At 29.6% G+C, this 44,405-nt stretch carries 44 protein-coding genes, 4 tRNA genes, 1 rRNA gene, 1 pseudogene and 1 other annotated feature (1 of these 51 only partly in view); of the genes and pseudogenes, 15 read left to right on the top strand and 35 right to left on the bottom strand.

The window, feature by feature from the left end; all coding sequences use genetic code 11:
• The 9 genes from V2W16_RS06415 to V2W16_RS06375 all read right to left on the bottom strand — a co-directional run.
• Positions 1–200: ribosomal RNA gene (locus V2W16_RS06415) — 16S ribosomal RNA — on the bottom strand; the annotation flags it as partial.
• A 95-nt stretch (positions 201–295) separates the two neighbouring features.
• Positions 296–418 (bottom strand): hypothetical protein, encoded by a 123-nt coding sequence (locus V2W16_RS06410; protein WP_329383249.1) that lies wholly within the window; start codon positions 416–418, stop codon positions 296–298.
• Positions 419–547: 129 nt separating this feature from the next.
• Positions 548–841, bottom strand: a complete 294-nt coding sequence (locus tag V2W16_RS06405) for a Dabb family protein (RefSeq protein ID WP_329383246.1) — start codon at positions 839–841, stop codon at positions 548–550.
• A gap of 12 nt (positions 842–853) precedes the next feature.
• Positions 854–1,681, bottom strand: a complete 828-nt coding sequence (locus V2W16_RS06400; protein ID WP_329383243.1) for an Mrp/NBP35 family ATP-binding protein — start codon at positions 1,679–1,681, stop codon at positions 854–856.
• Positions 1,682–1,803: 122 nt separating this feature from the next.
• On the bottom strand, positions 1,804–2,910 hold the full coding sequence (gene vanT, locus V2W16_RS06395) for a serine racemase VanT catalytic subunit (RefSeq protein ID WP_329383240.1): 1,107 nt from the start codon (positions 2,908–2,910) through the stop codon (positions 1,804–1,806).
• A complete protein-coding gene (locus V2W16_RS06390) occupies positions 2,897–3,922 on the bottom strand; it encodes an acyltransferase (RefSeq protein WP_329383237.1) in 1,026 nt (341 codons plus the stop codon). Before V2W16_RS06390 ends, vanT begins: the two co-directional genes overlap by 14 nt.
• A gap of 1 nt (position 3,923) precedes the next feature.
• Complete coding sequence (locus V2W16_RS06385) at positions 3,924–4,670, bottom strand: D-alanyl-D-alanine carboxypeptidase family protein (protein ID WP_329383234.1); 747 nt, start codon at positions 4,668–4,670, stop codon at positions 3,924–3,926.
• Positions 4,654–5,712 carry a D-alanine--D-serine ligase VanG gene (gene vanG / locus V2W16_RS06380; RefSeq protein WP_329383231.1) on the bottom strand — a complete coding sequence of 353 codons (1,059 nt, stop codon included), beginning with the start codon at positions 5,710–5,712 and terminating at the stop codon, positions 4,654–4,656. Before vanG ends, V2W16_RS06385 begins: the two co-directional genes overlap by 17 nt.
• A gap of 171 nt (positions 5,713–5,883) precedes the next feature.
• Entirely contained in the window at positions 5,884–6,732 is an 849-nt protein-coding gene (locus V2W16_RS06375) for a patatin-like phospholipase family protein (RefSeq protein WP_329383228.1), read from the bottom strand.
• 137 nt (positions 6,733–6,869) lie between these two features.
• On the opposite strand from V2W16_RS06375, the gene V2W16_RS06370 reads away from it, so the two are divergent.
• Positions 6,870–7,406: a HEPN family nuclease gene (locus V2W16_RS06370; RefSeq protein WP_329383225.1), complete on the top strand. Its 537-nt coding sequence runs from the start codon at positions 6,870–6,872 to the stop codon at positions 7,404–7,406.
• 19 nt (positions 7,407–7,425) lie between these two features.
• Here the strand turns inward: V2W16_RS06370 and V2W16_RS06365 are convergent, their stop codons facing one another.
• Positions 7,426–8,235, bottom strand: coding sequence for a Cof-type HAD-IIB family hydrolase (locus V2W16_RS06365; RefSeq protein WP_329383222.1), 810 nt, complete (start codon positions 8,233–8,235; stop codon positions 7,426–7,428).
• A gap of 14 nt (positions 8,236–8,249) precedes the next feature.
• Positions 8,250–9,641 (bottom strand): asparagine--tRNA ligase, encoded by a 1,392-nt coding sequence (gene asnS, locus V2W16_RS06360; protein ID WP_329383219.1) that lies wholly within the window; start codon positions 9,639–9,641, stop codon positions 8,250–8,252.
• 240 nt (positions 9,642–9,881) lie between these two features.
• Between asnS and V2W16_RS06355 the strand changes: the two genes are divergently transcribed.
• From V2W16_RS06355 to V2W16_RS06340, 4 genes are all read left to right on the top strand, one after another.
• Positions 9,882–9,955, top strand: a tRNA-Gly gene (locus tag V2W16_RS06355).
• Between the two features lie 14 nt (positions 9,956–9,969).
• Positions 9,970–10,046 (top strand) — tRNA-Arg (locus tag V2W16_RS06350).
• A 31-nt stretch (positions 10,047–10,077) separates the two neighbouring features.
• Positions 10,078–10,154 (top strand) — tRNA-His (locus V2W16_RS06345).
• Positions 10,155–10,160: 6 nt separating this feature from the next.
• A tRNA-Gln gene (locus tag V2W16_RS06340) sits at positions 10,161–10,235 on the top strand.
• Positions 10,236–10,469: 234 nt separating this feature from the next.
• Here V2W16_RS06340 and rpoN read toward each other — a convergent pair.
• The 9 genes from rpoN to V2W16_RS06295 all read right to left on the bottom strand — a co-directional run bounded on the left by rpoN (position 10,470) and on the right by V2W16_RS06295 (position 20,777).
• The gene (gene rpoN / locus V2W16_RS06335; protein ID WP_329383216.1) at positions 10,470–11,834 is read right to left on the bottom strand and encodes an RNA polymerase factor sigma-54; all 1,365 of its coding nucleotides are present in this window, start codon (positions 11,832–11,834) and stop codon (positions 10,470–10,472) included.
• Between the two features lie 182 nt (positions 11,835–12,016).
• Positions 12,017–13,069, bottom strand: a complete 1,053-nt coding sequence (locus V2W16_RS06330; RefSeq protein ID WP_329383214.1) for a zinc-dependent alcohol dehydrogenase — start codon at positions 13,067–13,069, stop codon at positions 12,017–12,019.
• 28 nt (positions 13,070–13,097) lie between these two features.
• Positions 13,098–14,261 carry an iron-containing alcohol dehydrogenase gene (locus tag V2W16_RS06325; protein WP_329383211.1) on the bottom strand — a complete coding sequence of 388 codons (1,164 nt, stop codon included), beginning with the start codon at positions 14,259–14,261 and terminating at the stop codon, positions 13,098–13,100.
• A gap of 42 nt (positions 14,262–14,303) precedes the next feature.
• Positions 14,304–15,182 (bottom strand): class II fructose-bisphosphate aldolase, encoded by an 879-nt coding sequence (locus V2W16_RS06320; RefSeq protein WP_329383209.1) that lies wholly within the window; start codon positions 15,180–15,182, stop codon positions 14,304–14,306.
• A gap of 60 nt (positions 15,183–15,242) precedes the next feature.
• Positions 15,243–16,124 carry a PTS system mannose/fructose/sorbose family transporter subunit IID gene (locus V2W16_RS06315; protein WP_329383207.1) on the bottom strand — a complete coding sequence of 294 codons (882 nt, stop codon included), beginning with the start codon at positions 16,122–16,124 and terminating at the stop codon, positions 15,243–15,245.
• Positions 16,125–16,136: 12 nt separating this feature from the next.
• Positions 16,137–16,886 (bottom strand): PTS mannose/fructose/sorbose/N-acetylgalactosamine transporter subunit IIC, encoded by a 750-nt coding sequence (locus tag V2W16_RS06310; protein ID WP_138268282.1) that lies wholly within the window; start codon positions 16,884–16,886, stop codon positions 16,137–16,139.
• A 22-nt stretch (positions 16,887–16,908) separates the two neighbouring features.
• Entirely contained in the window at positions 16,909–17,406 is a 498-nt protein-coding gene (locus V2W16_RS06305) for a PTS sugar transporter subunit IIB (protein ID WP_329383203.1), read from the bottom strand.
• A gap of 47 nt (positions 17,407–17,453) precedes the next feature.
• Positions 17,454–17,855 carry a PTS sugar transporter subunit IIA gene (locus V2W16_RS06300; protein ID WP_329383200.1) on the bottom strand — a complete coding sequence of 134 codons (402 nt, stop codon included), beginning with the start codon at positions 17,853–17,855 and terminating at the stop codon, positions 17,454–17,456.
• A 189-nt stretch (positions 17,856–18,044) separates the two neighbouring features.
• Positions 18,045–20,777 carry a sigma-54-dependent transcriptional regulator gene (locus V2W16_RS06295; RefSeq protein ID WP_329383196.1) on the bottom strand — a complete coding sequence of 911 codons (2,733 nt, stop codon included), beginning with the start codon at positions 20,775–20,777 and terminating at the stop codon, positions 18,045–18,047.
• A gap of 202 nt (positions 20,778–20,979) precedes the next feature.
• On the opposite strand from V2W16_RS06295, the gene V2W16_RS06290 reads away from it, so the two are divergent.
• From V2W16_RS06290 to V2W16_RS06265, 7 genes are all read left to right on the top strand, one after another.
• Positions 20,980–21,513, top strand: coding sequence for a DJ-1/PfpI family protein (locus tag V2W16_RS06290; RefSeq protein WP_329383192.1), 534 nt, complete (start codon positions 20,980–20,982; stop codon positions 21,511–21,513).
• Positions 21,514–21,558: 45 nt separating this feature from the next.
• Positions 21,559–22,428, top strand: a complete 870-nt coding sequence (locus V2W16_RS06285) for a radical SAM protein (protein WP_329383189.1) — start codon at positions 21,559–21,561, stop codon at positions 22,426–22,428.
• Between the two features lie 70 nt (positions 22,429–22,498).
• On the top strand, positions 22,499–24,706 hold the full coding sequence (locus V2W16_RS06280; RefSeq protein ID WP_329383186.1) for a GH25 family lysozyme: 2,208 nt from the start codon (positions 22,499–22,501) through the stop codon (positions 24,704–24,706).
• Positions 24,679–24,837, top strand: coding sequence for an SH3 domain-containing protein (locus V2W16_RS11190; protein ID WP_425353953.1), 159 nt, complete (start codon positions 24,679–24,681; stop codon positions 24,835–24,837). Before V2W16_RS06280 ends, V2W16_RS11190 begins: the two co-directional genes overlap by 28 nt.
• Positions 24,838–24,920: 83 nt before the next feature.
• Positions 24,921–26,492 (top strand): amidohydrolase, encoded by a 1,572-nt coding sequence (locus V2W16_RS06275; protein WP_329383183.1) that lies wholly within the window; start codon positions 24,921–24,923, stop codon positions 26,490–26,492.
• A gap of 52 nt (positions 26,493–26,544) precedes the next feature.
• On the top strand, positions 26,545–27,840 hold the full coding sequence (locus V2W16_RS06270) for a DUF308 domain-containing protein (protein WP_329383180.1): 1,296 nt from the start codon (positions 26,545–26,547) through the stop codon (positions 27,838–27,840).
• Between the two features lie 61 nt (positions 27,841–27,901).
• On the top strand, positions 27,902–28,366 hold the full coding sequence (locus tag V2W16_RS06265; RefSeq protein WP_329383177.1) for a hypothetical protein: 465 nt from the start codon (positions 27,902–27,904) through the stop codon (positions 28,364–28,366).
• Between the two features lie 34 nt (positions 28,367–28,400).
• Here the strand turns inward: V2W16_RS06265 and V2W16_RS06260 are convergent, their stop codons facing one another.
• The 3 genes and pseudogenes from V2W16_RS06260 to V2W16_RS06250 form a co-directional block, all read right to left on the bottom strand.
• Positions 28,401–29,771: a TrpB-like pyridoxal phosphate-dependent enzyme gene (locus V2W16_RS06260; RefSeq protein WP_329383174.1), complete on the bottom strand. Its 1,371-nt coding sequence runs from the start codon at positions 29,769–29,771 to the stop codon at positions 28,401–28,403.
• A 46-nt stretch (positions 29,772–29,817) separates the two neighbouring features.
• Positions 29,818–30,070, bottom strand: a binding site (T-box leader).
• A 124-nt stretch (positions 30,071–30,194) separates the two neighbouring features.
• Positions 30,195–31,199: pseudogene (locus tag V2W16_RS06255) on the bottom strand (aldo/keto reductase).
• Between the two features lie 12 nt (positions 31,200–31,211).
• Positions 31,212–31,604 (bottom strand): MerR family transcriptional regulator, encoded by a 393-nt coding sequence (locus tag V2W16_RS06250; protein ID WP_329383170.1) that lies wholly within the window; start codon positions 31,602–31,604, stop codon positions 31,212–31,214.
• Positions 31,605–31,757: 153 nt separating this feature from the next.
• On the opposite strand from V2W16_RS06250, the gene V2W16_RS06245 reads away from it, so the two are divergent.
• From V2W16_RS06245 to V2W16_RS06235, 3 genes are read left to right on the top strand one after another with little or no spacing between them, the layout of a single operon-like run.
• Positions 31,758–32,117, top strand: coding sequence for an ArsR/SmtB family transcription factor (locus V2W16_RS06245; protein ID WP_329383168.1), 360 nt, complete (start codon positions 31,758–31,760; stop codon positions 32,115–32,117).
• 18 nt (positions 32,118–32,135) lie between these two features.
• Positions 32,136–32,351 (top strand): heavy metal-associated domain-containing protein, encoded by a 216-nt coding sequence (locus tag V2W16_RS06240; protein WP_329383166.1) that lies wholly within the window; start codon positions 32,136–32,138, stop codon positions 32,349–32,351.
• Between the two features lie 21 nt (positions 32,352–32,372).
• On the top strand, positions 32,373–34,211 hold the full coding sequence (locus V2W16_RS06235; RefSeq protein ID WP_329383162.1) for a heavy metal translocating P-type ATPase: 1,839 nt from the start codon (positions 32,373–32,375) through the stop codon (positions 34,209–34,211).
• A 23-nt stretch (positions 34,212–34,234) separates the two neighbouring features.
• Here V2W16_RS06235 and secF read toward each other — a convergent pair whose 3' ends face one another.
• From secF to fabG, 12 genes are all read right to left on the bottom strand, one after another.
• Positions 34,235–35,344 (bottom strand): protein translocase subunit SecF, encoded by a 1,110-nt coding sequence (gene secF / locus V2W16_RS06230; RefSeq protein WP_329383159.1) that lies wholly within the window; start codon positions 35,342–35,344, stop codon positions 34,235–34,237.
• Positions 35,334–36,626: a protein translocase subunit SecD gene (gene secD, locus V2W16_RS06225; RefSeq protein WP_329383156.1), complete on the bottom strand. Its 1,293-nt coding sequence runs from the start codon at positions 36,624–36,626 to the stop codon at positions 35,334–35,336. The genes secF and secD overlap by 11 nt, the downstream gene beginning before the upstream one ends.
• A gap of 54 nt (positions 36,627–36,680) precedes the next feature.
• A complete protein-coding gene (gene scfB / locus V2W16_RS06220; protein ID WP_138268138.1) occupies positions 36,681–38,045 on the bottom strand; it encodes a thioether cross-link-forming SCIFF peptide maturase in 1,365 nt (454 codons plus the stop codon).
• 61 nt (positions 38,046–38,106) lie between these two features.
• Positions 38,107–38,241 carry a six-cysteine ranthipeptide SCIFF gene (gene scfA / locus V2W16_RS06215; protein WP_138268137.1) on the bottom strand — a complete coding sequence of 45 codons (135 nt, stop codon included), beginning with the start codon at positions 38,239–38,241 and terminating at the stop codon, positions 38,107–38,109.
• Between the two features lie 69 nt (positions 38,242–38,310).
• Positions 38,311–38,688 carry an iron-sulfur cluster assembly scaffold protein gene (locus V2W16_RS06210; RefSeq protein WP_138268136.1) on the bottom strand — a complete coding sequence of 126 codons (378 nt, stop codon included), beginning with the start codon at positions 38,686–38,688 and terminating at the stop codon, positions 38,311–38,313.
• Positions 38,689–38,700: 12 nt separating this feature from the next.
• Complete coding sequence (locus tag V2W16_RS06205) at positions 38,701–39,855, bottom strand: cysteine desulfurase family protein (RefSeq protein ID WP_138268135.1); 1,155 nt, start codon at positions 39,853–39,855, stop codon at positions 38,701–38,703.
• Between the two features lie 164 nt (positions 39,856–40,019).
• Positions 40,020–40,259 (bottom strand): glutaredoxin domain-containing protein, encoded by a 240-nt coding sequence (locus V2W16_RS06200; protein ID WP_138268134.1) that lies wholly within the window; start codon positions 40,257–40,259, stop codon positions 40,020–40,022.
• A gap of 14 nt (positions 40,260–40,273) precedes the next feature.
• Entirely contained in the window at positions 40,274–41,455 is a 1,182-nt protein-coding gene (locus tag V2W16_RS06195) for an iron-containing alcohol dehydrogenase (protein WP_329383146.1), read from the bottom strand.
• A 213-nt stretch (positions 41,456–41,668) separates the two neighbouring features.
• The gene (gene srtB, locus V2W16_RS06190; RefSeq protein ID WP_138268132.1) at positions 41,669–42,430 is read right to left on the bottom strand and encodes a class B sortase; all 762 of its coding nucleotides are present in this window, start codon (positions 42,428–42,430) and stop codon (positions 41,669–41,671) included.
• 73 nt (positions 42,431–42,503) lie between these two features.
• On the bottom strand, positions 42,504–42,932 hold the full coding sequence (gene fabZ, locus V2W16_RS06185; RefSeq protein ID WP_256476280.1) for a 3-hydroxyacyl-ACP dehydratase FabZ: 429 nt from the start codon (positions 42,930–42,932) through the stop codon (positions 42,504–42,506).
• Positions 42,932–44,173 (bottom strand): beta-ketoacyl-ACP synthase II, encoded by a 1,242-nt coding sequence (fabF, locus tag V2W16_RS06180; protein ID WP_329383140.1) that lies wholly within the window; start codon positions 44,171–44,173, stop codon positions 42,932–42,934. Before fabF ends, fabZ begins: the two co-directional genes overlap by 1 nt.
• 11 nt (positions 44,174–44,184) lie before the next feature.
• Positions 44,185–44,405, bottom strand: the final stretch of a protein-coding gene (gene fabG / locus V2W16_RS06175) for a 3-oxoacyl-[acyl-carrier-protein] reductase (RefSeq protein WP_329383266.1). It continues 520 nt past the right edge of the window; the window shows 221 of its 741 coding nt (coding positions 521–741); the start codon falls outside the window, past its right edge; its stop codon occupies positions 44,185–44,187.

The raw sequence follows: 44,405 nt of genomic DNA, 5'->3' as shown, positions 1-44,405 counted from the left end.
CGTGGTCTTATGCGGGTTTAATCCAAGTTTCCCTGGGCTATCCCCCTGTATGAGGTTGGTTACCTACGCGTTACTCACCCGTTCGCCACTTTCCACTTATAAAATCTTCCGAAGAATCATTCATAAGCTTCTCGTTCGACTTGCATGTGTTAAGCACGCCGCCAGCGTTCGTCCTGAGCCAGGATCAAACTCTCAATATAATTTATCGCATCAACCTCTCGGTCGATTGTTTACATCTTAAATCTTAATCCGACTCTTTACTCAAATCTCACTGACTAAATTTGCATATAGCAATTCATATCATCTTTTCTCTTTTATTCTTTTGTCTTATTATCTCGCCGCCTCTTTCAGAGTCAGCTGAATTATAATACCACATACTCAATCTCTTGTCAACTACTTTTTTAACTTTTTTTGTCATTTTTTTTCATTGACAACCTTCTCGTATGCTTTTTCAGCTTACCGCTCGAAACAGCTTTGTTATATTATCACTTTATTTCCTTATTGTCAACTGTTTTTTGCAAATTTTTCTTTTTTTCTTTATATAATCTTATTCAATGACATAATCTACTGCCACACTAGTCTCTCTCACCTTGTGCATATAACTTTTTACAACATCACAATGATATGGATCTTTTTGATATTCATCTAAAGCTTCTTTTGATTCTAATAAAACCTCTAGTATCAAATCATAAGATCTTTCAGAATGAAGAAAGTCTATTCCTACATTTATATCTTTTATTAATGATACATGATCTTTCATAGACATAAGAGTTTCTTTAGCCATTCTGCATGCCTTTTCACTATTATCTTTTAATTTAAAGCAAACTATATGTTTTATCATTTTATACACCCTTTACAGATTTTTTAATTTTTCAACTGCTTTATCAACATATTGTTTATCAAGCTGTTCAATTTTACCTTCATCGCATTTTTTAGCAATTTCAGGATCAATTGGAATATTTGCAAGAACTTCTAATCCATATTTTTTAGCTACTTCATCAACATGACTTTCGCCAAATACACTTATTTTTTCATGGCAATTTGGACATTCAATGTAACTCATATTTTCAACAAGTCCAAGAACATTGATATTCATCATTTCGGCCATATTAACAGCTTTTTCAACAATCATAGAAACAAGCTCTTGAGGAGATGTAACAATCACAATTCCATCAACAGGAATTGTTTGAAAAACAGTTAAAGGAACATCACCTGTTCCGGGAGGCATATCAACAAACATATAGTCAACATCTTCCCAAATTATATCAGTCCAAAATTGACCAACAGCCCCTGCAATAACAGGTCCTCTCCAAACAACAGGTTTTGTATCATCTTCCAAAAGAAGATTTATTGACATAATATCAACTCCGCCTTCGCTCTTCTTAGGATATGCACCCTCTTTTGTTGCATAAACACTACCGCTTACACCAAATATTTTAGGAATTGAAGGTCCTGTAATATCAGCATCAAGTATCCCTACATTGTATCCAGCCTTTTTCATGTTTGATGCAAGTAAAGATGTAACTAAAGACTTACCAACACCGCCTTTACCGCTTACAACTCCTATTACTTTTTTTATATTACTTTTTTTATGAGGTTTTACAAGAAAATCCTCTCTGCTTTGTTTTCTTGATGAACAATTTGCACTGCAATTTGAACAATCATGTGAACATTCACTCATTACAATATTACCTCTTTAATTTATTTTTCATTTTTCATAACATTATAGCACTAATACTTTATTTTTTATACATATAAAACGAAATTTAGAAATAAATTAAAAAATAAAACATATAAAATACATTATATAATCACTCTTGATACTCTTTTCGACAAACGACTTACAATTTCATTTGAAATTGTACCTCCCACATCTGCCATATCCATTGCACTTAGATTTTCACCTATTAAAACAACCTCATCTCCAATCTTAACCTCATTTATATTACTTACATCAACAAAAAGCTGATCCATACAAATTCGCCCAACTATTTTTGCTTTTCTGCCACATATCAAAACATACCCTTTATTTGAAAGGTTTCTTGGAATACCATCTGCATACCCTATACAAATAACTGCTATTTTCATTTTTTTATTTGCTTTAAAATCAAGTCCATACCCAAGCCTTTCACTAACACCAATATCTCTAACAAGCTCTACTCTGGACTTCAACGTCATAACATATTTAAGATTAATATCACACAAAACTTTATCTTCACTTTTACTGTAAATACCATAAAGAGCAATACCTATTCTTGCATAATCATATTTTAAATTTGGGTAATTCAAAACTCCATAACTTCCTTGAATATGATATTTTAAATCCTTATATCCTCTTTTTATTAAAATTTTTCTAACTTTTTCAAATCTCTTTATCTGAAGTTTTGTAAACATAATATCATTCTTACTTAAACTATCACTTACACATAAATGACTAAACACACCTTCAACAATTAAATGTTTTAAACGTAGTATATCTAAAATACTATTAACAGAATAAAAACTTTCCCCAAGTCTATGCATCCCTGTATCCACTGCAATATGAACCCTAATATCTATTTTACTGTTATTAAGCATTAAAGCGTATTCATAATTAATAACAGTCTGAGTTAAATCATATAATTTAATAAGATATGCAAAACTTACATCTGTATACCCAAGAATCAATATATTCCCGGCTATACCACTTTTACGGAGTCTTATACCTTCATCCAAACTCGCTACACAAAAATCATATACACCCTCTTCATTTAAAATACTTGCAACTTCAACATCTCCATGACCATACGCATTGGCTTTTATTGCAGGCATCAATTTACAACTACTTCCCAGTATTTTTCTAAATTGGTTTACATTATAAATTAAATTATTTCGATTTATTTCCATCCAAGCTCTTTTATAATTTTCCATTTATTATCCCTCTATAAGAAAATAATTTCCTAATACTCTCAGAAAATAAATAAGAAAAAATGCAAACCAATATATATAATAACATCGAGTTATTTATTACAATATTTAATGATACAATATTTTTTAATATGAACCTGCATAAAACAATTATAAAAGGATGAATTATATAAACATACATAGACAAACTTCTTAATGTTTTTTTATTCTCTATATTAAAACTCAAAATAAAAGAGAATAAAAACACAACTAAAGGAACAAGAAAAATATACATACTGGAATGCCTTTGTAAATTTAAATTTCTAAGCATCATCCCTTCAATTAAAAGAAATATAATAGACAAAGTCAGTCCATAAATATTTACACTTCTTTTTAAAACCTTCTTTCTACTTCTAAGTAAAACACCTATCATTAAAAATATCGGTGCATAAAAAATACCGTTTCTTGTATAGTCGAAAAATTTAAAAAGAAAATCATAAAAACACTTTATGTATTTTACATTATATATAACTCCATAGTAACCATCTCCCAAAAGTCCCATAACATATAAAATCAACGTTATTACAAAAACCTGCTTTAAATTCAATTTTTTACTTAAAATAAATATCAATATACTTCCTATAATGACAGATGGCATATACCATAAATGATAAAATGTCCCGTCAAATAAAAACATTTTTAAAATACTGCCTATACTTTTAATATCTTCAAAACTATCGGCATACAAATTTATTGGAATATATAATAATGTTGCAAGCAAATATAAAACAACAATTTTCTTTATAAAAGCCATTAATATATTTACACCATTAGAATATGTTAACACTTTATAAAGAACAAAATACCCTGATACCATTAAAAAAAACGGTACTGCAACACGAAACAATACATATGTAATATAAAAATCAAGACTTTCATTAAAAGAAGATAATGGAGAGATATGTATCGCAACAACCATAAACGCAGCAATTAACTTAAAAATATCAATTCCGCCATACCCTATTCTTTTTTCCATTTTAACTTCTCCAAAGAGTAACAATAAAACCATCAATATTGTTACCTGATATCGTATAAGAAATATTATCGGGTATATCTATATATCCGTCCTTTTCAAATGGAACATAAAATATTTCTATCAAATTATTAATGTCACTATAAAACAAACTTTTTTCTTTATGTTTAAAAGATTTAACATATTCGATATACTCTTCCAAACACAAATTTTCTTTTTCCATAATTAAAGAATGCGGATATCCAACATATCTAAAATGCCACGGTTCATAAGATATTCCAGTTGTTTTTTCTTTATTCTTTTTATACCTTTCTATAAAACCATATTTAACGGCTCTTTGTTTAAAAATTTTAAAAATCCCACTATTTGGAAAATCAGGTCTTATAAAATCAACATCTTCACATCTTTTACCTATATCAATAGCAAGCCCTGTTTGATGTTCACTACACATAGGATAAGCTACATATTTATTTGTAAAATTAACACCATTTTCTTTTATAGAACTTTCATAAATATTTTCTTGTTCTGTCAAAGTTCTAAAACCGCTTACGTATACAAATTCATCTTTAACACCAATATCAAAAAGAAGTTCTTTAAGCATAAATGCCATTTTACTTTTTATATAAATACCATTTTCAAAATCTATATTTTTCATACCAGACTTTAAAGGTTCACTTTTTAAAGGGTAGTTTCTATTTACTAAAACTAGCTCACCGTCATAAACCATATCATTATTAATAAATAGTTTCATCACCGCCACCCATTTCAATAAGTGTATTTACAATTGCATCAAAATTTATACCTACACCTTTTAACATATTTGGATATCTGCTATGAAGGGTAAACCCGGGAATGGTATTTATTTCATTAAAATATATGTTGTTATTTTTATCTATAAACATATCAACTCTTGCAAAATCTTTGCAGTCTAAAATTTTATATATTTTTTCTGCTAAAGCTAAAACTTCTTTTTCAAGTTCATTATTTATTCTTGCAGGCAAGTGAATTAGTGATTTTTCCAGAGTGTATTTTTCGTTATAATCAAAGAACTTTCCTCCGGTTTCTATTTCATCTATCAAACCTGTAACAATTTTTTTATTACCAAGAATAGCTACCCCTACTTCAAATCCATCAATATTTTCTTCAATTACAACTTTATCATCATAACGAAAAGCTTCCTTTAATGCTTTATATAATCTTTCTTCACTTATTACTTTAGTAATGCCAAAAGACGAGCCTGATTTTAAAGGTTTTACAAACACAGGAAAGCCTACATCATCAATAAAATTTAAAATTTTATCTCTATCCTTAATATCATCTATCAATATACTACTTGGAACTTTACACCCAAAATCTTCAACTAGCTTATGAGCTCTATATTTATCCATACATAATGAAGAAGACAACACACCGCACCCAACAAAAGGAATACCTGTAAATTCTAAAAGACCTTGTATTGTTCCATCTTCTCCGTTCTTTCCGTGAAGAACGGGAAAAACAACGTCTATATGTTTAAAATAAACCTTATCTTCTTTTATATAATTAATCCCATTTGCATCCTTAGCCATAGGAAGAAAAACTTTATAACAAGTTTCATCATCAAACCATCTATCATCTTTTATTAGATTCACATCACCTTCATACAAATAACAATTTCCATTTTTCTTTATTCCAAGTAAATGAATATTATATTTAGCTTTATTGATTGACTTAATAACATAGTAAGCACTTTCCAAAGAAACTTTATACTCAAATGAAGCTCCTCCAAAAACAACTAAAACATCTTTTTTCATAGATTCCACCTTCTAAAAATAATATAAAACTTTGCAAAGCATGTAGTTATTCTGTAATATCATTATAAATTTTTAAAATAATAAAATATTGAAGCCCAGTTTAAGATGTTATTAAATTTTTTTAATAGTTATTAAGAAAAATTAATAAAAAAAGAACCTTAAGGTTCTTTTTTAATTAGATATAAAGTTTAATAATTTATTATAAGCTTTTTTTGCATCATTATAACCAAGATTATACAATGCCTCAAGTTTATATTTATTTTTTTCAAGTCTTGTTATATCCAAACTTTCGCTTGGTCTTATAACAAAAACATTTCCCTTTTCCTCTTCTTCCTTAATTTTATCTAATGAATTATTATAATTAATATGTCTGTTTGCCATTGAATTTATAAAATTGGGATATTTTTTATATTTTATTTTCATTACAGGCAAGAGCTTATTTTTCTCTTTTCTATATCCATTAGGCTGAGTAAGCACAACAACATTTTTTTCATTTCCATCTTTTATAGCTTTTTCAATAGGAATAGAATCTGCTATCCCTCCATCAAGATATTCTTTCCCATCAACCTTAACAATCCTTGAAAGTAAAGGAAGAGAACTGGAAGCTCTTACATAAATAATATCTTTATCCATATCTTTAAGTTTTATATATTCAGCCTCCCCGGTCTTCATATTTGTAACAACAGAATATAAATTTCCTTCATATTCTTCAAAAGTCTTTTTATCAAAAGGATATAATTTGTTTGGAATATCTTCATATACCATTTTTACCCCAAAATAATCCCCTGTTGTAACAAGACTATAAAAACTCGCATACCTTTTATCATCAAGATAATCAACATTTACTCTGTAAGCTCTGTCTCTTTGTTTTGCAAGATAGGAACAAGCATGACAAATCCCTGCAGAAACTCCATAAGTATTTTCAAAATATATATCTTTATCAATAAAAAAATCCAAAACACCTGCAGTATAGACACCTCTCATACCGCCGCCTTCAAGAACAAGTCCACCTTTATACATAGCCACCTCCACGTTTGTTCTTATTTTTTAACAGATATTATAACACCATTCTTTCATCTTTCAAACAACATAGAAACTTTTACATTCAAAATATTTTAAGTATAATATAATAAAAAATATAGAAAGAGGTCTTAATTATGGAAGAAGAAAAAATTATAATGGATAAACAATTTTTTATAAATGGTTCATGGGTAAGTTTTAGAATTTTAGAAGAATTTTTAAATAAAGAAAATTATGATAAAACAATAAAAGAATTTCTTGAAGAAAAAAATTTACTTGGGAAGGAACATTACTTACTAAACCCAACATTTCTTATTGAAACCTTATATGGACTACTATTTGTAGAATATGAAAACAAAATAAAAAGTAATACTAACTTTAATGGCATACATATAAATACAGATATTGCTGAAAAAATCTCAAGATATATTGGTAAACATTTTACTATTATAAAAAACATAGAATCGAACAAAAAAAATGAATATAAATATCCTTTATATATTATAAAACTAAGAAACTCATTAGCCCATTTTCATATTGAACTGGAACAAAGTGATAATAAATACCTCATATTTAAAGATAAGCACCCAAACGAAAAAGATTATCATTTTATCGCTGCAATAACTATTGCACAATTAAAATTGTTTTTAGAAGAAATATCAAAATTATTTTAAAAGGAGCATTACGCTCCTTTTAAAACATTCCCGTATACAACGTTCTCTCTATTATATTTTCTATAACATAACATACGGGATCGTTATTATTATCCAGATCCAAAACAACATCACTTGCTTCTTTTAGTTTTTTACTGCCGTTTGCAACACTTACACCAAGCGCAGCATTTTCAATTAAAGGAAGATCATTGTCACTATCTCCCACTGCAATAATTTCTTCTTCTTTTACATTTAATTTATCGGCAACTTCCATTAATGTAACAAATTTATCTATCCCTTTAGGATAAAAATCTATCAACACTCTGTAAGAAACACACCCCGTTATTGTTTCATATTCCTTTGATAATATTCTATTTACATCTTCTTCGGTTTCATAATATGCACAAATTTTAAATGGATTTGGAACATCTAAAATATCTTTTAACTTGATAAAATGAGCATCACCATTATTTGGACGCATTGTAGTAACGCAGCTTTTATCTTCAGTTTCATACCACATTCCCATTTCATTTGTAACCACAAAAGATTTACATGTTTTTCTCAAATGTTCTACAAGACGTTTGTAATCTTCTTTATCAAAAACTTTTATAAAGTTTACTTCTCCCTTTGTATTAAAATAACTTATACCATTATCCGCAACATGATAACAATTATCAAGTTCAAGACTTTCGGCAATAGGAAGTACACCTTTATAATATCTTCCGCTTGATAAAACAACATACACACCTAAATCTTTACATTTTTTTATCGCATCTACGGTCTTTGGTGTTACTTGTTTTTTATCATTAAATAATGTTCCATCTATATCCAGCGCTAAAATTTTATACATATTTATCCCCTATCTTAAAATTTTGCATTATTTACTGTTCTTGGGAAAGGAATAACGTCTCTTATGTTTTTCATTCCTGAAAGATACATAACAAGTCTTTCAAAACCAAGTCCAAAGCCTGCGTGCTTAACTCCGCCATATCTTCTAAGGTCTAAATACCACTGCATACTTTCCTTGTTCATTCCAAGTTCATCCATTCTGTTTTCCAAAATATCAAGTCTTTCTTCTCTTTGACTTCCTCCGATAATTTCACCAACGCCCGGAACTAATAAGTCTACAGCCGCAACTGTTTTATTATCATCATTCATTCTCATATAGAAAGCTTTTATTTCTTTTGGATAATCTGTAACAAAAACAGGAGCTTTAAAATGCTTTTCTGTCAAATATCTTTCATGTTCTGTTTGAAGATCAAGTCCCCACTCAACAGGGTACTCAAATTTTTCTTTTGCATTTTTCAAAATTTCAATAGCTTCGGTATAAGTAATTCTTTTAAATGTTGAATTAACTATACCTTCAAGTCTTTCAATAAGTCCTTTATCTATAAATTTATTGAAAAATTCAATTTCATTTTTTGCTTTATCAAGTGCATAACTTATAACATATTTCATCATATCTTCTGCCATATTCATATCATCATTTAAATCAGCAAAAGCAATTTCAGGTTCTACCATCCAAAATTCAGCAGCATGACGAGGGGTATTTGAATTTTCAGCTCTAAAAGTAGGACCAAAAGTATATACATTTTTAAATGCCATAGCATAAGCTTCTGCTTGCAATTGTCCTGATACTGTCAAATATGTTTCAGCAGAGAAGAAGTCTTTTGTATAATCAATATTATTTTCATCATTTAAAGGTGGATTTTTCATATCAAGTGTAGTAACTTGGAACATTTCACCGGCACCTTCACAGTCACTTGCAGTAATTAAAGGAGTATTAACATAAACGAAGTCTCTTGTTTGGAAAAATTCATGTATTGCATATGCAAGTAATGAACGAAGCCTAAAGACTGCATTAAAGCTGTTTCCTCTTGGTCTTAAATGAGCAATCTCTCTCATATATTCAAAAGTATGTCTTTTCTTTTGAAGAGGATAAGAGTTATCACTATCTGCAAGAAGAGTAACGCTAGTTGCTTTTATTTCAAAATCCTGTTTCATATCAGGAGTAACATTTAATATTCCCACAACCTTAACACCGCTGCAAGCATGAAATTTTGTTACCTCATCATAGTTTTCTATTTTATCTTTTTCAATAACAACCTGTACATTTTTAAAATTGGTTCCGTCGTTTATTTCCATAAACCCAAATTGATTTGAAGAACGAATTGTTCTAACCCATCCGTCAACGGTAACTTCTTTACCGTCATACATATTATAGTTTTCAAATAAATGCTTTGTATTTATTTCCATAAATATTCTCCTTAAATCCCTAATTTATTTTATTATATCACAATTTATAATAAATAAAATTAAATTTACACCACATATATTTATTAATGAATAAAACCCTTTTATAATAGGCAAAAACACTCTTTCATATTCGTGTATAATTTAATAAAAAAGAAATATTTAAAAATATTAAATATTTTTTTTAAAAACGTGTTGACAAGATTAAAATTATGGGGTATACTATTTAAGCATTTGTGAGATGCGGGTGTAGCTCAGTGGTAGAGCCCTGGCCTTCCAAGCCAGTCGCGAGGGTTCGATTCCCTTCACCCGCTCCATTAATTTAAAATATGCGCCTGTAGCTCAGCAGGATAGAGCAACGGCCTTCTAAGCCGTGTGTCAGGGGTTCGAATCCCTTCAGGCGCGCCATAAAAACAAAAATAAACTTTGATGTTTGATGGTGATTGTAGCTCAGCTGGTTAGAGCGCTGGATTGTGGCTCCAGAGGCCGTGGGTTCGAATCCCATCTTTCACCCCAGAACACAGGGGTATAGCCAAGTCGGTAAGGCAACGGACTTTGACTCCGTGATCGTAGGTTCGAGTCCTGCTACCCCTGCCAAGCAGATAATTAATCGAATGAGCAATCATTCGATTTTTTTATTTTATATTTGTTTTTTATTTTCTACTTGATAAATATATTTTGTTGGTATATCATATTTTATAAATATAGGGGTATCGCCAAGTTGGTAAGGCAATAGATTCTGGCTCTATTATTCGCGGGTTCGAGTCCTGCTACCCCCGCCATAAAAAATCAAAACTTTTTTATTAAAAAGCAGAAGTTTTACTTCTGCTTTTAATCTTTTCTTCTTATTGTTGTTGAAGGAATACCCATTTGTCCCCTATATTTATTAACGGTTCTTCTTGAAATTGCACACCCTTTTTCCTTTAACATTTTAGATATTTTTTCATCACTAAAAGGCTTCTTCTTATCTTCCTTTTCGATAATAACTTTTATTTGATTTTTTATTTCATCATCAGTGCATTCATTCGCATTTAATTCACTGTTACCACCAACTGTCTGTTTGAAAAAGGACTTAAGAGGAAATACACCTCTTTTTGTTTCTACATATTTTTCATTTACTATCCTGCTTACGGTAGAAACATTTATATCACACTCATTTGCTATATCAGACATTTTTAGAGGTTTTAAATTACCATTCTTTAAAAATTCACCTTGAACCTTAAATATCTCTTCTGTAACCTTAAGCATATTTTCTTTTCGTTTTTTTACTGCACTTATTATAAACAAAGCCTTATCATAATGTTCTTTATAAAAACTCGATAAATCTTTGTCATTTGCAAAACGACTCATTTCTATTAAAGAACTTTTATCCATTTGTATTGAAGGAGTGTTATCTTCAATTAATGATACTATAATTTTCCCGTTCTTTTCAACGACCCTAAGCTCAGGATATATGTATAAATTATCCTCATCTTCAATAAACTCACTTGCTATATTCAAGTTACAAGACTTTATATCTTCTATCAAATCATTAATATAATCTATGTCAAAACCTGTTTTTAAATGTATTGAATTTATTTTGCCATAAGCTATATTTTCCATATAGTTGTTTAATAGTATAGAATGTTCTTCTTTATAAATTCCTTTTTCTTTAAGTTGTATTTCGATTCTCTCAATTGGGCTTTTAGCACAGACCCCACAAGGAGAAAAAGACTGTAAAATATTTATATATCTAATAATACTTTCTTCTTTTAAAGATAAAACAGAACTTACTGCTTTAGTATCTATATTCAAGTATCCTTTTGAGTCAACATCATTTATTAAATATTCCAAATAAAACTTATCGTCTTTATTTATATCTAAAAGCCCTACTTGAAATAATAAATTTTCTTTTAAAGTCTGTCCTGATAAATCCTTTGCAATACTTTCGTTAAATCCGCTGTTAGAAGTGAAAACATAAGAGTTCCCATCATCTTCCTCGCTTTCAGTTATTATAGATTCTTCCCTTTCCATAGATCCTGTAATATCTTTTTTTATGGGATTTTCATATTCTATAAAAATATTCAAATCAGCCTCATTTTCTATAAAAGAACTGAGTTCAAAGACATTAAAATGTAAAAGTTGTATAGCCTGTTTCATTTCATGTGTCATTACTAGCTGCTGCTTTTGTTTTTGAGATTGCTCTAACTTTATCATAAGCCTTTCCTCCTGATACCATATATAACATATATTAAAATTTATTGCTACAAAATTAATTATAAAAACACACCAATTATTTACATAAGTTTATAACAGCACCAAAAGGAACTATATTACATAGTTCCTTTGACAATTTTAATTTTAAAGTATTTATTATTTTTATTCGAACATTTTTATAATTAATCTTGAAGTAGTACGCTTACTCTATACATACCAGGTTTTGAAGCCATTTCAAAGGCTTTTTGTACATCATCAAGTTTAAATTTAGTTGGCTCAATAATTTTTGAAACATCTACGCTTCTATCACTTAACATTCTTCCAGCTGTGAAGAAGTCAATTGAATCTGCTGCAAATGTACCGATTAGTTCAAGTCTCTTATAATGAACTAAGTTTGAATCAAACTCAAGCTGTGGAGCAGGATATCCGGCAGCAAAGAATAATACTCTTCCGTCTGTTGGTTTTAACATTTCAATAGCTTGATTATTTGCAAGTGTTAAACCTACAGCAACAATAACTGCATCGGCGCCTACACCGCCTGTAAGTTTTTTAACTTCTTCAACTGGGTCACAGTTACCTGCATCGATAACTTCAAAGCCCATAGCTTTAGCAGTTTCAAGTTTCTTTTCCATTACTTCTGAAACAATAACTCTACATCCGTTTGCTTTTGCAGCTTGTGCATTAACAAGTCCCATTGTACCTGCACCTATGATTACTACATTTTCCATAGGTTTTACTCTTAATTTTTTAAGTCCTTTTACAACAGTTGCCAATGGTTCAAGGAAAGCAGCTTCGCTAGGAGATAAATCTTTACTTACTTTGATAACGCTTCTTGCATTTCTAACAGCATAATTTGCAAAACCAAAAGCACCTAAATAACCATCTTCTGTTCTTCCTGTTATAGAAGTATCGGTGCAATGTAAAACATCACCTTTTCTACAAGATTCACATTCTCCGCATCCATCATAAGCCATTGCAACTCTGTCTCCGATTTCAAAATCCATTACTTTTTTGCCTTTTGCTACGATTGTACCAGAGCCTTCATGACCGCCTGCCATAGGATAGCCTTGATGTTCTCTAAGTCCTAACCATTGACCATAGTCTGTTGTACATATATTACAAGCTTCTTGTTTAATTAAAACTTGTCTGTCGCCAAGTTCAGGTAAAGGTCTTGTTCTAACTTCTGCATGTCCTTTTTCTGTTAAAACTGAAAATTTCATTTCTTTTATGTCCATTTTTATTTCTCCTTTTTACCATATAATTTTATTCTAAAGCACTTTTATAAATATTGATTACATCTTCTTTGCTTAGTGAAACGAATCCGCCTACATTACCGTTCTTTGTGCATTTTTCTGCCATTTCAACGATTTTTTCATCCCCTACGTTTACGTCTTTTAAACATGTAGGTTGTCCAACTGATTCAAAGAATTCTTTTGTTTTTGCAATACCTGCAAGAGCTGTTTCTTCAGGATCATCATAATTTTGTCTGATTCCCCAAACCTCTACTGCATATCTTACAAAACGCATTACATCATGTTTATATACATATTTCATCCAATGAGGAAGAATAAGAGCAAGTGTTGTTCCGTGAGTAATTTTATATTCACCGCTAAGTTCATGGCCTATCATATGAGCGCCCCAGCATTCGTCTCTGCCTACTCCTAAAATTCCGTTATGAGCAATTGTTCCAGCCCACATTATTTCTGCTCTTGCTTCATAATCTTTTGGATCTTTTAAAACTTTATATACATTGTCAATAATTGTTTTAATTGTGCTTTCACATAATCTGTCAGTAAATTCAACATGTTTTGTGTTTGTAAAATATCTTTCAAATACATGAGATATAATATCTACACAACCTGCTGTTGTTTGGAATGGAGGAAGAGAATATGTAAGTTCAGGATTCATAACTGCAAATACAGGTCTCATTCTTACATCATCAATGGCTCTTTTAGAATTACCGTTTGTTAAAATAGAAGATATACTTGATTCACTTCCAGTTCCAGGAATTGTAAGAACAACACCTACTGGCAAAGTATCGTTTATTGTTCCAACTCCTTCATAAATATCCCATACATCACCGTTGTAATAAACACCTACACCGATTGATTTTGCAGTGTCAATAACGCTTCCGCCACCTACTGCTAAAATAAAATCAATGTTTTCTTTTTTACAAATTTCAATACCTTCTCTTACAAGTTCAACTTCGGGATTTGCTTTAACACCGCTTAATTCTATAAATTCTAAATTTTCTTCATTTAAAGAATTTACAACAGAATCATATAAACCGGTTGTTTTTAAATAATCCCCGCCGTCATTTACAAATAAGACTTTTTTACCATATTGTTTTATTTCACTGCCTACAGTTTTTTCGGTTTCTTTACCGAAAATAAACTTAGTATCACATAAAAAATTAAAGTTGTTCATAATATCTCCTTATACAGTTTATTTTAATTAATTTTTTATAAATTAAGCTTTTCCGTTTGAACCAAAAAGTTTAATGTAATGTTCTAAAGATTCAACAAAACCGTCTTTTGCGACAATTGAAATATCGCATAAATTAGCTTTTAAGTTACCAAATTCACCTTTTGAACCGTCTTGTTTCATACCGTCCCAGTCAAAGTCAAGATATTTAACCATTGCATTTAATGCTGCTGTACTTAAGTCTGTAAATAAGTTAACTTTTTGAATACCTGTTTGTACTGCTTTTTGTAAGTTATCATCTCCTGTACCTGAACCACCATGTAATACAAGAGGAATATCAATTGATTTACTTAAATCATCTAATAATTCAAACTCTAAATGTGGAGTTCCCTTATATGTACCATGTGATGTTCCAACTGCAACAGCAAGACAATCAACACCTGTTAAGTCAATATATCTTAAAGCATCTTCTTTTTTTGTAAGACCAGCATCTCTTGTTTGTTCATATTCAAAGCCTTGTCCTACATGTCCAAGTTCAGCTTCAACAGAAACATCTGCACCATGGGCAATTTTTACAACTTCTTTTACTTCTCTTACATTTTCATCAAATTCAAGAGTTGATCTATCTATCATTACAGATGTAAAACCATATTTAATCGCATGAACAATCTCTTCAAAAGGACCGCCATGGTCTAAGTTTAATGCTGCTACAACATGTGGGTATTTTCTTTCATAAAATCTTACGATATCCGCAGTTTCTTCAAGGAAAGGAAGTCCGGCACAATCTAAAATAATTGGAGAGTTTAATTTATCAGCAGCCTCGTAACAAGCTTTTACACTAATATCGTTATAAACATTTGGCGCCGCAACCCCATACTTTCCTTCTTTAGCTTTCTTTAAAATTTCATCCATTCTGACTAACATATCCGTCTAAATCCTCCTAAAAATTCATCTAATTTATCTATTATTTATATATGTATCTATTTAAAATAATCCTATCATTGCACCTAAAATTGATATTGCAACTATACCGATTGAAATAAGTCCATATTTTTGTGTTTTATTTTTAAGAATGTAATAAATACCAAATACAACACCAAGAGGTAATAATCCAGGAGCAATACTATCCAAGATACCTTGAATTGTCATTTCTGCACCACCAACTGTAAAGGCTATTGGAATAGTTAATTTAACATAACTTGATGCTAAAGCACCCATCATGAATAACCCTAAAATAGCTGTACCTGAAATAAGTTCATTAATCCAACCAGATTGAAGAATATTCTTAACTGATTCTTTTCCAAGTTTGTATCCCATATTCCATAAATATTTACCAATTAAGAATGTAATGATTGTGAATACAAATGGAATAATCGCACCTAATACACTACCTGTTATACCAAAAGTAACCGCAATACCTGCAATAATTGTTTTTAATGTACCCCAGTCAATGGTATCTCCAATACCTGCAAGAGGTCCCATTAAACCGGTTTTAATACCTGTAATTGCATTTTCTCTCATTTCTCTATCGCCATCATGAAGTTCTTCTTCCATTGCTATAGTCATACCGTGAATAGGTGTACCCCATGTACCTTGACTATTAAAGAAGTTTAAGTGATTTTTTAAAGCATAACTTAAATCTTCTTTTTTCTTATATAACTTTTTAAGAATTGGTATCATTGAATAACAAAATGGAATACCTTGCATTCTTTCATATGAGCTTGCAACTTCAACGTCAACCCACCATCTGAAAAATGCTTTATTAATATCTTTTTGTGTTATTTTTTCTGCTTGTTCTTCTTTATTTTCAACAACTTCATTAACTTCTTCGTTAACTAAATTTTTTTCCATATTTTCTTGTTTCATTTTAATCTCCTTTTAGGTTGTAGTATTTTGATTTTCTCTTCTTAAGAAGATAATAAGTAATGCCATACATGTTCCGAATATTGCAGCTGCCATTACACTAATTTGTAAGTATTGAACCATAAAGAATCCTAAAATAAAGAATGGTAAATATGTCTTCTTTCCAATAATAAATACTGTAATAGCAAAACCAAGTGCAGGTAATACGCCGCCTGTAACTTCTAAACCATGAGTTAACCAAACTGGTATAGCCGCTAAAATATTTTCTACAACACCCGCTCCAAAATAATTAGCTAAAAATACAGGTGGGAATCTTAAGAAAAATCCTAAAATTAAAGGGAATAATATCGCACATCTTTCTATTCCTTTAATATTGCATTCTTCTGCATATTTATCTGCTTTATGAGCAAAACTTGCTTGAATTGTTCTTCTGATTTGATCTTGTAATACACCAAGTAAACCAAAAGGAATTGCAAGTGTAACTGCTGTTGCAGCAGGAATATCTGAAACTAAAGCTATTGGAATAGCAATAACGCCTGCTAAACTTTCATCTGCTGGAATATTTGCTCCGGCAGCAACCATACCAAGATATACCATTTCTAGAGATGCCCCTATAATCATTGCTTTTGCAACATCTCCATATATAAGACCAAAAGGCAGTGCCATAACGATCGGTTGGCAAATCGCCCAGTGGAATGTATAACCTAATTTACTTTGACTAATCCAGTACCAAAGACCGGCTACAATCGCTAATGTTAATAACATAATATTTCTCCTTAACTATTTCTTATTTTTTTTCTTCAAATTTTTTAATCATATTTTCATAGTTCATTTTTGGTTCTTCAGGAATAATATGTATATTTATTTCAACTCCTGCATCATGAAGTTCTTTTAATTTTGAAACGTCATCTTCATCAAATGATACTGCTCTTAAAATAACAGTTCTACCCGGAGCACTTGGAAGTCCTCCAATTTGGATTTTTTCAATATTAACTCCCTCATTTTTAAGTTCATAACATGTTTTAATATCTTTAAATAAAATTAATAAATTTCCGTTTCCAAGTTCATTTTCCATCCAGCCCTTTTTAGCATCTTCAACACTAAGTATTTCTACGCTAACGTCTTTTGGAGCTGCAGTTGTATAGATAATAGACATAAAGTCATCTTTTGCAAGTTCGTCATCAACGATGATTATTCTGTTCGCACCTGACATTTTTAACCATTTTGTTATTACCTGCCCGTGAATAAGTCTGCTGTCGATTCTAACAAGATTAATTTTTGCCATTTTTACCTCCTCCTTTTATTTTTTATGAATAATGACAATATAAAAAATTAATTAAACATAAGACTTCTTAAATCTTTAATTCCTTGAAGAGATGAATCTTTTGCAATATTTACCAAATCTTTTAAGGAATTATTTTCTCTTGAAGCAATTGCTTCGATTAGCATAGGTAAGTTTACACCGGTCAAGCATTCGATATTGTCAGAACCTTTTATATTCTTACCTGTTACGTTGCAAGGACTTCCGCCAAGCAAATCAACCATTACAAGAACTCCGCTTCCATCATCAAGCTCGGCTGATTTTTTTGCCACCTTTTGTTCAAGTTCATTAATATCATCCCCATGATTTAAAGATAACGCATCTATTTTTTCTTGATGCCCGATAATTAACTCGCTGCTTTTTACTAATTCTATTCCGGCATTTCCATGTGTTACTACTAATATCCCAATCATGAATTTACCCCCTTTCATTTTTCTTTTATCATTTGCCATATATAATGCAAAAAGCGTGCCAACTTTTGTGTGTAATTAGAATTTATAAAAAAATAAGCCAAATAACAGGTATTTGACTTAAAAAAATTTTTAAAAAATTTTTTATAATTATACTGTGTAAGTTTTACTGTAAAATAATTTTACTGTGTATTAATGTAAAAGCTCTATTATATAAGAAATTTCATCCTTTGGTATAAAAATATTAAAATCTTCTTCGCATTTAAAGAACGCTTCTTTTATTATTTTATACTCTTCCTTATGTTCTTCTATAAATTCTCCTGCATTAAGATGTGGAATAGATTCGTTTTTTATAACTCTTTCAAGCATACATCCTGTATGCATAATAAATCTTAAAAATACATCTTTCCCAACAGGAAGTGCCAATTTTGAAAAAATATCATTAAAAGCGTCAATCAAAAGTACACTTGCTTTTTCATAATTTAAAAATGTAAGTATATTTTTTAAGGTTTCTTTAACAACCGTTTTATTAATAATTGTATCTTCTTGATTTTGAATATACTTCTGACCATTTAACAACTGATGTAAAATACTTATTCCGTTTCCTACAATAAGCTCATTTATAGGAATAAATGGAATATTATTAATTTTTAAATCCACTGTTCCCACAACAGCTATAACATCGCTTATTCCTTTTTCTTCTAAAACCTTGTCAATATTGTCTGCACTTAATATATCCAAATGTTTTATTACCACATTATATTTATTTACATCAATGGATTCTTTTATTATATTATCAATTTTTACTGCAACACCTTTTCCTGAAATACAGGTTGTTATAATTGTTTTTTGTTTTTCATAAGGCGCAGGTAAAACACTTATTTTACTGTGTAAATTTTGATAAATATTTTCTAAATCTTTTTTTAAGGAAATTAAATCCGTATCTCTTAGGCTTGCCTTTCTGACAGCCTCTATAACAAGTAAGGTAGATACCATTTCTACAGTACAAATATTCTTTCCTGTTTTTTTCATGGCCATTTCTCCCATCATATTAAGAGAACCCATATCTACAAGAAGAAGTACCCCTCTGCCCTCATCGGTATCATTTATCATATCGCAAAGGTTATTTAATGCAGTGCTTGTACTCATATCCATAGGCATATCCAAAGCTCTGCAATGGTGCGTATTTAATAAATTATTTACAAAATCAGCCATACTGCTTGCTGTAGAGTTTCCGTGAGCCATTACAATAACGCCTATATTACTTTTGTTTTCTATTTCTTCCGGCGCACATAAAAACATAGTTAAAAATCCAATTTCATGTTTTGGAATTTTTATACTCAAATCCTCTTCCAATAAAGCAAAAATAAATTTGGCAATCTTTAGTTCCTTTGGATTATTTAGTACAATTTCATTTATCTTATCATTTTTTATGTATGTTCCGTTTGAAACTCTTGCAACCATGGAATTAATATGCATTATCATTCCTATTTTTATTCTGTCAGAAAGCTTTCTTCCAAGCTTCATTTCCGCAAATTGAATTGCATCTTCACAAGTTTCCAATACCTTAATATCAACAATTTTTAATAAACTTTCTTTGTGAATATCTCTTTCATCTATTTTGTATTTTTCAAAAATTTGATTGAAATATTCGTCCAAATCAGAATTTATTATATTGCTTATCTCCATGCTACTTCTTCCCATTTTGATAAAATCGTTATATTTATCATTGATATGAGCAACAAGATTGGAATCACTATTTTGTTCTACTGCAAATTCTTTATTATTAAAATAATGATATTCTTCCGAATTTTTAATAAAGTCAATCAAATCATTTTTATTCTTTGAATATAAAAGACCTTCTTGTATATGTTCAGGAAGTATAGATGTACAAATTTCCACGTATTTTTTATTGTGCACTTTATAATCCAAAAAGCCTCTTGCACACAAAAGTTGAATATCAGCTTTAAGCTGTCCGACATTCCCCTTACACTCATATAATAAAAGAGCAATCAAAGCATCTTTATGAACTCTTATGGAAACATCCATATTTGTCTGCTCACTTGACAATATACTTTCTATAAGCTGCAATCTTTCAGATAAATGCCTTTCTTTTAACGAAGGAAGATTAATTGTAACAGGCATTCTTCTTAAAAAAGTTTGAAGCAAAGAAGCATTTATATCTTCAGTGGTTGCACCAATAATAAGAACATCTGCTTTTCTTTGTCCTCCTGTTTCTCCAAGTCTTCTAAATACATGCTTATCCATTAACATAAACAGTAATTCTTGACACTCGGGAGAAAGTCTATGAATTTCATCTAGGAAAAGAACTCCGCCGTTCGCTTCATCAATAAGTCCGCTTTTCTCTTTATCTGCACCCGTAAAAGCTCCTTTAATATGACCAAAAAGCTGAGACATTACAAGTTGAGGATTTTCTGCATATTCAGCGCAGTTAAAAACAACAAATTTTGCATCGCTATCTATTGTCTTCATTTCTATTGCATATTCATATATTTTTTCCGCAAAAGTACTTTTTCCTGTACCTGTGGGACCTGTAATTAAAGTATGAAGCCCTCTTGGCGGATATAATACCGCTGACTTTGCCTGCTCAATATGAGATTTTAAAGATGAGTTAAAACCAATTAGATTTTTAAAAGGATCCACATCTTCTATATCATTATTTTTTTCGTTTATAAAATTATTGTATATTTCTTTTTCAACAAACTTTACGGGTCTTCCATCTAATTTTATAATTTTTTCTTCTTTCACAAGTTCGTTAAGATACCTACTTGTATTACTTCTATCAGCATTAATTAGCTCAGATATTTCACTGGCATCAAGACCAATATCTTCTACATTTTTTACATTTTCTCGTTCATATTGATATTTTCTTAAAATATCATATACTAACTCCTTTCTGTTCATAAGTTTACCTCTCCATTTTACACACTCGATATTCTATATATAATATAATACACACTATCTATATATAAATCAACAAATATATTTTATTCGTTTACACATATTAAATAAATATTATATACATAAAATCTATCCCCTATTATCAAGAATAAGTGATATAATATAATTATTAATATGATAATAATGATAAAGGAGATATATAAATATGAAAGTATGTATGGTAATAACAGACGGATTTGAAGAAGTTGAAGCAATCGGAACATATGCAATTTTAAGAAGAGGCGGAGTTGAAGTTGATATTTATTCACTACTTGATAAAGATGCAACAGGAAGATTCGGTCTTACATGCACAAATTTAAAACCTTTCTCAAAACTAAACGGTGATGATTACAGTGCTTTAATATTACCTGGCGGACCGGAATATGTTGCAATAGAAGCAAGTAAAGAAGTACAAGCCTTAATAAAAGAATTTAATGATAAAGATAAATTAATATGTGCAATTTGTGCTGGTCCTACTATTTTAGGCAGAGCTGGATACTTAAAAGACAAAAATTACACATGTTTTACATCAATGAATGAAGATTTTGGTGGAACATATGTAGACAAATATGTTGTAAAAGATAAAAACTTTATAACAGGAAGATCTGCAGCAGCAAGTATCGATTTTGGTTTTGAAATTCTAAAAGCATTAGAAGGCGAAGAAAAAGAAAAGGAAATAAAAGAAGAAATATACTATTAAGAAGCTTCTTAATGAAGCTTCTTATTTTAACAAGAAGGAGATAATATGAGATACGAAGGAATTGTATACAGACCACCAAGCGAAGCATATAGCCTTATTGTTCAAGTAACAATAGGATGTTCACAAAACAGCTGTACTTTTTGCAGTATGTATAAAGATAAAAAATTCAGAATAAGAAATTTAAATTATATACTTGCAGATTTAAGCGAAGCAAGAAGGACATATGATAATGTAGAAAAAATATTTTTAGCTGACGGCGACGCACTATTTAGCGACATGGAAACTTTAAACGAAGTTCTAGATTATATAAAAGAAACTTTTCCGGAATGCAAGCAAGTATCATGTTATGCAACAGCAAAAAGTATTTTATTTAAAAAGCCAAGAGATTTAAGAGTATTAAAAGAAAAAGGATTAAAACTTTTATATATAGGCCTTGAATCTGGAAGTGACACAATACTAAAGAAAGTCAAAAAAAGAACATCTGCAAAAGAAATGATAAAAGCAGCAAAACAAGCTAAAGATGCAGGACTAAAAATATCTGTAACTGTTATATCGGGTCTTGGAGGATGTGAATTATGGGAAGAACATGCCATTAAAACTGCAGAAGTTTTATCTGAAATGGATCCTGAATATATAGGGCTATTAACTCTTATGGTTGAAGATGGTACAGTATTAAAACAACAAATTGAAAATGGCGAATTTAATTTATTGGAACCTAAGGATATTTTAAAAGAGACAAAATTGTTAATTGAAAATCTAAACTGCTCAAATGCAGTATTTCGTTCAAATCATGCCTCAAACTATTTAAACTTAAGAGCTACTTTAAATAAAGATAAAGAAAATCTATTAAAAACTTTAGATGACGCAATAAATGGGAATATATCATTAAAAGAAGAATATATGAGAGGATTGTAATAAAAAGCTTTACTAAAAAAAAATTTATGCTATACTATCAAAGAAAAAAACTAAAAGGAATGGGAAAAAGATGAAAAAAATTTTAACTTTTATTTTAGCAATTATTTTTGCAATGAATATTTTTATTGTACCTATTTCGGCTCAAACACAAAATCAAAATACATCAACAAATCAAGAAGTAATAAATGAAGACGAAAACAATACAATAAATCAAGAAGTTCAAACAACAACAAAAGAAGATGAAAAAAAAGAAGATTCAGATACAAATAAAGAAACTGAAAAACAATCTAATCAAGAAACAGAAAATAGCGAAAAAACACAAAATCAAAATGACTCTGCATCTTCTCAAAACAACTTAACAGAAGAAAAAGATATTACTAATGATGACCCTCAACAATTTAGAGCTAACGGAGATATTCCTGATGAATTTTATTCAACAGGTCCAATGGCAAGAAGTGCAAATAGCGGATTTAATTTAAAAAGTCCATATGACAATAAAACATATACTCATAACAGTAAATTTAAAGATTATAATGTAACGTATGGTATTGATGTTTCTTATTGGAATGGAACAATAAACTGGCAAAAAGTAAAAAACGATGGTATCAAATACGCATTTATTAGAGTTGGATACAGAGGATATGGCAAAGCGGGAACAATAGACAACGATTCAACTTTTAAAAGAAACATCACAGAAGCTAAAAAATATGGTATAAAGGTAGGAGTATACTTCTTCTCTCAAGCAATAACAACTGCGGAAGCAAGACAAGAGGCTAATTACACATTAAATAAAATAAAAGGTTATAGTATAGATATGCCTGTTGTAATTGACTATGAATATGCAGGAGGAAGTGATGGTAGATTAACTAATGCAAATTTATCAAAAACTGCAGCAACAAACATTGTAATGGAATTTTGTAAAACAGTAAAAAATGCAGGATACACTCCTATGGTATATGCAAATTACAGCATGCTTAATAATGATTTAAACAAATCAACAATAGATTCAACATATAAAGTATGGCTTGCTCATTATACAAACTCTACATCATATAGCGGTAAATATGAATTTTGGCAACATACAAGCAGCGGAAATGTTGACGGTATTTCAGGGAGAGTAGATATAAATGTTTGGTATACACCAAAAGAGTCAAAACCTACAATTAATACACCTACATTATCATTTAATGGAAGTAATGAAAATACAATATGGTTAAAATGGAATAAAATAGATAATGCTACAGGCTATGTTCTATATAGATATAATACAATAACAAAAAAATATGATGAAATAAAAGAAATTACATCTGGAGACACAACAACTTTTGCAGATAGATCAAAAGCTTCTGCTACAACATATCATTATAAGATAAAAAGCTTTTATACAGAAAAATCAGGAAAGAAAATATATAGTAATCTATCCAACATTTTTTCTGCAACAACATTACCAAGACAAGTTACGGGTCTAAATACTACAAAAACAGCTACAGGCAAAATAAACTTAACATGGAACAAAACTTTAGGTGCACATGGCTATAAAATTTTTAAATATAATGATAAAACAAAAACTTATGAATACCTTGCTAACGTAAATGCAACGAAATATCAAGATACAAACGTATCAAAAAATAATACATATTATTATAAAGTTGCCGCATATAAAACATTAAATGGGAAAAACTATCATGGTTTAACATCTCCACCTGCAGTATCAACAATATCCTCACCTAAATTATCATTTAATGGAAGTAATGAAAATACAATATGGCTAAAATGGAATAAAATAGATAATGCTACAGGCTATATTCTATACCGATATAATACAATAACAAAAAAATATGATACCGTAAAAGAAATTACATCTGGAGATACAACAACTTTTGCAGATAGATCAAGAGCCACTGCTACAACATATCATTATGCGATAAAAAGCTTTTATACTGACAAAGAAGGAACAATAATATATAGCAACTTATCTAATGTATTTTCTGCAACAACATTACCAAGACAAGTTACAGATCTAAAAGCTACAACAACAGATACAGATAAGATAACCTTAACATGGAACAAAACTTTAGGTGCACATGGTTATAAAATTTTTAAATATAATGATAAAACAAAAACTTATGAATACCTTACTAACGTAAAGGAAACTACATACCAAGATATAAACGTATCAAAAAATAATACATACTATTATAAAATTGCCGCATATAAAACGTTAGATGGGAAAAACTATCATGGTTTAACATCTCAAATCCTAAAGGTACAACATTAACAAAAAATGCAAAAGTTACAGCTTACGGATATAAAAATGATAAGTATAAAAAAAGATGGTATAAAGTTACCTTTACAAAAGGTAACAAAACATATTACGGATATGTTCATAGTAGTTATATAAAATTTTAGAGAGAACAAAATGTTCTCTCTTTTTTTATAAAATTATAAAAAATAAGATATAATAACATTACAGAGAGAAAGGATTTAAAGAAATGAAAACAATATTTTTATCAAACAATATTATTACAATGGAAGATAATATACATTGTAACGCAATTCTCACAGAAAACGGAATAATAAAAAAAGTAGGAACAAAAGAAGATATCTTAAAATTAAAGGATGAAAATACACAAATAAAAAACTATGAAGATAATTGCCTAATGCCTTCTTTCATAGATTCCCACAGTCATATTACAGCACTAGCAAAATCTCTTCTTATAGCAAACTTATCAAATGCAAAAAATTTTGATGATATTATTAACTTTTTAAATAAATATAAAAAAGAGAATAAAATAAAAGAAGGGGAATTCTTAATAGGGTTTGGATATGATCATAACTTCTTAAAAGAAAAAAAACATCCTACAAGAGATATTCTTGATAAAGTAAGTAAAGAAATTCCAATTTTAATTACTCATTCTTCCGGTCATATGGGTGTTGTTAACACTAAAGCACTTGAAATACTAAATATAAATAAAGATACAAAAGATCCTATTGGAGGAAAAATAGGAAGAAAAAATGGTATTCCAAACGGATATCTTGAAGAAAGTGCTTTTATAGATAACACAAAAAAATGCATGAATATTTCAATAGAAAAATTAATGGAAGCAATAAAAAAAGCAGAAAGAATCTATTTACAATATGGTATAACAACAGCTCAAGACGGACTTACAAAATATGAAGAATTTAGTATTTTAAAAGAAATGTCTAAAAAAAATATGCTTGATATTGATGTTGTAAGTTATGTAGACATAAAAAATTGTAAAAAAATAATAGATGAAAATAAAGAATATTTAAAATATCATAACCGCTATAAAATAGGAGGATATAAATTATTTTTAGACGGTTCTCCACAAGGTAAAACTGCGTGGATGTCAAAACCATATGAAAACGAGAAAGAATACAGAGGATATCCTATTTATAAAGACAGTGAAGTAGAACATTTTGTAGACACAGCCATAAAGGAAAATATACAAATTATTACCCATTGCAATGGAGACAGCGCTGCGGATCAATTAATAAGTGCATTTAAAAATAAAAAAACAAATATCAGACCTGTAATGATTCATGCACAAACAGTAAGAAAAGACCAGTTGAAAGAAATGTCTAAAATCGGAATGATAGCATCTTTTTTTGCGGACCATATATATTTTTTCGGAGATATTCATTTGAAAAATTTAGGAAAACGTGCATTTAATATCTCCCCTATTAAATCTGCTATAAAAAATAATGTAATATACACAATTCACGAAGATACACCTGTTGTTGAACCTAATATATTAAGAAGTATATGGATAACTTTGAAAAGAGAGACAAAAAATGGAGTTATTTTAGGTGAAGAAGAAAAAATATCAATAGAAGAAGCATTAAAAGCTGCAACAATAAATGCCGCATATTCTTATTTTGAAGAAAATGAAAAAGGAAGCATTAAAGAAGGAAAAAATGCCGACTTTATAATTTTGGATAAAAATCCTTTAAAAGTAAAAAATATTGATGAAATACAAAATATAAAAGTTCTTGAAACAATAAAGAACAGTAAAAGCATATATAAAAAAATTAATAATTAATATAAAATCCCGGTAAATAAAATGATATAATACAAAAAAGAGGGAGAAAATTATGAATTACAAGAAAAATATTTCAGCATTTAACCTGCTTATTTCATCTATATCATTAATATTACTGGGATTATTTATTTTATTTTATACAAGGAATTTTTTAAATTGGTTTCCTTACATCACCGGAATAATCCTTATCTATACAGCTCTATCAAAATTTTATTCTTTTTATATAAAAAAATTAAATGAAAAAAAAATATTAATATTAATTGCTGATACTGTTATTTTAATTCAAGGTATCATTGCTTTTATAAGCCCCAAAATTATTTTATTTATTTTCCCGGGCTTTGTGTTATTTTATTCGACAGTTCTTGGAATAATATATTTAATATCTTATTTCCAAAATAAAAAAACACATACACCACATTCAACATTATTATTAATAAAATCCATATTCTTTTTTGTAATATCTATACTCGTTATTACAATGAATTTTTATTATAAGACGTTTATAATAACAAAATTAGTAGGCTTATATTTGATATTTTACGGCATAACTATATTTACAGATTTTATCGATGAGGAAATACCAAAATCATATGCAAATAAAATGATTAGGAAAATATCAATAAGACTTCCTGTTTTATTTACAATAGGTATTCTAAAAAAAACACTTACAAAAATCACAAATTATTTAAACAGTGAAGAAAACAAAAACAATTCAATTTATAAAAAAACAGATTTAAAACCTAACTTAGAAGTCTTAATTCATGTAAAAGAAACTGGGGCAGGTATATTTGGACACATGGATATATACTATAAGGGATTTGTCATATCATATGGTAACTACGATTATGCTACATACAGACTATTTGATTCAATGGGAGAAGGCGTAATATTTTTTATAAAAGGAAAAGAAGACTATATAAAATTTTGTAATAAATATCATGAAAAAACTATATTTGATTTTGGACTTAACTTAACAGATGAACAAATGAAAAAAGTTGAAGAAAAAATCAGTGAGCATATCAGGAATTCATATCCATGGCTATCGCCAAAAGATTTTTACAAAAATTCAAATAAAAAATTTGATGATTATGCAAGCCAACTAGCAAGGGAAACAAACATTAAATTTAGAAAAATTAAAAGAGGTAGATTTAAAAATTATTTTACTTTTTATACTAATTGTGTAAAATTTGCAGACACTATTTTAGGACAAACAGGAATTGATATTTTAAATTTAAATGGAATTTTATCTCCGGGATCATATTATAACTATTTTGAAAGAGAATATAAAAGAAATAATAGTATTGTAATAACAAAAACAGCATATCACCCAAAAGGAATTGTAAAATAAACCAAACATATTTTAATCCTTTTTACAAAAAATAAAAATATAGAAATTGTAAGGAGGACAAATGAAAAAATATATAAGTTTTTTTATAATGATTTTGATTGTTCCTATATTTTTCAGCTGCTCAAATCCTGTAAAACAATATGAAACAAACGAAAAAAGTAACTATTTAACAAATGAAACTTTTAAAGGTGGAAAAAACACAAAAAATACATCAATACAAAAAATATGGATTAATGATTTAATCGGCGATACTAAAGTTATTATTGATTTTGAACAAACTAATACAATACCTACACATATAATTAATTATTCAAAAGATAAAAAAGAAATTATAATAACATTTGATAATGTCGATGTAGAAACAGCAAAAATATCAGACTATAAAGATAATAAAATAATAAAAGAAATAACGACAGAAAACAAAGAAGGAAATAAAAGCCAAATAAAAATTTCTTTAAATAAGATAATAAAATATAGAACAGACGAAACAATAGACTCTAGTCAACTTGTTCTTAATTTAAGATAAAAGAAACGTAAAACGTTTCTTTTATCTTTTTTAATTATTTAATTTTTGGAAGAGTATCAAAACCCTTTTGTAAAATATCATCTGTAATTTCAGGATCTATTATTGTTCCTTCGTTGTATTGCATATATGCACTCATATCAAAGTATCCTGTACCTGTTAAACCAAATACAATATTTTTTGCTTCCCCTGTTTCCTTACATTTTATAGCTTCATCCATTGCAACCTTAATAGCATGTGAAGATTCAGGTGCAGGAAGAATTCCTTCAACTCTGGCAAATTCAGTTGCTGCTTTAAATACTTCACTTTGAGCAACAGTTCTTGCTTCATCAAGTATTCCATCATGATATAGTTTTGAAACAATAGGACTCATTCCGTGATATCTTAGTCCTCCCGCATGATTTGGAGATGGAATAAAACCGCTGCCTAATGTATACATTTTTGCAAGAGGTGTTGTTTTACCTGTATCACAGAAATCATAAGCATATTTTCCTCTTGTCATTGATGGACAAGACTGTGGCTCAACAGCGATAAAGTGAATATTATTTTTACCTTGAATTTTTTCTCCGGCAAAAATACCAATAAGCCCACCAAGATTTGAACCGCCTCCGGCACAACCTATAACAATATCAGGAGTTATATCATATTTTTCTAAAGCTTTTTTGGTTTCAAGTCCTATAATACTTTGATGTAAAACAACATGGTCAAGAACAGAACCTAAAACATATTTATAATCATTTTTAACAGCTTCTTCAATAGCTTCAGAAATAGCACATCCAAGACTTCCACCTGTTCCAGGATTTTCTTCTAAGATTTTTCTTCCTATTTTAGTTGTGTCTGATGGAGAAGGAATAACTTCTCCTCCGTAAGTTTGAATAACAGCCTTTCTATATGGTTTTTGCTCAGCAGAAACTTTTACCATAAACACTTTTAATGGAAGATTAAAATATGCACAAGCCATTGACATTGCAGTCCCCCATTGACCTGCTCCCGTTTCGGTTGTAAGACCTTTTACACCTTGTTTTTTTGCATAATATGTTTGAGCAATAGCTGTATTTAATTTATGTGAACCTGATGTATTCGTTCCTTCATATTTATAATAAATATGAGCTGGAGTATCTAAGTATTTTTCTAAGAAATACGCTCTTACCAATGGAGAAGGTCTATACATTTTATAAAAATCTTGTATTTCTTTAGGTATATCAAAAAATCTTGTGGTTGTATCAAGTTCTTGATCTATTAATTCATCACAGAAGATTGGTCTTAAATCATCTTTTGTTATAGCTTCACCTGTTGTAGGGTTTAAGAAAGGTTCATGTTGTTCTTTCATATCTGCTTTTACGTTATACCACTTCTTAGGCATCTCTTCTTCACTTAGATATATTTTATAAGGTATTTGTTCTTTCATAGTTTTTCTCCTTTTCTTTATTTATAAAAAAACTCTTATCCCAAACATAAGGGACAAGAGTCAAATAACTAAATTCCTGCGGTACCACCCAAATTGCTAAAAAGCCGCTTTGTCATATACTATCATATATGCTTCCTTTATAACGGGCGAAGATCCCGTCAGCGAATACTCTCATAAATGATTTGTTCACTGCCCAAGATAAGTCCATTCATTAAATACTTATTTATCGGTTTACACCAACCACCGACTCTCTGTAAAATAAAATTATTTAACTACTTACTCTTATCTATATGGTTTATAATTGATTCAATTTTTATTTATAGTAAAACATATAATTTTAAAAGTCAAGAATATTTTGAAAATTTATCAATATTTATTATTATTCATAAATTTATCACATTAAATATTTTTATAAAAATTAATTTATCTATCAATAAGAGCCTCTTGATCTTTTGGATACCTTGCTCCGATAATTTCTATTTTATTTAAGTTGTTTTCTATTTCTTTCATCTCTTCATCTGAAAAAATCATATCAACTCCTTTTATATTTTCTTCAATTCTTGATATTTTTTTTGTTCCTGGTATTGGAACAATGAAGTCTTCTTTCGATAATAGACATCCAAGTGCAACCTGTGCGGGAGTAGCTTCTTTTTTAATGGCAATATTTTTTACATAATCTACCAAAATAATATTTTTGGTCAAATTCTCTTTATTAAATCTTGGTATTTGACTTCTAAAATCATTTTTTTCAAAGCGTGTATTTTCATTAAATCTTCCGGTTAATACCGCTTTACCAAGAGGTGAAAATGGAACAAATCCTATACCAAGCTATTTTAAAGCTGGGATTAGTTCTTTCTCGGGTTCTCTATACCACATAGAATACTCACTTTGTACTGCCGTTACCGGACAGACTGTATTTGCCCTTTTTATAGTGTTAACGCTCGCTTCTGAAAGTCCCCAATTCAATATTTTACCTTCTTTAATAAGTTCATTTATAGTATATGCCACTTCTTCGATTTCTATCTTTGGATCTACTCTATGCTGGTAATATAAATCTATGTAATCCGTATTAAGTCTTTTTAGAGAACCTTCAACTGATTTTTTTATCGAATCGGGACTACTTGATAACACAACAGGTCTGCCAAGCTCATCAACTCGATTATTTTCTATGTCAAATCCAAATTTCGTTGCAATTTTTACTTTATCTCTATATGGCTTTAATGCTTTACCAAGTAAACTTTCATTTTCATAGGGACCGTAAACTTCTGCTGTATCAAAAAAAGTTATTCCAAGGTCAACGGCTTTTCTTATTACTTCAATAGCCTCGCCATCTGTAATATATGGAGGATAACTTTGAGTAAAGCCCATGCAACCAAGACCAATTGAAGAAACTTCAAGTTTATTTTTTCCTAAATACCTTTTTTTCATTTCTTTTCTCCCTTAATTATCCTTGATTTCATTCATTATTTTTTCTGTTTCAGGGTTACAAAGATCATCGTAATTTTTTATTTTATACCTTACGATATTTAAACAATCCTGTAAATGTTCTATTTGTGTTTCAAGTTCATTTTCTACATTCAAAAGAATACTCCTTCTTTTCTCTTTTGTGTCCTCATTTGAATATGCAAGATGCATATATTCTTTTATATATTCAAGTTTTGCCCCTGTTTCTTTAAATTTTAATATAAATTTTATCCATCTTATATCTTCTTCACTATAATCTCTTACACCCGATACGTCCTTTTGTATTTTAGGAATAAGCCCTATTTTTTCGTAATATCTTAAATTATTCTCAGAAATACCTGTTATTATTGCTGCTTCTTTTATTTTCAAAGATTAACTCCTCCTTTCTACATTCTAATATACGACTTAAAGTCAACTCTAAGTCAAGCATAAATTTAAAATTTTTATTGACTTTTTTTAATTCATATATATAATTAAATATATGAACAAGTATTCATATATTCATATGTAAAGGAGGATGCTATGGCAGCAGCAAAAATAGAAATGTGTGAATTAAAACACATTCATAAAGATATTGTTGATAAAGTGCATGAAAAGATGCCGAACGAAGAAGAACTTTACAACCTTGCAGAACTGTTTAAAGTTTTTGGAGACAGTACAAGAATTAAGATATTAAATGCTCTTCTTGTTAGCGAAATGTGTGTTTGCGATATTGCAAATATTTTAAACATGACCCAATCAGCAGTATCACATCAATTAAAAAATTTAAAACAAGCAAAACTTATAAAAAACAGAAAAGAAGGAAAAACTGTTTTTTATTCCTTGGCAGATGAACATGTTATGACTATATTAAACCAAGGAATTGATCACATAGAAGAATAAATATAAGGAGAAAGAGAAATGAAAAAGAAATTTAAAATGGATAATATTGACTGTGCTAATTGTGCAATGAAAATGGAAGAAGCTATAAGAAAAATAGATGGAGTAGATAGTGCAAATATAAACTTTATGCTTCAAAAATTAACATTAGAAGCGAATGAGGAAGATTTTGAAGAAATAATAAAAAAAGCAAGAGTTGCTATTAAAGATATAGATGATGAAGCTATTATTTTATAGCTAAAATTAAGGAGAAAGAAAATGAAAAAACAACAAAAGCAGCTATACAAAATTATCCTTGCTTTATTGCTTTTTGTTTTAGGTTTTATATTTAAAAATACAAATTTTTCACCTATTCTGTTTTTACTAGCATATATTTTATCCGGGTATGACATTATCTTAAAAGCAATAAAAAACATATCAAAGGGAAAAGTGTTTGATGAAAACTTTTTGATGGCAATTGCATCAATAGGCTCCATAATTTTAAGTGACTATGCAGAAGGCACTGCCGTTATGATTTTCTATCAAGTCGGGGAATGGTTCCAAAGTTATGCAGTAAATAAATCTAGAAAATCCATAGGAGAACTTATGGATATATGCCCTGATTATGCCAACATAGAAAAAGACGGTGAATTAATAAAAGTTGATCCTGATGATTTAGATATTGGAGCCGAAATCATTGTAAAACCGGGAGAAAAAATACCACTTGACGGCATTATAATCAGCGGTAAATCAACCCTTGATACTTCAGCGCTTACAGGTGAATCTTTACCAAGAGATGTAAAGGAAAACGATGAAGTTTTAAGTGGATGTATTAACTTAAACGGGATACTTAAAATAAAAGTTACAAAAGAATTTGAAGAATCTACAGCCACAAAGATTCTCGAACTCATAGAAAATGCAAGTAGTGAGAAATCTCATACGGAAAATTTCATCTCTGTTTTTGCTAAATATTATACTCCAATAGTCGTTTCATGTGCCTTAGTACTTGCTTTATTACCCCCAATAATAACATCTACACCATTTGCAGATTGGATATACAGAGCTCTTATATTTCTTGTAATATCCTGTCCTTGTGCTCTTGTTATTTCAATTCCTCTTGGATTTTTTGGAGGAATTGGTGCTGCAAGCAGTAATGGTGTTTTGGTAAAAGGAAGTAACTATTTAGAAGCATTATCAAAAGCTGAAATTATGGTTTTTGATAAAACAGGAACCCTTACAAAAGGGCATTTTAAAGTAGAAGAAATTTATGCAAAAGATATTAAAAAGGAAGAATTGCTTGAGCTTACAGCTTATGCAGAAGCATATTCAAATCACCCTTTGGCAGTATCAGTTAAACAAACATATAATAAACATATTGATACAAGCAGAGTAGAAAACATAGAAGAATTATCAGGTTTCGGAATAAAAGCTATTATTGATGGAAATGAAATTTTAGTTGGTAACTTCGATTTAATGAAACAAAATGGTATTGAGCTGGAAGAAACTCAAAGTATAGGAACTGTGCTATATGTAAGTAAAGGAAAACAATATCTAGGTTATATCCTGCTTTTAGACGAAATAAAAGAGGACTCAAAAGAAACCATAAAATCCTTAAAAAAATTAGGCATTAAAAAGACAGTAATGCTTACTGGAGACAAGAAAGAAATTGGAGAATATGTTGCAAATCAAATAGGAATAGATGATGTTTATACCAACTTACTGCCAATTGATAAAGTAAATAAAGTTAAAGAACTAATGAAAACAAAATCCGAAAAAGGGAAACTTGTATTTGTAGGAGATGGCTTAAATGATGCTCCGGTTCTTACAATGGCAGATATAGGAATTGCAATGGGCGGACTTGGAAGTGATGCAGCAATTGAAGCCAGCGATATTGTTATAATGACCGATGAACCTAGTAAAATTATTACAGGTTACAGAATATCAAAAAACACACTTTCAATTGTAAAACAAAATATTGTTATAGCTTTAACAATAAAAATAGGAGTAATGATTTTAGGAGCATTGGGAATGGCAAATATGTGGGAAGCAATTTTTGCAGATGTCGGAGTTGCGATAATCGCTATTTTAAATTCCATTAGAGCATTAAAATATAAATAAAAAAAGACCACATATGTGGTCTTTTATCTTTGTCCTTTTTTTCTTTTCTTCTTTTTTTCTTTTCTAGCTTTTCTTTTAGCTTTTCTTTCTTCTTTTTCCTTTAAAAGTTCTTCTTCGCTTTTTTCCATTACAAAATCTTTTTCATAATCAGCATTGTAACTATATTCACTTGAACCTTTAAAATTAGGATCCAATAAATCTTGATTTATTGGTTTACTTGCTTTTTTAGAAGACATATTTACACTCTTTGGATTTTTCTTCTTTTGATATTCTTTTATCAAATACCACATAGGAACAGCAACACAAATTGAAGAAAATACCCCTGAAATAAAACCAATCATCATAGGGAATACAAATTCTCTTATTGATGTCGTACCAAATATTAAAAGAGGAGTAACTGCAAGAAGTGTTGTAAGTGTAGTATTGATTGAACGCCTCATTGTCTGATTAATACTGATATTTGTCAAGTTATAAAAATCACCTTTTGCAACTTTTATTACATTTTCTCTAACTCTATCAAAGGTTATGATTGTATCATTTATTGAATAACCTAAAATCGTAAGTATTGCAGCAATAAATGTTGAATTTACCTGTATATCAAATATTGAAAAAACGCCAACAACCATACATAAGTCAAATATTAACGCAAACACTGCGCATAAACCTTGTAAAAACTCAAATCTAAAAGTAATGTAAATAAGCATACATATAACAGTAATAATACAAGCTTTTATTGCCATTGATTTTAGCTCATCACCGATTGTACCTGAAACATTATCAATAGATAATAAGTCTTTATTATCTAATTTATACTCAGCTTTAAAATCATTAAACAAAGCTTTTCTTTCAGAATCACTTAAATCTTTACTTGTACTTATTACAACTTGAGTTGCATTATCTCCGGAAGATGTAATCTCCGCTTTAGGATCATATTTATCAGTTATATTTTTTATTTCATCAGTGGTAAATTTTTTATTAAGTTCAATTGTTACGATTGTACCACCTTTAAAGTCAATACCAAAATCCAAACCTTTAAATATTAAAGAAGATATTGATACTAACATTAATACAATTGCAATAATAAGGAATCTCTTTGCGTGTTTGGCAAAATTAATTTTATAATTATAATTCATTTTCATTACCTCCCACACTCTTTATTCCGAAAAATTTTAGATCATCAAATTTACCTGATTCGGTAATTAATATCATTAATCTCTTTGTTACAAATACAGCCGTAAACATACTTACAACAACCCCAACCATTAAAGTAAGGGCAAAACCTTTAATTGTTCCGGCACCAAGGAAAAATAAAACTAATCCGGCTATTACGGTTGTAATGTTTGCATCTATAATAGAAGTAAGGGCTCTTGAAAAACCTACATCAATAGCGCCTCTTACACTTCTTCCCACTCTTAATTCTTCTTTCATTCTTTCAAATATAATAACGTTACTGTCAACAGCCATACCTATTGAAAGAATAATACCTGCAATACCAGGAAGCGTTAAAGTAACTCCAAGCCCTGACATTAAAATCAAATATACAATAATATAAATTGCAAGAGATATATCAGCAACAACACCAGGAAGTAAGTACATTACTATCATAAATAAAAATACTAATGCTACACCAATAACTCCGGCAGTTAAACTTTTTGTCAAAGAATCTTGACCAAGCGTAGGTCCTACTGTTCTTATTTCAACAGCTTCCAAATCAACAGGAAGAGAACCGGCTGTTATTAAAGTCGCAAGCTCTGTAGCTTCCTCAGAATCTTTCATACCTGTTATTACACACTTACCATCTGTAATTGCATTTTGAACTGTTGGCGCAGAAATAACTTCATCATCTAATTTGATTGAAATTACATTACCAATATTATTTTGTGTAGCTTCTGCAAAAGCTTTTGCGCCTTCATTATCTAATTCTAAAGCAACAACAGGTTGTTCTACATATCCATCACTTTTTTGAATTTCATACTTGGCACTTTTTACATTTGAACCGTCAAGAATAACATTTCCATTAGGATCAACAAATTCCAACTTAGCAGTTTTACCAATTAAAGATAGTGCTTCTTCTTGATCTTCAACATCAGGAATTGACACTCTGATTTTATCAGTTCCTTGTTTTGAAATAATAGGTTCTTTTACACCTAATGAATCTATACGTGTTCTGATTGTTTCAATTGCCTTATCTAAAGTTTCGTCTGTTACTTCATTGCCGTTACTTTCTTTGGCTTGTAAAACAACGTTAACCCCTCCTGTTAAGTCAAGACCATAATTTATGGTATCTTTTAAAGGTTCTATATCATAAATACCTATTACTTTACTTAAAGGAAGTCCGAACATAAATAGACAATAGCAAAAAGCAACTATGACTAAAATAAGAAACATCTTTAGTCCGTTTTTCTTTTTTTTCATATATGATCTTCTCCTATATATTAATATTTCTATATTCTACAACGTTATTATAACCTAGTCAATAAGTTCTTTCTCTTTACATTTAATATAAATAGCACATTCTATTCTTTTTCTTAAAATGTCACATCCTGTTTCATAAATACCGTTTATTCTGCCGTTAAAGTTGTAGCTGTTTGCGTGACAACCTCCGCCACAGAAATATTTACAGAAACAGTTTTCACATTCTTTTTTGTCAAGAACACTGTTTGAATCATAAAATTCAGTTCTTAATTTATCGTTTGTAATTCCTTCATCTAAATTACCCATTATAAAATCAGTGTTACCTACAAATTGATGACAAGGATAAATATCTCCAAAAGGAGTAACAGCAACATATTCACATCCTGCACCACAACCTGAAACTCTCTTATATTCACATTTTCCACCATCTAAATCTACATTAAAGTGGAAAAATCTAAATTCTTTATCAGTTCCAAGTCTTTCAAGATAGATATCTGTTAGTTTATCATAGCTTTCCATAATTTCAGGTAAATCTTCTTTTGTTATTGCATAATCTTCTTTTTCATCGGCAACAACACTTTCAACAGAAAGTTGTTTTAAACCAAGATCAGAAAAATGTTCAACATCTTTATAGAAATCTAAATTATGTTTTGTATAAGTACCTCTTATGTAATAATCAAGACCAAGTTCATCTCTTGATTTAGCAACCTTTTTAATATTTTCTATTATTAAATCATAACTTCCTTTACCATTTGCAGTAGGTCTTGTAAAGTCATTGATTTCTTTTCTTCCGTCAATTGATAAAACAACATTATACATTTCTTTATTTAAATAATCTATAATTTCATCATTTAAAAGAACGCAGTTTGTTGTTAATGTAAATCTAAATATCTTACCGTATTTTTTAGCTTCTTCTTTTGCATATTCAACTGTCTTTTTAACAACATCAAAGTTTAAAAGAGGTTCTCCCCCAAAAAAGTCAACTTCAAGATGAACTTTATTTCCTGAATTGTTAATAATAAAATCAATTGCTTTTTTTGCAGTTTCAAAGCTCATTACTTCCTTTTTCATATTGAAATTTCCACCGGAAGCAAAACAGTAACGACAAGCTAAATTACAATCGTGAGAAACATGAAGACACATTGCTTTTACAATGCCTTTTTCAAATAATTTTCTGTTAACTTTCTTTTCTGGTGTATAAAGTCTGTTTTCTTCTTCAAGTTCTTTTAATTCACCTATTACTTCTTTTATTTCATTTTCATCATATTTATCTTTTAAGATAGCAACAATTTCTTCTTCATTTTTATCTTTATAATAATCTAAAACATCATAAGTCATTTCATCTACATCATAAACAAGAGATGAATTGACATCTAAAACAATATATTTATCTTTAAATTTATATTTATATATACCCATATCTTCCTCTAACTTAAAAAAAGGCAACCTTTAGGTTGCTTTTTTTATTCTATTTATTTTTTTATTTATTTTCACAAGGTTGGTTACCAACAGTACAAGAAGTCTTGCATGCTGATTGACAAGATGTAGCACATTCTCCGCAGCCTTTATTTTTGCTTGCTTCTCTAACTTCGTTCACTTTTTTAATATGTTTCATATCTATCCTCCGAAAAATATTTTTTCTTCTTAAAATTATATCATAAATAAATTATATTTACAATAAAGTTTATTTGTTCTTTTTCATTTCTTCATATTCATCCAAAGCTTTATTTATAACACCTTCTGCTAAAACAGAACAATGAACTTTTGCAGGAGGAAGTCCCCCAAGTTCTTCAACAACTTTCTTATTTGTTATTTCTCTTGCTTCTTTTACTGTTTTGCCTTTTAAAAGCTCTGTTGACATACTTGCACTTGCTATTGCTGCAGCACATCCGAAAGTTCTAAATTTGATATCTGTTATAACATCATTTTCATCTATTTTTAAATAAAATTCTGTTGTATCCCCACAAGATGGGCTTGCTTCTTTTGCTACTACAGTAGCATCTTCTATTACTCCTACATTTCTTGGATTTTGGAAATGATCTAATACCTTATCATTATACATTTTCTTTACCTCCTAATAAAATGGACTTAATTTTCTTAATTTATTTATTGTATCTTTTAAAACTGCAATTGTGTAATTTACTTCTTCTTTTGTATTAAATTCACTTAAAGAGAATCTTACACTTGCACCTATTTCAAACTTATTATTATCTCCTAAAGCATCTATAACATGAGATTCACTTCCAGAATCAGCCGTACAAGCAGATCCTGTTGAACAAGCTATACCCTTTAAATCAAGAGCATATAACAATGCTTCCCCTTCAATTCCTTTAAAAGTAAAATTAATATTGTTACATAATCTTTTTTCTCTGCTTCCGTTTAATATTGTATCAGGTACATCTTTTAATATTTCATCTATAAAATAATCTCTAAGTTCTTTCATATATGGAATATTTTTTTCCATGTTTGCCTTTGTTATTTCAACGGCTTTACCCATTCCTGCAATGCAAGGTGCATTATAAGTTCCAGCTCTTAAAGCTCTTTCTTGTCCTCCTCCTTGCATAAAAACATCAATTCTTACTTTTTTATTTATATACAAAAATCCTATTCCTTTTGGTCCGTGTATTTTATGAGCAGACATTGAAAGCATATCAATATTCATTTTTTCAACATCTATATCCATTTTTCCTATGGCTTGAACTGCATCTGTATGGAAAAGTATACCTTTTTTTCTTGCAATTTCTCCTATTTCCTTAATAGGTTCAATTGTGCCTATTTCATTGTTTGCAGCCATAATGCTTATTAGAGTTGTATCTTCTCTTATTGCATCTTTTAAATCTCTTAAATTGATGTTACCTTCACTGTCAACAGGAAGATAAGTTACTTCAAAACCTTCTTTTTCAAGCTGTTTACAAGTATGAAGAACAGCATGATGCTCAATTGCAGAAGTTATTATATGTTTTCCTTTTTCTATATTGTGATAAGCCGCTCCTCTTATGGCCCAGTTATCACTTTCAGTAGCACCGCTTGTAAATAAAATTTCTCTTGCTGATGCATTAATCAAATTTGCAATTTCTTCTCTTGCCCATTCAATTCCTTTTCTTGCTTCTCTACCAAAAGAGTGAAGAGAAGAAGCATTGCCATAATACTCAGTATTATATTCGTTAATTATATCTATAACCTCATTATAAGGTCTTGTTGTCGCCGCATTATCTAAATATACCCTCATATATTTTCTCCTTTCAAACACGTCTGTTTATAGCATGACTATAATAAGGAAAAAATATAATATTTGCAAGAATAAAAACATATTTTCTTTTTATTTATTTAATTTTAAAAAGGAAAACGATTGCAATTTTCTGTCAATTAAAAAGAAGGCTTTTGCCTTCTTTTTTAAATAAATTCTTTTGTTGTTAAATATTTTTGTAAATCATCATAACCGCCTATAAATTCTTCTCCAAAGAAAATTTGAGGCACAGTTCTATGATGTGTTTTATTTACAAGTTCTATAAGTTCATCACTTCCGAACTCTAACATTCTTTCTTCAAAATCAATACCTTTTTGTTTTAAAAGTTCCTTAGCCATTTTACAGTAAGGACATGTTTTGGTTGTATAAATAGTTACTCTTGCCATAATAATCTTCCTTTCTAATAACTAATATCTAAAATTTGTTCCATTTCGCTATCAGATAATTTAACCGGATTATTTCTTTGTTTAGCTTCATCCAAAATTTTCCAGAAATCATCTTTATCAATTCCAAAATCAGAAAGTCTAGGAATATTCATTTTTTCATTCCATTCTTTTAATGTGTCAACAACAGCTCTGAAAAACACCTCATGTCTATCCGGAGAATATGTTGCACGCATTAAATAAGCTCCAAGTTTAGCATATTTATATGCAGAAGGATTGTTAGGCTCAAAATCTTTTATCTTTTGAATATTAACAACAGTCGCTCCATGAAGTAAGCTTGCACATATTGCACCGTGAGGAATGCCATCATACAAACCACCAATTACAGATGCAAAACCATGTATTGTAGTAAGTCCTGCATTTGCCATACATATACCTGATAATAAAGCTGCATAAGATACATCATTTCTTGCATCAAGATCTTCACCGTTATTATATGCACTTAACAAACTTTCACTCATTCTTCTAAGACCTTTTTCAGCAAGCATATCCGTAAAAGCATTAGAGTTCGTACAAATATATGCTTCAAGAAGCTGACAAAAAGCATCTAGACCGCTTTGCATTGTTACCTTTTTAGAACAATTTAAAGTTAAAACAGGGTCAACCAAAGCTACGTTTGGAACAAGATTATCGTGTCTGATTGATTTTTTAAATTTCACATCCCCGATTTGTCCTTTTATAACAGCATTTTTAGTAGCTTCACTACCTGTACCGCTTGTTGTAGGCACAGCAATAAAAGGAACTTTTTTCCCACTTGGGACTTTATCTCCAACACCTTCAAGATAGTCTACAATACTTCCTTCTTCTTTTAACATTGCACTCAAAGCTTTACCTGTATCAATAACGCTTCCACCACCTATACTTACGATTAGATCAACAGGTTTATTTCTGTATTCATTTGCAAGATTATCTATTGTTTCAACATCCGGTTCATCGGTTATTGTATGTATTTCATAACTTATATTGTCTGTTTCAAAATTACCAATTATTTTATCAAACATCCCTGAGTTTTTTAATGAAGCTTTTCCGCATAACAATAAAACCTTATCACCATATTCCAATATGTATTTATCTAATGTATGAATCTTCCCTTCACCAAAAATTATTTTACTCGGAACAACTAAATTAAAACCACTCATGACAAACCTCCTAATTTTGAATATATTTTACCACATAAATATACTTTTTCCAATATTATAAATTGCTACACAAAATGTTTTATCATAAAACAGACAAAGTTTATGTAGAATGATGTAAAATATCATATTTAACTATAATATAAATATAATACCTTTTTATTAATTTAATCTTTATTTTTTATTAAAATAAAAAAAGGTAAGAAATCTTACCTTTTATTTTTCAACTAATTTTCCTATTAATACATATCTTCCTTCTTCTATTTCATATGAACATGTAGAAAGTGTTATTATCTTATCATCAGAAGATATGGTCTTACCGCTATCAAATGTTGTATTTGATTTTGCATGAAGAAGCAAATCTTCAACATTATCATCCGAAGCAAATCCATTATCATCCCATTTGTATGCATCAATAACAAATCCATAAACTACTTCTATTTCATAATTTTTATCCGGAGTATATAAATCCATGGTTTTATGAGCGTCATAATATTCTTGATCTTTATACCCCATTAAACTTGCAAACATACTTCCGTTTTTCATATTGTGAGCATACAAGATAGAGTTTTTTGATGTAAAGTCTTTATTCTTTGTATAATCAAGGAATACAGTACCGCTTGAATTTGATGTACCATCAAACAAATGATGTAAATAATAATCATTATCGCTTCCTTGAACAACAGGATAATCAATAACAGTACCTTCAGAATATATCCAACCTACAACATCTGGATTTATTGATTTCAAAGCATCAAAATCAATTTCTTTATCTTTTTTAACTTCACTTATTAAATTATCATAGGTTGAAGTTCCTTTATTATACTCAGACATAATTGAATATATTTTATATGCCGAAAATAAAAGAGTAATACTAAATACCGCTATTAACAAATACAAAACAATACTTTTTTTATCTTTTTTTATAGGTTCAGTTGATTTTCTTTTTTTAATTACTTTTACTTTTCTCTTTTTCATGTTTTATATTATATATCCTAAATAAGTTTAATGCAACAAGATAATCAATAAAAAAAGAGAGTAAACTCTCTTTTTATTTATCAATAGCAAACATTATCTCACCTTTTGCTGCAACTTCATCCCCAACTAAAGCTATTGCACTTGCAAACCCTATACCTGCTTTCATTCTTGTTAGCTCAACCTTTAGAGTAAGCGTATCCCCAGGTATAACCTGTCTTTTAAAACGCATCTTGTTTACACCGGCTAAAACCGCAATTTTACCTTTATTTTCTTCTTTTGAAAGAAGTAAAACAGCACCTGTCTGTGCTAAAGCTTCAACAATTAAAACACCGGGCATAACGTGTTTTTGAGGAAAATGTCCCATAAAATGCATTTCATTTGCAGTTACGTTTTTCTTGCCTATTATACAAGTTTCGTCTATTATTTCTTCTATTGTATCAACAAGCAAAAATGGATATCTATGTGGTATTATATTTTGTATATCATTAGAATTATATATCATTATTTTTCTTCCGCCTTTTTAAATATCAAAGAAACATTGTGACCGCCAAAACCTAAAGAATTACTCATTGCATAATTAATATCTTCGTTTATTCCTTCATTTGGAACTATGTTTAAGTCACAATCTTCATCTTCGTTTTTATAATTTATTGTTGCTGGAATATATCCATCTTCTAAAGCTTTTACTGAAATAATTGCTTCTATTGCACCTGATGCACCAAGAAGATGTCCTGTATTTGATTTTGTAGAAGATATCTTAAGTTCTTTTGCATGGTCTTTAAATGCTGTTTTTACGGCTAAAGTTTCTGTTTTGTCATTTAAAGGTGTGCTTGTTCCATGGGCATTAATATAGTCTATATCTTTATAATTTATTCCTGCATCCTCAATAGCATTTACCATTGCACCTGCTCCACCGCTTCCGTCTGAAATAGGAGCTGTTACATGGAATGCATCACAAGTTGCACCATAACCTACGATTTCAGCATATATTTTTGCGCCTCTTTTCTTTGCATGTTCATATTCTTCAAGAAGTAATATACCTGCACCTTCGCCCATAACAAAACCGCTTCTGTCTTTATCAAAAGGAATACTTGCTCTTTCCTTATCATCACCTTCATGTAAAGCTCTCATTGACATAAAACCTGCCATTGCAAGAGGAGTAATAGAAGCTTCACTTCCACCGGCAAGCATTAAATCTTCATAACCGTCTCTTATTTTATGGAATGCCTCACCTATTGCATTGCTTGCTGCCGCACAAGCTGTAACAGTAGAAGAACAATGACCTTTTAAACCAAAATCAATTGCAACATTACCCGCTGCTAAGTTAATTAAACACATTGGAATAAAATATGGAGAAACCTTTGAAGGTCCTCTCTTTTCCATATTTTTTTGAGCATTTTCAATAGTTTCAATTCCACCAATACCGCTGGCAATTATAACACCAAAACGATTTTTATCAACACTTTCCAAATCAATATTGCTATCTTTCATAGCTTGCATTGAAGCAATTCTTGCAAAAGAAGTAAATCTATCATTAAATTTAATTTCTCTTCTTTTTAGATATTTTTCCATATCCAAATCTTTTACTTCTGCAGCCAATTTTACTTTATAATCACTTGTATCAAAATGAGTTATTTCATCAATACCGCATTTACCTTCCTTGATTGAGTTCCACATTGTTTCAACATCATTTCCAATAGGTGAAACCGCACCAAGTCCGCTTATTACTACTCTTCTTTTCATTTTGCCTCCTACTACATTAACATTCCACCATCTACGTGGATTACTTGACCTGTTATATATCTGCTTTTTTCAGATGCTAAAAAAGCAACTAAATTTGCAACATCTTCACTTTTTCCCGTATCATTTAAAGGAATTGTCTTTAAAATTTCCTCTTTTGCCTTATCATTTAACTCATCTGTCATATCTGTTTCAATAAATCCGGGAGCAACGGCATTTGCTCTTATTCCTCTTG

It is taken from the genome of Anaerofustis butyriciformans, assembly GCF_036289385.1.
GTDB lineage: Bacteria > Bacillota > Clostridia > Eubacteriales > Anaerofustaceae > Anaerofustis > Anaerofustis butyriciformans.
The sequence above is the reverse complement of the archived record's forward strand: the minus strand, read 5'-3'. Positions and strand labels throughout refer to the sequence as shown.

What these genes read in the sequence shown, in the direction of transcription:
- V2W16_RS06320 (WP_329383209.1), bottom strand. Translation starts at nt 15,182, where the DNA reads ATGTTAGTCAGAATGGATGAAATTTTAAAGAAAGCTAAAGAAGGAAAG.
- V2W16_RS06290 (WP_329383192.1), top strand. Translation starts at nt 20,980, where the DNA reads ATGAAAGTATGTATGGTAATAACAGACGGATTTGAAGAAGTTGAAGCA.
- V2W16_RS06390 (WP_329383237.1), bottom strand. Translation starts at nt 3,922, where the DNA reads ATGGAAAAAAGAATAGGGTATGGCGGAATTGATATTTTTAAGTTAATT.
- V2W16_RS06210 (WP_138268136.1), bottom strand. Translation starts at nt 38,688, where the DNA reads ATGTATAATGATAAGGTATTAGATCATTTCCAAAATCCAAGAAATGTA.
- asnS (WP_329383219.1), bottom strand. Translation starts at nt 9,641, where the DNA reads ATGGAAATAAATACAAAGCATTTATTTGAAAACTATAATATGTATGAC.
- V2W16_RS06405 (WP_329383246.1), bottom strand. Translation starts at nt 841, where the DNA reads ATGATAAAACATATAGTTTGCTTTAAATTAAAAGATAATAGTGAAAAG.
- V2W16_RS06325 (WP_329383211.1), bottom strand. Translation starts at nt 14,261, where the DNA reads ATGAACAACTTTAATTTTTTATGTGATACTAAGTTTATTTTCGGTAAA.
- V2W16_RS06315 (WP_329383207.1), bottom strand. Translation starts at nt 16,124, where the DNA reads ATGAAACAAGAAAATATGGAAAAAAATTTAGTTAACGAAGAAGTTAAT.
- fabZ (WP_256476280.1), bottom strand. Translation starts at nt 42,932, where the DNA reads ATGATATATAATTCTAATGATATACAAAATATAATACCACATAGATAT.
- rpoN (WP_329383216.1), bottom strand. Translation starts at nt 11,834, where the DNA reads ATGATAAAGTTAGAGCAATCTCAAAAACAAAAGCAGCAGCTAGTAATG.
- fabF (WP_329383140.1), bottom strand. Translation starts at nt 44,173, where the DNA reads ATGAAAAGAAGAGTAGTAATAAGCGGACTTGGTGCGGTTTCACCTATT.
- V2W16_RS06375 (WP_329383228.1), bottom strand. Translation starts at nt 6,732, where the DNA reads ATGTATAAAGGTGGACTTGTTCTTGAAGGCGGCGGTATGAGAGGTGTC.
- srtB (WP_138268132.1), bottom strand. Translation starts at nt 42,430, where the DNA reads ATGAAAAAGAGAAAAGTAAAAGTAATTAAAAAAAGAAAATCAACTGAA.
- scfB (WP_138268138.1), bottom strand. Translation starts at nt 38,045, where the DNA reads ATGGGTATATATAAATATAAATTTAAAGATAAATATATTGTTTTAGAT.
- secF (WP_329383159.1), bottom strand. Translation starts at nt 35,344, where the DNA reads ATGAATTATAATTATAAAATTAATTTTGCCAAACACGCAAAGAGATTC.
- V2W16_RS06200 (WP_138268134.1), bottom strand. Translation starts at nt 40,259, where the DNA reads ATGGCAAGAGTAACTATTTATACAACCAAAACATGTCCTTACTGTAAA.
- V2W16_RS06270 (WP_329383180.1), top strand. Translation starts at nt 26,545, where the DNA reads ATGAATTACAAGAAAAATATTTCAGCATTTAACCTGCTTATTTCATCT.
- V2W16_RS06265 (WP_329383177.1), top strand. Translation starts at nt 27,902, where the DNA reads ATGAAAAAATATATAAGTTTTTTTATAATGATTTTGATTGTTCCTATA.
- V2W16_RS06370 (WP_329383225.1), top strand. Translation starts at nt 6,870, where the DNA reads ATGGAAGAAGAAAAAATTATAATGGATAAACAATTTTTTATAAATGGT.
- V2W16_RS06260 (WP_329383174.1), bottom strand. Translation starts at nt 29,771, where the DNA reads ATGAAAGAACAAATACCTTATAAAATATATCTAAGTGAAGAAGAGATG.
- V2W16_RS06195 (WP_329383146.1), bottom strand. Translation starts at nt 41,455, where the DNA reads ATGAGTGGTTTTAATTTAGTTGTTCCGAGTAAAATAATTTTTGGTGAA.
- V2W16_RS06300 (WP_329383200.1), bottom strand. Translation starts at nt 17,855, where the DNA reads ATGATTGGGATATTAGTAGTAACACATGGAAATGCCGGAATAGAATTA.
- V2W16_RS06205 (WP_138268135.1), bottom strand. Translation starts at nt 39,855, where the DNA reads ATGAGGGTATATTTAGATAATGCGGCGACAACAAGACCTTATAATGAG.
- V2W16_RS06400 (WP_329383243.1), bottom strand. Translation starts at nt 1,681, where the DNA reads ATGAGTGAATGTTCACATGATTGTTCAAATTGCAGTGCAAATTGTTCA.
- secD (WP_329383156.1), bottom strand. Translation starts at nt 36,626, where the DNA reads ATGAAAAAAAAGAAAAACGGACTAAAGATGTTTCTTATTTTAGTCATA.
- V2W16_RS06240 (WP_329383166.1), top strand. Translation starts at nt 32,136, where the DNA reads ATGAAAAAGAAATTTAAAATGGATAATATTGACTGTGCTAATTGTGCA.
- V2W16_RS06295 (WP_329383196.1), bottom strand. Translation starts at nt 20,777, where the DNA reads ATGAACAGAAAGGAGTTAGTATATGATATTTTAAGAAAATATCAATAT.
- V2W16_RS06280 (WP_329383186.1), top strand. Translation starts at nt 22,499, where the DNA reads ATGAAAAAAATTTTAACTTTTATTTTAGCAATTATTTTTGCAATGAAT.
- V2W16_RS06385 (WP_329383234.1), bottom strand. Translation starts at nt 4,670, where the DNA reads ATGAAACTATTTATTAATAATGATATGGTTTATGACGGTGAGCTAGTT.
- V2W16_RS06330 (WP_329383214.1), bottom strand. Translation starts at nt 13,069, where the DNA reads ATGGACATAAAAGAAATGAAATTTTCAGTTTTAACAGAAAAAGGACAT.
- V2W16_RS06305 (WP_329383203.1), bottom strand. Translation starts at nt 17,406, where the DNA reads ATGGCAAAAATTAATCTTGTTAGAATCGACAGCAGACTTATTCACGGG.
- V2W16_RS06235 (WP_329383162.1), top strand. Translation starts at nt 32,373, where the DNA reads ATGAAAAAACAACAAAAGCAGCTATACAAAATTATCCTTGCTTTATTG.
- V2W16_RS06245 (WP_329383168.1), top strand. Translation starts at nt 31,758, where the DNA reads ATGGCAGCAGCAAAAATAGAAATGTGTGAATTAAAACACATTCATAAA.
- vanT (WP_329383240.1), bottom strand. Translation starts at nt 2,910, where the DNA reads ATGGAAAATTATAAAAGAGCTTGGATGGAAATAAATCGAAATAATTTA.
- V2W16_RS06285 (WP_329383189.1), top strand. Translation starts at nt 21,559, where the DNA reads ATGAGATACGAAGGAATTGTATACAGACCACCAAGCGAAGCATATAGC.
- V2W16_RS06410 (WP_329383249.1), bottom strand. Translation starts at nt 418, where the DNA reads ATGACAAAAAAAGTTAAAAAAGTAGTTGACAAGAGATTGAGTATGTGG.
- vanG (WP_329383231.1), bottom strand. Translation starts at nt 5,712, where the DNA reads ATGAAAAAAGATGTTTTAGTTGTTTTTGGAGGAGCTTCATTTGAGTAT.
- V2W16_RS06275 (WP_329383183.1), top strand. Translation starts at nt 24,921, where the DNA reads ATGAAAACAATATTTTTATCAAACAATATTATTACAATGGAAGATAAT.
- scfA (WP_138268137.1), bottom strand. Translation starts at nt 38,241, where the DNA reads ATGAAACATATTAAAAAAGTGAACGAAGTTAGAGAAGCAAGCAAAAAT.
- V2W16_RS06310 (WP_138268282.1), bottom strand. Translation starts at nt 16,886, where the DNA reads ATGTTATTAACATTAGCGATTGTAGCCGGTCTTTGGTACTGGATTAGT.
- V2W16_RS06365 (WP_329383222.1), bottom strand. Translation starts at nt 8,235, where the DNA reads ATGTATAAAATTTTAGCGCTGGATATAGATGGAACATTATTTAATGAT.